At 64.1% G+C, this 56,243-nt stretch carries 50 protein-coding genes and 4 pseudogenes (2 of these 54 running past the window's edge); 24 read left to right on the forward strand and 30 right to left on the reverse strand.

What is annotated here, in order from left to right:
- Positions 1–454: the 3' portion of a superoxide dismutase family protein gene (gene sodC / locus EWM63_RS27305; protein WP_130189336.1), read on the forward strand. It extends 89 nt beyond the left edge of the window; the window shows 454 of its 543 coding nt (coding positions 90–543); the start codon falls outside the window, past its left edge; its stop codon occupies positions 452–454.
- Positions 455–755: 301 nt separating this feature from the next.
- Positions 756–1,700, forward strand: coding sequence for a LysR substrate-binding domain-containing protein (locus EWM63_RS27310; protein WP_130189337.1), 945 nt, complete (start codon positions 756–758; stop codon positions 1,698–1,700).
- Here EWM63_RS27310 and EWM63_RS27315 read toward each other — a convergent pair.
- A complete protein-coding gene (locus EWM63_RS27315; protein WP_130189338.1) occupies positions 1,697–1,891 on the reverse strand; it encodes a hypothetical protein in 195 nt (64 codons plus the stop codon). The genes EWM63_RS27310 and EWM63_RS27315 overlap by 4 nt on opposite strands.
- A gap of 137 nt (positions 1,892–2,028) precedes the next feature.
- Between EWM63_RS27315 and EWM63_RS27320 the strand changes: the two genes are divergently transcribed.
- Positions 2,029–3,096: a threonine ammonia-lyase gene (locus EWM63_RS27320; RefSeq protein ID WP_130189339.1), complete on the forward strand. Its 1,068-nt coding sequence runs from the start codon at positions 2,029–2,031 to the stop codon at positions 3,094–3,096.
- Positions 3,097–3,187: 91 nt separating this feature from the next.
- On the opposite strand, the gene EWM63_RS27325 is transcribed toward EWM63_RS27320, so the two are convergent.
- The 6 genes from EWM63_RS27325 to EWM63_RS27350 all read right to left on the reverse strand — a co-directional run bounded on the left by EWM63_RS27325 (position 3,188) and on the right by EWM63_RS27350 (position 7,757).
- Positions 3,188–3,973, reverse strand: coding sequence for a peptidylprolyl isomerase (locus EWM63_RS27325; RefSeq protein WP_130189340.1), 786 nt, complete (start codon positions 3,971–3,973; stop codon positions 3,188–3,190).
- Between the two features lie 91 nt (positions 3,974–4,064).
- A complete protein-coding gene (locus EWM63_RS27330) occupies positions 4,065–4,847 on the reverse strand; it encodes a peptidylprolyl isomerase (protein WP_130189341.1) in 783 nt (260 codons plus the stop codon).
- 91 nt (positions 4,848–4,938) lie between these two features.
- On the reverse strand, positions 4,939–5,211 hold the full coding sequence (locus EWM63_RS27335; protein WP_130189342.1) for a BolA family protein: 273 nt from the start codon (positions 5,209–5,211) through the stop codon (positions 4,939–4,941).
- Complete coding sequence (locus tag EWM63_RS27340) at positions 5,208–5,837, reverse strand: septation protein A (protein WP_130190647.1); 630 nt, start codon at positions 5,835–5,837, stop codon at positions 5,208–5,210. The genes EWM63_RS27335 and EWM63_RS27340 overlap by 4 nt, the downstream gene beginning before the upstream one ends.
- A gap of 8 nt (positions 5,838–5,845) precedes the next feature.
- Positions 5,846–6,253: a peptide-methionine (R)-S-oxide reductase MsrB gene (gene msrB / locus EWM63_RS27345; RefSeq protein ID WP_130189343.1), complete on the reverse strand. Its 408-nt coding sequence runs from the start codon at positions 6,251–6,253 to the stop codon at positions 5,846–5,848.
- A 22-nt stretch (positions 6,254–6,275) separates the two neighbouring features.
- A complete protein-coding gene (locus EWM63_RS27350) occupies positions 6,276–7,757 on the reverse strand; it encodes a protein adenylyltransferase SelO (protein ID WP_207221374.1) in 1,482 nt (493 codons plus the stop codon).
- A gap of 124 nt (positions 7,758–7,881) precedes the next feature.
- Here EWM63_RS27350 and EWM63_RS27355 point away from each other — a divergent pair, with 124 nt between their 5' ends.
- The gene (locus tag EWM63_RS27355) at positions 7,882–9,966 is read left to right on the forward strand and encodes a 3-hydroxyacyl-CoA dehydrogenase NAD-binding domain-containing protein (protein ID WP_130189345.1); all 2,085 of its coding nucleotides are present in this window, start codon (positions 7,882–7,884) and stop codon (positions 9,964–9,966) included.
- A 51-nt stretch (positions 9,967–10,017) separates the two neighbouring features.
- Here EWM63_RS27355 and EWM63_RS27360 read toward each other — a convergent pair whose 3' ends face one another.
- Both EWM63_RS27360 and nadB read right to left on the reverse strand, forming a co-directional pair.
- Positions 10,018–10,554 (reverse strand): GNAT family N-acetyltransferase, encoded by a 537-nt coding sequence (locus tag EWM63_RS27360; protein WP_130189346.1) that lies wholly within the window; start codon positions 10,552–10,554, stop codon positions 10,018–10,020.
- Complete coding sequence (gene nadB, locus EWM63_RS27365; RefSeq protein WP_130189347.1) at positions 10,551–12,164, reverse strand: L-aspartate oxidase; 1,614 nt, start codon at positions 12,162–12,164, stop codon at positions 10,551–10,553. Before nadB ends, EWM63_RS27360 begins: the two co-directional genes overlap by 4 nt.
- A 178-nt stretch (positions 12,165–12,342) precedes the next feature.
- On the opposite strand from nadB, the gene EWM63_RS27370 reads away from it, so the two are divergent.
- Positions 12,343–13,101, forward strand: a complete 759-nt coding sequence (locus EWM63_RS27370) for a nucleoside-diphosphate sugar epimerase/dehydratase (protein WP_130189348.1) — start codon at positions 12,343–12,345, stop codon at positions 13,099–13,101.
- Here the strand turns inward: EWM63_RS27370 and prsT are convergent.
- The 7 genes from prsT to EWM63_RS32610 form a co-directional block, all read right to left on the reverse strand.
- Positions 13,098–14,855 (reverse strand): XrtA/PEP-CTERM system TPR-repeat protein PrsT, encoded by a 1,758-nt coding sequence (prsT, locus tag EWM63_RS27375; protein ID WP_165390956.1) that lies wholly within the window; start codon positions 14,853–14,855, stop codon positions 13,098–13,100. The two genes, EWM63_RS27370 and prsT, sit on opposite strands and share 4 nt — an antisense overlap.
- 93 nt (positions 14,856–14,948) lie before the next feature.
- Positions 14,949–15,581, reverse strand: a complete 633-nt coding sequence (locus tag EWM63_RS27380; RefSeq protein ID WP_130189350.1) for a LuxR C-terminal-related transcriptional regulator — start codon at positions 15,579–15,581, stop codon at positions 14,949–14,951.
- Between the two features lie 232 nt (positions 15,582–15,813).
- Positions 15,814–16,302: an SEL1-like repeat protein gene (locus EWM63_RS32145; protein WP_207221167.1), complete on the reverse strand. Its 489-nt coding sequence runs from the start codon at positions 16,300–16,302 to the stop codon at positions 15,814–15,816.
- A 422-nt stretch (positions 16,303–16,724) separates the two neighbouring features.
- A complete protein-coding gene (locus EWM63_RS27390) occupies positions 16,725–17,126 on the reverse strand; it encodes an Hpt domain-containing protein (RefSeq protein ID WP_130189351.1) in 402 nt (133 codons plus the stop codon).
- Between the two features lie 9 nt (positions 17,127–17,135).
- On the reverse strand, positions 17,136–18,404 hold the full coding sequence (locus EWM63_RS27395; protein ID WP_130189352.1) for an alpha/beta hydrolase: 1,269 nt from the start codon (positions 18,402–18,404) through the stop codon (positions 17,136–17,138).
- Between the two features lie 60 nt (positions 18,405–18,464).
- Positions 18,465–20,651 (reverse strand): TonB-dependent receptor, encoded by a 2,187-nt coding sequence (locus tag EWM63_RS27400; RefSeq protein ID WP_130189353.1) that lies wholly within the window; start codon positions 20,649–20,651, stop codon positions 18,465–18,467.
- Between the two features lie 29 nt (positions 20,652–20,680).
- Positions 20,681–20,872, reverse strand: a complete 192-nt coding sequence (locus EWM63_RS32610; RefSeq protein WP_229488007.1) for a hypothetical protein — start codon at positions 20,870–20,872, stop codon at positions 20,681–20,683.
- Here EWM63_RS32610 and EWM63_RS27405 point away from each other — a divergent pair.
- Positions 20,816–21,916, forward strand: coding sequence for a PepSY-associated TM helix domain-containing protein (locus EWM63_RS27405; RefSeq protein WP_229487531.1), 1,101 nt, complete (start codon positions 20,816–20,818; stop codon positions 21,914–21,916). The genes EWM63_RS32610 and EWM63_RS27405 overlap by 57 nt on opposite strands.
- Positions 21,913–22,089 (forward strand): hypothetical protein, encoded by a 177-nt coding sequence (locus EWM63_RS31915; RefSeq protein ID WP_165390957.1) that lies wholly within the window; start codon positions 21,913–21,915, stop codon positions 22,087–22,089. The genes EWM63_RS27405 and EWM63_RS31915 overlap by 4 nt, the downstream gene beginning before the upstream one ends.
- Positions 22,090–22,156: 67 nt before the next feature.
- On the opposite strand, the gene EWM63_RS27410 is transcribed toward EWM63_RS31915, so the two are convergent.
- The 5 genes and pseudogenes from EWM63_RS27410 to EWM63_RS27430 all read right to left on the reverse strand — a co-directional run bounded on the left by EWM63_RS27410 (position 22,157) and on the right by EWM63_RS27430 (position 26,763).
- The gene (locus EWM63_RS27410) at positions 22,157–22,660 is read right to left on the reverse strand and encodes a hypothetical protein (RefSeq protein WP_130189355.1); all 504 of its coding nucleotides are present in this window, start codon (positions 22,658–22,660) and stop codon (positions 22,157–22,159) included.
- Positions 22,661–22,725: 65 nt separating this feature from the next.
- On the reverse strand, positions 22,726–23,568 hold the full coding sequence (locus EWM63_RS27415; protein ID WP_130189356.1) for a proteasome-type protease: 843 nt from the start codon (positions 23,566–23,568) through the stop codon (positions 22,726–22,728).
- A 48-nt stretch (positions 23,569–23,616) separates the two neighbouring features.
- Positions 23,617–24,420 (reverse strand): transglutaminase family protein, encoded by an 804-nt coding sequence (locus EWM63_RS27420; RefSeq protein WP_130189357.1) that lies wholly within the window; start codon positions 24,418–24,420, stop codon positions 23,617–23,619.
- Positions 24,421–24,429: 9 nt separating this feature from the next.
- Positions 24,430–25,364, reverse strand: a pseudogene (locus EWM63_RS27425) (alpha-E domain-containing protein).
- A gap of 10 nt (positions 25,365–25,374) precedes the next feature.
- Positions 25,375–26,763: pseudogene (locus EWM63_RS27430) on the reverse strand (circularly permuted type 2 ATP-grasp protein).
- Positions 26,764–26,964: 201 nt separating this feature from the next.
- Between EWM63_RS27430 and EWM63_RS27435 the strand changes: the two are divergent.
- Together EWM63_RS27435 and EWM63_RS27440 are read left to right on the forward strand one after the other, a co-directional pair.
- Positions 26,965–27,480, forward strand: coding sequence for a chemotaxis protein CheD (locus EWM63_RS27435; RefSeq protein WP_130189358.1), 516 nt, complete (start codon positions 26,965–26,967; stop codon positions 27,478–27,480).
- 83 nt (positions 27,481–27,563) lie between these two features.
- The gene (locus EWM63_RS27440; protein WP_130189359.1) at positions 27,564–28,289 is read left to right on the forward strand and encodes an SDR family NAD(P)-dependent oxidoreductase; all 726 of its coding nucleotides are present in this window, start codon (positions 27,564–27,566) and stop codon (positions 28,287–28,289) included.
- Here the strand turns inward: EWM63_RS27440 and EWM63_RS27445 are convergent.
- Positions 28,286–29,335, reverse strand: a complete 1,050-nt coding sequence (locus tag EWM63_RS27445; RefSeq protein WP_165390958.1) for a pentapeptide repeat-containing protein — start codon at positions 29,333–29,335, stop codon at positions 28,286–28,288. The genes EWM63_RS27440 and EWM63_RS27445 overlap by 4 nt on opposite strands.
- Positions 29,336–29,478: 143 nt before the next feature.
- The gene (locus tag EWM63_RS27450; RefSeq protein WP_229487532.1) at positions 29,479–31,512 is read right to left on the reverse strand and encodes a TonB-dependent receptor; all 2,034 of its coding nucleotides are present in this window, start codon (positions 31,510–31,512) and stop codon (positions 29,479–29,481) included.
- 325 nt (positions 31,513–31,837) lie between these two features.
- On the opposite strand from EWM63_RS27450, the gene EWM63_RS27455 reads away from it, so the two are divergent.
- The 6 genes and pseudogenes from EWM63_RS27455 (at position 31,838) to EWM63_RS27480 (ending at position 38,514) form a co-directional block, all read left to right on the forward strand.
- Positions 31,838–32,173, forward strand: coding sequence for a DNA-binding protein (locus tag EWM63_RS27455; RefSeq protein WP_130189362.1), 336 nt, complete (start codon positions 31,838–31,840; stop codon positions 32,171–32,173).
- On the forward strand, positions 32,125–32,868 hold the full coding sequence (locus tag EWM63_RS27460) for a coiled-coil domain-containing protein (RefSeq protein WP_130189363.1): 744 nt from the start codon (positions 32,125–32,127) through the stop codon (positions 32,866–32,868). Before EWM63_RS27455 ends, EWM63_RS27460 begins: the two co-directional genes overlap by 49 nt.
- 454 nt (positions 32,869–33,322) lie before the next feature.
- Complete coding sequence (locus tag EWM63_RS27465) at positions 33,323–35,968, forward strand: TonB-dependent receptor (RefSeq protein WP_229487533.1); 2,646 nt, start codon at positions 33,323–33,325, stop codon at positions 35,966–35,968.
- A gap of 240 nt (positions 35,969–36,208) precedes the next feature.
- Positions 36,209–36,514 (forward strand): iron uptake protein, encoded by a 306-nt coding sequence (locus EWM63_RS27470; RefSeq protein WP_130189364.1) that lies wholly within the window; start codon positions 36,209–36,211, stop codon positions 36,512–36,514.
- An 11-nt stretch (positions 36,515–36,525) separates the two neighbouring features.
- Positions 36,526–38,204 (forward strand): annotated as a pseudogene (locus EWM63_RS27475) (PepSY-associated TM helix domain-containing protein).
- Complete coding sequence (locus EWM63_RS27480; RefSeq protein WP_130189365.1) at positions 38,197–38,514, forward strand: DUF3325 family protein; 318 nt, start codon at positions 38,197–38,199, stop codon at positions 38,512–38,514. Before EWM63_RS27475 ends, EWM63_RS27480 begins: the two are co-directional and overlap by 8 nt.
- 3 nt (positions 38,515–38,517) lie before the next feature.
- Here the strand turns inward: EWM63_RS27480 and EWM63_RS27485 are convergent, their stop codons facing one another.
- On the reverse strand, positions 38,518–39,309 hold the full coding sequence (locus EWM63_RS27485) for an MHFG family PEP-CTERM protein (RefSeq protein ID WP_130189366.1): 792 nt from the start codon (positions 39,307–39,309) through the stop codon (positions 38,518–38,520).
- Positions 39,310–39,434: 125 nt separating this feature from the next.
- Positions 39,435–40,547, reverse strand: coding sequence for a LacI family DNA-binding transcriptional regulator (locus tag EWM63_RS27490; RefSeq protein WP_130189367.1), 1,113 nt, complete (start codon positions 40,545–40,547; stop codon positions 39,435–39,437).
- Between the two features lie 419 nt (positions 40,548–40,966).
- Between EWM63_RS27490 and EWM63_RS27495 the strand changes: the two genes are divergently transcribed.
- The 3 genes from EWM63_RS27495 (at position 40,967) to EWM63_RS27505 (ending at position 44,399) form a co-directional block, all read left to right on the forward strand.
- Positions 40,967–42,217, forward strand: a complete 1,251-nt coding sequence (locus EWM63_RS27495) for an Hsp70 family protein (protein WP_130189368.1) — start codon at positions 40,967–40,969, stop codon at positions 42,215–42,217.
- 9 nt (positions 42,218–42,226) lie between these two features.
- Positions 42,227–42,853, forward strand: a complete 627-nt coding sequence (locus EWM63_RS27500) for a 3'-5' exonuclease (RefSeq protein WP_130189369.1) — start codon at positions 42,227–42,229, stop codon at positions 42,851–42,853.
- 178 nt (positions 42,854–43,031) lie between these two features.
- Complete coding sequence (locus EWM63_RS27505) at positions 43,032–44,399, forward strand: SEL1-like repeat protein (protein WP_130189370.1); 1,368 nt, start codon at positions 43,032–43,034, stop codon at positions 44,397–44,399.
- On the opposite strand, the gene EWM63_RS27510 is transcribed toward EWM63_RS27505, so the two are convergent.
- Positions 44,352–44,654, reverse strand: a complete 303-nt coding sequence (locus tag EWM63_RS27510) for a hypothetical protein (RefSeq protein ID WP_130189371.1) — start codon at positions 44,652–44,654, stop codon at positions 44,352–44,354. The genes EWM63_RS27505 and EWM63_RS27510 overlap by 48 nt on opposite strands.
- Here EWM63_RS27510 and EWM63_RS27515 point away from each other — a divergent pair.
- Complete coding sequence (locus tag EWM63_RS27515) at positions 44,653–46,851, forward strand: prolyl oligopeptidase family serine peptidase (protein ID WP_207221168.1); 2,199 nt, start codon at positions 44,653–44,655, stop codon at positions 46,849–46,851. The genes EWM63_RS27510 and EWM63_RS27515 overlap by 2 nt on opposite strands.
- A gap of 180 nt (positions 46,852–47,031) precedes the next feature.
- Positions 47,032–48,732, forward strand: a complete 1,701-nt coding sequence (locus EWM63_RS27520) for a DUF4214 domain-containing protein (RefSeq protein ID WP_130189372.1) — start codon at positions 47,032–47,034, stop codon at positions 48,730–48,732.
- On the opposite strand, the pseudogene EWM63_RS27525 reads toward EWM63_RS27520, so the two are convergent.
- Positions 48,733–49,164 (reverse strand): annotated as a pseudogene (locus tag EWM63_RS27525) (GGDEF domain-containing protein); the annotation flags it as partial. It abuts the gene before it with no gap.
- A gap of 901 nt (positions 49,165–50,065) precedes the next feature.
- On the opposite strand from EWM63_RS27525, the gene EWM63_RS27530 reads away from it, so the two are divergent.
- Entirely contained in the window at positions 50,066–51,601 is a 1,536-nt protein-coding gene (locus tag EWM63_RS27530) for a recombinase family protein (protein WP_130189373.1), read from the forward strand.
- Positions 51,602–51,762: 161 nt separating this feature from the next.
- Here EWM63_RS27530 and EWM63_RS27535 read toward each other — a convergent pair whose 3' ends face one another.
- Positions 51,763–51,963 (reverse strand): helix-turn-helix transcriptional regulator, encoded by a 201-nt coding sequence (locus EWM63_RS27535; protein WP_130189374.1) that lies wholly within the window; start codon positions 51,961–51,963, stop codon positions 51,763–51,765.
- A gap of 345 nt (positions 51,964–52,308) precedes the next feature.
- The gene (locus EWM63_RS27540; protein WP_130189375.1) at positions 52,309–53,007 is read right to left on the reverse strand and encodes a hypothetical protein; all 699 of its coding nucleotides are present in this window, start codon (positions 53,005–53,007) and stop codon (positions 52,309–52,311) included.
- Between the two features lie 365 nt (positions 53,008–53,372).
- Here EWM63_RS27540 and EWM63_RS27545 point away from each other — a divergent pair, with 365 nt between their 5' ends.
- The 3 genes from EWM63_RS27545 (at position 53,373) to EWM63_RS27555 (ending at position 56,130) form a co-directional block, all read left to right on the forward strand.
- Positions 53,373–53,885 (forward strand): hypothetical protein, encoded by a 513-nt coding sequence (locus tag EWM63_RS27545; RefSeq protein WP_130189376.1) that lies wholly within the window; start codon positions 53,373–53,375, stop codon positions 53,883–53,885.
- Positions 53,886–53,900: 15 nt separating this feature from the next.
- The gene (locus EWM63_RS27550) at positions 53,901–54,914 is read left to right on the forward strand and encodes a DUF7146 domain-containing protein (RefSeq protein WP_130189377.1); all 1,014 of its coding nucleotides are present in this window, start codon (positions 53,901–53,903) and stop codon (positions 54,912–54,914) included.
- 148 nt (positions 54,915–55,062) lie between these two features.
- Complete coding sequence (locus tag EWM63_RS27555; protein WP_130189378.1) at positions 55,063–56,130, forward strand: DUF932 domain-containing protein; 1,068 nt, start codon at positions 55,063–55,065, stop codon at positions 56,128–56,130.
- 84 nt (positions 56,131–56,214) lie between these two features.
- Here EWM63_RS27555 and EWM63_RS27560 read toward each other — a convergent pair whose 3' ends face one another.
- Positions 56,215–56,243: the end of a S24 family peptidase gene (locus EWM63_RS27560; RefSeq protein WP_130189379.1), read on the reverse strand. It continues 496 nt past the right edge of the window; only the last 29 of its 525 coding nucleotides appear in the window; its start codon lies off the right edge, out of view; it ends in the stop codon at positions 56,215–56,217.

A 56,243-nucleotide genomic window follows, 5' to 3' on the forward strand; every position in this document is an offset into this window, starting at 1 on the left:
CGCCGTCGACGCGTCCGGTACCGGCAAGGCGCTCGGCAGCGTGACGATTGCGGAAACCGCCGGCGGCCTGACGTTCACGCCATCGCTGGCCGGCCTGCCGCCGGGCCCGCGCGGTTTCCACGTGCATGCCAAGGGCGACTGCTCGCCGGCCGAGACGGATGGCAAGAAAGTGCCGGCGGGCGCTGCGGGCGGCCACCTGGACCCGCACGACACGAAATCGCATCATGGCCCGGGCAAGACCGAGAAGGAAGGCCATGCCGGCGACCTGCCACGCCTCGAAGTGGCGGCCGATGGATCGGCGAAAACGCCCGTCCAGGCACCGCAGCTGAAGAAGCTGGCCGACGTGAAGGGCCGCGCGCTGATGATCCATGCCGGCGGCGACAACTATGCCGACCAGCCGGCACCACTGGGCGGTGGCGGGGCGCGTATCGCCTGCGGCGTGATCGGCGGCTGAGCCGCGCGTCATCGTTGAAAAAGCCGGGCCATGCCCGGCTTTTTCATTGCACGTTCGCCTGTCATGCAAATCAGCGCAGACGGCACGCGAGTTCCGCGAATATCCGCAGCAACGCCCTGGACCAGGCACCATGAAGCCGGAACCTTGAAGGCCGCGCACCGCACGTTGGTGCGGCGTGTGGCGGGCAGATCGGTTGGTCCATATTCCCCCCTCTTGTCGTCGGTATCGGTGAGGTATATTGTCGGCCTGCCGTCCGGCATGGACAAACGAGTAATTCTGTGGGGAAGGCCAAGGAATCCTTATGCAGCAGGGCATAGCGAACAAGACACTGCGCAGCTTGTCGGGGCTGATCGACTTCGACTGTGCGGCGCGGTGGGGCAGCTTCACGCTGGCGGCGCATGAACTGCACAAGACGCCGGCGGCGATCAGCCTGCAGGTCAAGCAGCTGGAAGAGGCGATCGGCTTCGCCTTGTTCGTGCGCCATCCCCGTCATATCGCGCTCACGCCGAAAGGCCAGGAACTGGCGGTGACGGTGGCCAAGATGCTGCGGGAACTGCGCGCGAAAGTCGATGCGCTGCGAGGGGGGAGCGAGGAAAACGTGGTGCGCATCTCCACCACGCACACGTTTGCCATCAAGTTCCTTGCGCCACGCCTGGGCCGCTTCACCCAGCTGCACCCCGAGCTCGACATACGACTCGATTCGACGGAGCGGCTGGTCGACGTGGAGCATGAGGACATGGACCTGGCGATCCGGCACGGCCTGGTCGATGGGCACCCCGGGGCGCTCTATTACGACCGGCTGGTGCCCGTGTACAGCCCGGGCCTGCTGGCTGCGGGCACAGCCGAGCTGACGCTTGCCGACCTGGGCCGCTTTCCGCTGCTGTACGACGAAACCACCGACTACTGGATCGCGCTGCTGCGCACGCACGGCGTGACGGCAGGGCGCCTTGATTTCTCGCGCGGGTTCACGAACCTGGCCGTGGCGGCGCAGGCCGCGATCGTTGGCCATGGCATCGCGCTGGTACCTTATTCGCTCGTCTGCGACGATATCGATCGCGGCATCCTGCGGCTGATGCGCGGGGCCAGCGTGGCTTATCCGCACGGCTATTACTGGGTGCTTGCGCCCACCAAGGCGGCGCTGCCGAAAGTGGTGCGTTTCAGGAGCTGGGTCGAAGGGGAGGTGGCGCACATGGAACAGACGCTGCTGGCCCTCATGGGCACTGGCGCCGACCAGGCATTGCCCTAGCGCTGCCGCAGACTGGCTCCATGCTGGCTTGCCTCTTCCGCGGCACCCAAAAAAAAGGCCTTGCCAACGTGCTTGATTGCCGGCATGATTGTTGGAATGACATCACCACCGTCCACCGCCGGGCTGCACAACACGCGCAGCCACATGAGCCGCAGCAGCGCCAGCGCTGCGGTGAGGGCACGCGCGTGCATGGTGTTCCCGCGTTTTTCCTTCCTCTCCATTATTCGAATTAGCACGGGTCGCTGAGCTGCGGCGCTGCCGGTGCTCGGCGCCCCGCAATCCCGCGCGACCCAGGTCGCATTCGCTGATCGATCCATGGAGATAACCGATGCATCCGCTTTCACCCCTGTCACCCCAGCCAACCCTGTCGTTCCCCACCTTGCCGCACATCCGCGCCACCGCCGACCGACTCGCCGGCAAAGTCCTGCACACGCCCGTGTGGCGCTGGCAGACGGGCGTCATCGAAGAAGCGTTCGCCGGCGCCGGCGAAGTCTGGCTCAAGCTGGAGCTGTTCCAGAAGACCGGCACATTCAAATTGCGCGGTGCGCTGAACTGCATCGAAGCGCTGACGGCGGCCGAGCGCACGCGCGGCGTCGTGGCCGTGAGTGCCGGCAACCATGCCGTGGCCGTAGCCTACACGGCCCGCCTGGCGGGATGCAGCGCCACGGTGGTGATGCCGCGCCATGCAAGCCCCGCCCGTATGACGGCCTGCCGCGAACTGGGCGCAAACGTCGTGCTGATGCCTGACGTGCACCAGGCATTCGCGCGGGGCGAGGCTATCGCGCGTTACGAAGGGCGCAGCATGCTGCATCCCTACGAGGGCCCGCTCACGGCGCTGGGCACGGCGACCATCGGGCTGGAACTCATGGCACAGGTACCGGGGCTCGATGCCGTAGTGGTGCCGATCGGCGGCGGCGGCCTGTGCGCCGGTATCGCCGCGGCCGTGAAGCAGATCGATCCCGCCTGTGCCGTGTATGGCGTGGAGCCGTTCGGTGCGGACGCGATGTTCCGCAGTTTCCAGTCGGGGAACACGGAGCGCCTGGACCGTGTCGATACCGTTGCCGACAGCCTCGGCGCGCCGCAGACTTTGCCTTACAGCCTGGCCGTGTGCCGGCGCTTCGTCGACGAGGTCGTGCGGGTCACGGACGATGAAATCTGTGTGGCGATGCTCGACCTGTTCCGGGATGCCAAGCTGGTTGCCGAACCTGCCGCGGCCGTGGCGACGGCGGCGCTGCTGGGGCCGCTGCGCGAACGGTTGGCTGGCAAGCGGGTGGCGCTGGTGGTGTGCGGCTCGAACATCGATGCGGAAGGTTTTGCCCGGCTGCTGGGGCGTGGCGCCGGTGTGCGCGAGCGCGAGCAGGCTGCGCGCGGCGCAGCGCTGGTCGCGTCGGCCTGAGCGTACAAGTCGGAACGTACTAGCGCTTCATGCGCGCCGCACGTAAAAAAAGCGCTCTGTACAGAGCGCTTTTTCGATGGAGCCGGCGGGCTTACTGAACCTTGGCTTTCTTGACCAGTTCGTCGCGGTAGGCGGCGATCTTGCGCTGCGTGATGCCCTGTTCGATCTGGGGCTTCACTTCTTCCAGCGCCGGGAACTTCGCGGCACGCGAACCTTCCAGCTTGATCACGTGGTAGCCATACTGCGACTGCACGGGCTTCTCGGTGATCTGGCCATCCTTCAGCGCCACCATGGCGTCGGAGAACGGCTTGACGAAGTTGGCCGGGCTTGCCCAGTCCAGGTCGCCGCCGTTGGCCGCGGAACCGGTATCCTTCGACTGCTTGGCCAGGTCTTCGAACTTGGCGCCGCCTTTCAGCTTGGCGATGATGTCGGTGGCTTCCTTTTCGGTCGCGACCAGGATGTGGCGGGCATGGTATTCCTTGTCGCCATTGGCGGCCTTCGCCTTGTCGTACTCGGCCTTGATCTCGGCATCCTTGACCGGGTTCTTCTTCACGTAGTCGGCCAGCATGGCATTGATGACGATGCTCTGGCGCGTGTTCTCCAGGGCCTGCTTGACATCAGGCTTGTTGCTGTAGCCTTGCTTGTCCGCTTCCTGGACCATCACTTCGCGGGCGATCAGGTCTTTCTTGATCGCATCGCGCAGCTGCGGGCTGTCCGGCTGCTTGTTCTGCGCGGTGACCTGCTTGACCACGGCGTCCAGGCGGGAGGCCGGGATCGCCTTGCCATTCACGGTGGCCACGTTCTGGGCGAACGCGGGTGCGGCGGCGATGCCAATGGCGATCATTGCGGTCAACAGGCGGGCTGGCTTCAAAATCATGTCACGTCCTATAAAAAAACTGGAGTTTGCCCCCGCAATGGAGGGCCGTTTCAACCGGGTGCCGGCACTGCTTAAAGGCGCCGGGTGCAATTTACTGGATCTTGGCCTTCTTGACCAGCTCTTCCTGGTAAGCCTGCAGCTTGCGCTGGGTGAGCGCTTCTTCGATCTGCGGCTTGACTTCGTCGAGCGACGGCAGCTTGGCCTGGCGAACGTCGTCCACCTTGATCACGTGGAAGCCATTCGGCGTTTGCACCGGCTTGTCCGTGACCTGGCCTTTTTGCAGGCCGACGAAGGCTTTCGAGAACACTTCCGGGAACGCGGACGGCGTTGCCCAGTCCAGGTCGCCGCCATTATTGGCGCTGCCCGTATCCTTCGACTGTTTCGCCAGGTCTTCGAACTTGGCGCCACCCTTCAGCTTGGCGATGATGTCATTGGCGGCAGCCTCGGTCTCCACGAGGATATGGCGCACGTGGTATTCCTTGTCACCGGTTTCCTTGACGAAGCGGTCGTACTCGGCCTTGACGTCGGCTTCCTTGACCGGATTCTTCTTGACGTAGTCGCCCACCATTGCCTGCACGACGAGAGCCTGCCGGGCATTTTCCATCTGCTGCTTCACGTCGGCGCTTTTCGCGTAACCCTGCTTTTCAGCTTCCTGCATCAGCACTTCGCGGCTGATCAGGTCTTTCTTGATCAGATCGCGCAGCTCGGGCGAATCCTTTTGCTGGCCCTGGGCCACCACCTGCTTGACGATCGCATCGGCGCGCGCGGTGGGAATGCCCTTGCCGTTGACCACGGCGATGTTCTGAGCGATTGCGGGAGCCGAGGCAACGGCGATCGATGCAACCAGAATGCGGAACGCTGGCTTGAAAGTCATTATTATTTCCTACGGGGAAAAGTTCTTGTCAATCGCGGGAGGAGAAGGGACTTAACGCAAAATGCTATTCATTCCTACCAAACCGCACATTTCAAATTTCCGACGGTGCCACTGCAGTAATGGCCAATGCATGAATCTCTTTATGCATCATATCGTGCACGGCATCATACACCAGCCGATGACGCGTGACGAGGTTCAGGCCGGCGAATTTTGCTGAGGTGATCCTTAAGCGATAATGGCCTCCGCCGGAAGCCGCGCCGGCATGGCCGGCGTGCAGGGCGGATTCATCTTCGAGGTCAATCTCGGCGGGGCCGAGATTGGCCAGCAGTCGCTCGCGGATCTTATCGAGGCGCGGATCGTTCATGCTTCATCCTTGATGTGTTTGGACAGGTAAAAGCCTTGGGCGACGAAGAAGACCAGCATCAGACCGGTGACACCGAATGCCTTGAAGCTGACCCATGCGCCCGTATCGGCCTTGAACAGCACGAATGCCACGAACAGGTTCAACAGGCCGAGCACGATCCAGAACATGATCCAGGCGGCATTCAGGCGCTGCCATACTTCCTCGGGCAGCGTGATCTGTTTTTCCATCGCCATGCGGATCAGGTTCTTGGCGAAGAAACGGGATGCCACGATCATCGCGATCGCAAAGCTCCAGTAAATGATGGTGGGTTTCCACTTGATGAAATCGTCGTCGTGGAAATAAATCGTCAGGCCCCCAAAGAACAGGAACACCACCATCGATACCCACAGCGCGCCATCGACCTTGCGGCCGCGCAGCAGCAAGTAGCCGATCTGCAGCGCGGTGGCGATGATGCCGGTAATGGTGGCAAGGATGATCGGTGCCTGCGAAGCGGTGATCGCACCGCCGGAGATAATGCCGGACAGGTTATCGTTGATCAACGCCTGCGCCATCTCCTCGTTGCCGCCGGCCCATTTATAACTGCCGAAGAAAACCAGCAACGGAAAGATGTCGAATAAAAATTTCATCATGGTGATTAGGCTTCCGGAGTAAAACGGAGCGCCGCGGAATTGATGCAGTAACGCAGGCCAGTCGGCGGCGGGCCGTCCGGAAATACGTGACCAAGGTGCGCATCGCAGACGGCGCAAATGATTTCGGTGCGCAGCATACCATGGGAACGGTCGACTTTCTCGATCACATTCTCCGGATCCAGGGCTTCGAAATAACTGGGCCAACCGCAACCGGATTCAAATTTCGCATCCGACCGGAACAGCGGTGTATTGCAGCACACGCAGGTATATACGCCGGCTTCATGGTGGTCCCAGTATTTACCGGTAAATGCGCGCTCGGTGGCGGCGTGCCGGGTGACCTGATACTGCATCGAATCGAGTTGTGCGCGCCATTCGGCGTCCGATTTCACTACCTTCTTGGTTTGATCGCTCATGATTTCACGGGGTGACTATATTTCAGGATGAACAGCTGACTTCGAGTCCTGCCGCCCAGTCGGGTGGCAAGGCGGCATAGTTTTCATTCTCGGGCTGCTCGTCGAATGGGCGGTCCAGCACGGCCAGCAGGCGTTCGATTTCGGAGAAATCCTTGTGTTGCGCCTTGTCGATCGCCACCTTGGCCAGATAATTGCGCAGCACGTATTTTGGATTGACGGCATTCATCGCCACCTGGCGTGCCGCGTCGGCACTGTTTTCGGCGCGCAGTCGTTCGCGGTACCTGCCTGCCCAGGCATCGAACGCGGGACGGTCGATGAACAGGTCGCGCAGCGGCTCGTCACCGGCCGGCGACGCGGCTTGCAGGCCTCCCAGCCGGCGGAAGAACAGCGTGAAGTCGGCATGGTTCGCTTGCAGCATGCTGAACATGTCGTCGAGCAGCGCACGGTCGGCTTCGCGCTTCTCGTTCAGGCCGAGCTTGGCGTGCAACAGGTCGTCGACCGCTGCGCCGAACACGCCCTGGTAGACGTCGAGTGCCGCCTGGGTCCGTTCGACCGAACCGATCAGCGGCACCAGCGCCTGCGCCAGCGCGTAGCAGTTCCAGTGGCCGATCTGCGGCTGCATCGCATACGAATAGCGGCCACCCTGGTCGGTGTGGTTGCAGATGTGCTGCGCATCGAATGCTTCCATGAAACCGAACGGGCCATAGTCGAGTGTCTGGCCGAGGATCGACATGTTATCGGTATTCATCACGCCGTGCATGAAGCCGACCGCCTGCCACTGCGCGATCAGCCGCGCCGTGCGGCGCGTGACTTCCTCGAGCAAGGCGGCATAGGGATTCTCGTCCTCGCGCAGTTCGGGATAGAAGCGGTCGATCACATAGTCGGCAAGGATGCGCAGCCGGGCTTCGTCGTTGCGGTAGAACCAGTGCTCGAAGGAGCCGAAGCGCACGAAGGTGGGCGCCATGCGCACGACCACGGCGGCCGTTTCGATGGTTTCGCGAACGATGCCCTGGTCGGAGCCGACGATGGACAGGGCGCGCGTGGTAGGAATGCCCAGCGCATGCATCGCCTCGGAACACAGCAATTCGCGGATCGACGAGCGCAGTACCGCGCGCCCGTCGCCCATGCGCGAATAGGGCGTCAGGCCCGCGCCTTTCAGCTGCAATTCGATCGGGCCGTTGGCGGTCGGCACGTCGCCGAGCAGGATCGCGCGGCCGTCGCCGAGCTGGCCGGCCCACACGCCGAACTGGTGGCCGGAATACACAGCGGACAATGGCTTCGCACGCTCGGGGACGCGGTTGCCGACCAGCACGTCGAGCGCATCGGCATCGATGGCCGCGGGATCGATGCCGATCAGCCGCGCGGCGTTGGCGCTGATGGCGACCGGGTACGGCGCCGGCAGCGGGGTCGGCATCAGCCTCGTATAGAACTCGGGCGGCAGCGTGGCGAACGAGTTATCCAGGGGTAGGGTTAGGGCAGCGATGGCAGTTCCTGTCTGGGTAATTGAAGACCAGGTCGGATTTTACCCCAGCGCGGGAAATACCAGCGGACGCGGCATCGGCAAATAGCACGGTCGGACGATAGCGGGTATAGTGCCCGGACCCATCCCGCAGAAGAGGAACCGAGACATGAGTGTGGAATATGCCCTGCACGGCGCCGTGGCCGTCATCACGTTCAACAACCCGCCCGTCAATGGCCTCGGCCTTGCGACGCGTTCCGCCGCCGTCGACGGCATCCGCCGCGCCCAGCAGGACCCGCAGGTGAAGGCCATTGTCCTGACCGGCGCCGGCAAGGTGTTCTCGGGCGGCGCGGACATTCGCGAATTCAATTCGCCGAAGGCGTTGACGGAACCAACGCTGCACACGCTGATCCGCACCGCCGAGGAATCGGTCAAGCCGGTGGTGGCGGCGATCCATGGCGTGTGCATGGGCGGTGGGCTGGAACTGGCGCTGGGGTGCCACTACCGCGTGGCGTTGCCCGGTGCCCAGGTGGCGCTGCCGGAAGTAAAGCTCGGCCTGTTGCCGGGCGCCGGCGGCACGCAGCGACTGCCCCGCGCGCTCGGGCTGGAGCCGGCGCTGGACATGATCGTGTCGGGCAATCCGGTGCTGTCGGAAAAGCTGCCGGCGCTGTTCGACGAGGTGTTCGCCGCCGGCACGGACCTGGTGGCGGCCGCGGTGGCGTTTGCGGAAAGCATCGGGGATGCGCGGCCGCTGCCGAAGGTGCGCGACCGGCAGGCCGGCCACGCCGATGCCGGGGCATTCCTGCAGGCGGCGCGGACGCAGGTCGCGGCGGCGGCCGGGCCATTCCCCGCACCACTCGAGTGCGTGGAGACGGTGGCGGCGGCGGTCACCATGCCGTTCGAACAGGGCCTGGCGTTCGAACGTGAACGGTTCATGCACCTGATCCGGACACCTGAATCGCGGGCGCTGCGGCATGCCTTCTTTGCCGAGCGCGAGGCGGCGAAAGTGCCGGGCATCTCGGCCGACACACCGCGCCGTCCCGTCGAGCGCGCCGCGGTGGTCGGCGCCGGCACGATGGGCGGGGGGATCGCGATGGCCTTCGCCAAGGCGGGTATCCCGGTCACGCTGGTCGAGTCTTCGACCGAGGCCCTCGACAAGGGTATGACGGCGATCCGCGCCCATTACGAAGGCGCCGCCGCAAAGGGCAAGCTGGCGCCGGCGTTGGTGGCGCAGCGCATGGCGCTCGTCGCGGGCACGGTGAACTTCGCGGACATTGCCGCGGCGGACATCGTCGTCGAGGCGGTCTTCGAGGACATGGACGTGAAGGAGGCCGTGTTCCGGCAACTCGACGATGTGATGAAACCGGGTGCGATCCTGGCGACCAACACGTCGACGCTGGACGTGGACCGCCTCGCCGCTGCCACGGGGCGGCCGCAGGACGTGATCGGCACGCATTTCTTCAGCCCCGCGCACGTGATGAAGCTGCTGGAAATCGTGCGCGGGCACGCGACCGGCAGCGACGTGCTGGCCACCGTGCTGGCCCTCGCGAAAAGATTGAAGAAGACCGGCGTGGTCTCCGGCGTCTGCGATGGCTTCATCGGCAACCGCATGATCGAGCAATACGTGCGACAGGCCGGTTTCCTGCTCGACGAAGGGTGCACCCCGGCCCAGGTGGATGGCGCGCTGGAACGGTTCGGCTTTGCGATGGGGCCATTCCGGATGAGCGACCTGGCCGGCAACGACATCGGCTGGGCGATCCGCAAGCGCCGCGCCGCCGAACGCCCCGACTTCGCGTATTCGAAGACGGCCGACCTGCTGTGCGAGATCGGCCGGTTCGGCCAGAAGAGCGGCGCGGGCTGGTATGACTACCGGCCGGGAGACCGTACGCCGCAGCCGAGCGCCGAAGTGGAGGAACTCATCACGACGCATTCGCGGGAACTCGGCATCGAGCGGCGCCAGATCGGTGATGCCGAGATCGTCGAGCGACTCGTGTATGCGCTGGTCAACGAAGGCGCGCGGATTCTTGAAGAAGGAATCGCGCTGCGTGCTTCCGACATCGACATGGTGTACCTGACCGGTTACGGCTTCCCGCTGTTCCGCGGGGGGCCCATGTTCCATGCGGACACGGTGGGCCTGCCGGCCGTGCTGGCCGCGATCGAACGCTTCGCCGCAGGCAGGCATGGCGATGCCTGGCAGCCTGCGCCCTTGCTGGCGCGCCTTGCTGCCGAGGGCAAGGGATTCAATCAGCGCTGATGATCAGCGCCCATGCGGAGCCGTCGGCGCCTGGCGCTCACCTTCGGGTGATCACGCCAGCCGCTTGTGCATTCGCGCAAGCGGCACACTCACGCCGCCGGGAAGCGAAAGCGCGAATTCCTCAACCGTGACATAGCCGGCGGACCGATACAGCGGAACGCCGGGCAGGGTGGCTGCCATTTCAAGCGCACGAAAGCCTGCCTGCGCCGCTTCGGCTTCGCAGTGCCGGAGCAGCCTGGTGCCCAGGCCCTGGCGCGGCATCGATGGTTCGACGAAGAATGCGCGAATGCGACCGGCCTGCGTGGCCGGATCTAGCAGCGGGTCGGCGGCGGCTTTTGCGCGGTCGGCACCGAACAGCGTGGCGCGCCTGCTCCAACCCCCGCAGGCCACCGGCTTGCCATCGTGCTCGATGAGGAAGTAGGTGCCATCCCTGATCAACTGGGTATCGACCCCGAAGATGTGGTGCGTGACCGCCTGCGCCTGTTCTTCCGTGTAGAACCCTGCACTGAGTGCGATACCGGAGCGGGCGATCAGCGCTTCGAGCGCAGGAACGTCATCCTGCGTGGCGCGGCGCAGGATGTCGGTCATCGGCGATTCGGCGTGAGGATCGTCGGCAGGGCCTTCGGCAGCGTTTCCGGATAATCCCGCGAGAAATGCAGGCCGCGGCTCTCGCGCCGCTGCAGCGCGCTATTGACGATCAGCGCGGCCACGTCAACGAGATTGCGCAGTTCCAGCAGGTCGGCCGTGATGCGGAAGTTGCGGTAATACTCGTCGATTTCCTCCTTCAGCAACGCGATGCGGTGCTGGGCGCGCTCCAGGCGCTTGGTGGTGCGCACGATGCCCACGTAGTTCCACATGGAGCGGCGCAGCTCGTCCCAGTTGTGGGCGATGACCACTTCCTCGTCGGCGTCCGTGACGCGGCTTTCGTCCCAGTCGGGCAGGTAGGGCGTGCCATTCTTTTCCTTCGACAGGATGTCCTGCGCACAGGCGCGGCCGATGACGACGCATTCGAGCAGCGAGTTGCTGGCGAGCCGGTTGGCGCCGTGCAGGCCCGTGTACCCGGTTTCGCCGACGGCATACAGGCCGGGCAGGTCGGTGCGGCCCATCATGTCGGTGACGACGCCGCCGCACGTGTAGTGGGCGGCCGGCACGACGGGAATCGGCTGCTTCGTGATGTCGATGCCCAGTTCCAGGCAGCGCGCGTAAATGGTGGGGAAGTGCTCGATCAGGAACTCGGCTGGCTTGTGGGTCATGTCGAGGTGCACATAATCCAGGCCCCGCTTCTTGATCTCGAAGTCGATCGCGCGCGCCACCACGTCGCGCGGCGCCAGCTCGGCGCGGGGATCGTGTGCCAGCATGAAGCGCTGGCCCGCTGCCGCTGCCGCTTCCGGCGGCAGCTTCAACAGGCCGCCTTCGCCGCGCATCGCTTCCGTGATCAGGAACGATTTCGCATACGGGTGATACAGGCAGGTCGGGTGGAACTGGATGAATTCCATGTTGGCGACGCGGCAGCCGGCACGCCATGCCATCGCGATGCCGTCACCGCTGGCCGTGTCGGGGTTGGTGGTGTACAGGTAGACCTTGCCCGCACCGCCGGTGCACATCACCGTGTGTTCCGCCGCGACTGTGTGCACCTCGCCGCTGCGCACATCCTGCACATACAGGCCGTGGCACTTGGGTTGCGCATTGCCGTGCGAAGGGCGGGGCCCGAGCTTGTCGGACGTGATCAGGTCGATCGCGCAGTGGTGCTCGAACAGGCTGATGTTCGGGTGGGCGCGCACCTTCTCTTCCAGCGTGACCTGCACCGCGTGGCCGGTAGCGTCCGCCGCGTGGATGATGCGGCGCTGGCTGTGGCCACCTTCACGCGTCAGGTGGAATCCCAGTTCCGCCGACGTGTCGCGCGTAAAAGGCACGCCCTGGGCGATGAGCCATTCAATCGCTTCCCGGCCATGCTCGACGATGTAGCGCGTGGCACCTTCGTCGCACAGGCCGGCACCGGCAACCAGTGTGTCGTCGATATGCTCCGCGTGGCTGTCGCCGGAATCCAGGACCGCGGCAATCCCGCCCTGGGCCCAGTTGCTGGCCCCGTCCAGCAGCTCGCGCTTGGAAACGATGGCAACCCGGCGCGTTTCGGCCAGGTGCAGGGCGACCGACAGGCCGGCCAGCCCGCTGCCGACGATGGCTACGTCAAATTTCATGGTGAGGAAGGTATTTTTCAAGAAAGAACAAGACTATAGACCATTTGCAAACACGCGTCATGCCTCGGCCCGTTTTGCGCGTTCTCAACGACTGATGGGCAGGGGTCCGGCATCATGGCTGAGCCATCCGCAGCGTGATGGCGGTTGCGCCCACCGGACGGGCGAGGGAGCCCCCACTGTGATCCGGATCTTCAACCATTACGTCTCGCGAACCGGTTTTATCCTGCTGCTGTTTGAAATGCTGATCCTGCATGCCGCCGCCAGTGCGACGGCGCTGCTCTGGAGCAGCGCGCCGCGCGGCAGCGCCGATACCTACCTGACCGGGACGCTGTTCGCGCTCGTCAATGTGTTCGCCATGAGTGCACTCGGGCTCTACCAGCAGCAATTGCGCGAAGACCTGCGCGGTGCATTGGCCCGCGTTCCTCCTGCCTTCCTGGTGGGCTTCGTGCTGGTGTCCGCCCTGATGGAAGTCATGCCTGCGATCGACCTGGGGCGTGCCACGAGCCTTGCCTTCCTGTTCGGTGGTGCCTGCGTGATGATGACGCGGGTGCTGCTGTTCACCTCGGCGCAATCCGATATCCTGGTGGAGCGACTGATCCTTATCGGCGCTGGCGCTCTGGCCCGCGAGTGTCTCGAGCTGGCCGCCACGCGCGATGGGCCGCGGCGTTTCGAGGTCGTCGGCTGCGTGCCGATGCCGGATGAAGAGCGTTGCGTGCCGGTCGCCAAGGTGCTGAAACCCGGCGAATCCCTGCTCACGCTGGCCCGTCGCCATGGCGCGAACGAGCTGGTCATTTCCGTCAGCGACCGGCGCAACGGTGCCTATCCGGTGCGCGAACTGCTCGACTGCGCACTCGGCGGCGTGCGCGTGACGGACGCGGCGGCGTTCTTCGAGCGCGAGGCCAGCCAGATCCGGGTCGACTCGCTGCAGCCGAGTTAGAAGTCCGCGAGTAGCTGGGCCGACTCCTTGTCGTTCGGATTTTCCCTGGTGGCCTGTTCCAGCCAGCGCGTGGCGTCGGCCGGCTTGCCCACCCTTGCCTGCAGCCTGGCGAGGGCGGTCATCAATGCCACGCTTTTCCTGTCAAGCGCGAGTGCCGCCTCGTAGCGCTTGCGGGCATCGTCCGGCTTTTTCTCCACAATGTCGAGATTGGCCAGGTTGTCCAGGGCGGGCAGGTACATCGGATCCAGCGCGAGCGCCTTGGCAAAGCCGGCACGTGCGCCGTCGAGATCGCCACTGCCCAGCAGCACGCCGGCGCGCAGATTCTGCAGCCTCGCACTGTCGCCTTGATTGAGCAGCGCGTCGACCACGCTCAAGGCCTTGTCAAACTGTTTGTCACGCAGGTGGCTCAGTACCAGCAGGGTGCTGGCCCGTTCCGGGCCGCTGCCCCCTTCAGCCGCGCGTTCCAGTTCAGTGATCGCTTTTGCACCGTGACCCATCTGCAGCAGGCTGAGGCCATGGCCAAGGCGCAGCTCGGCGCGCTCGGGCTTGAGTTCGCTCGCCTTTTCAAAGTAGTTGGCCGACTGTGCAAAATTATGGGCCTGCATCTCTGCTTCACCCGCCAGCGCCAGCAGGTCGGCATCGTTCGGTGCCCCCTTGAGTGCGGTGCGCATCATCTTGAGCGCCTCATCCCGTTTACCACCACGCAGCGCGACAGTTGCCAGCAACTTTGTCGTATAAGCATGGTTGGGATTTTCTTGCAAGAACTGATTCAAATATTGCTCGGCCCGGGTATCCGAGCCTGTGACCACCGATACGGCGCCAGCCAGCAGCACGCTGGGCATGTGCTCGGGTGCTGCGCGCAGCACCTGCTGCACCTGCTCCAGGGCGGACTTGTAGCGCTTTTCGCGAAAATCAAGCAAGGCCTGGGAGTAGGAGATCATCAGGTTCTTCGGCTGCGCCTTGCGGGCCAGCTTGATTTGCTGGCGCGCGTCGTCAAGGCGATCTTCCTGGATTGCCAGGTTGGCGAGATCAAGGTGGGCCTGCACATTGTTCGGCTTGACTTCGAGAATGCGCTCATAAGTCTTGCGCGCGGCTGCGATGTCATCGTCGGCACGCTGCAGGTCGCCTTTCAGGCGCAGCGATTCGACGCTGTTCGGATCCTGTGCGATCGCCAGTTCCACCAGCTGCTGTGCCTGATCGGGCTTTTCGCCGATGAGCGCCAGCTTCGCCAGGCCGAGCGTGGCATCGGCGAAGTTCGGTTTCACATGCAGGGCGCGCTCGAAGAGTGAACGGGCTTCGTCAAGCCGGTTCAGGGCAAGCAGCGCCTGGGCCCGCAAGGTCAACGATTCTGCATTCCCTTGGTCTTCCGGAAACTCGTCCAGCACGCGCTGGAACTGGCCCTGCGACAGCAGCGACTTGCCAAGCGCAGGCTGCACGGCGTCGGCTCGCGCGCCAAGGTCGCGGGCCCGTCGCAATTCCTTTTCAGCGGAGGCCATGTCGCCGGTATCGAGGTATATCTGGCCCAGCATCAACCGCGCCGGCACGTGCTCCGGTTGTTGCTGCACGACGTTCTTGAGCTGGATGATGGCCGCCTTCGCATCCCCCTGGTCACGGAAACGGCGCGCATCGGCCATCAGCTCGTCCGCTGGCAGCGGGCGGCTGCAGGCCCCGAGTGCCAGCAGCAGGGGCAGGGCAGTGATCGCCCTGCGGATAGGTGTCGTGGATGAGAGGGCGTGGAACAAACAATTCGGCATGACGGTCTCCATTGCAGGCTGAAATGCCAGCGTAGGAAATTGCCGGGCAGGCTCGTTGATCGCCCTCAACGAAGCCTGCCATCATGAACATGGTTATTGCATTGAGGCACCGGTACGAGGTGGGCGTCCGGGCAGGGTCAGCGCAATGCGGCTTCCGCTACCGATCAGACCACGCTGCGCGGCGACCACCACGGCGTGGGTGCGCGCAGTTGCGTCGAGCTTGCTCATCAATCCTTTGACGTGCGTCTTGACGGTGCCCACGCCGATGCCCAGTTCGCGCGCGATCGATTTGTTGCAGCAGCCCCGGGCAAGCAATTGCAGCACGTCGGTTTCCCGGCCCGTCAGCGATTCTCGGCTCAAGCTGTCCGCCACGCAGCGTGTTACCGCTTCCGCCATGTAGCGCATCCCCTGGCTCAATTGCCGCACTGCGCGCAACAGTTCGTCCGCCGAACAACACTGCAGCAGGTAGCCATGCACACCGCTGTCCATTGCCGTGCGTACCTGCCATTCCTTGTCGAGTTGCGTCATGATCAGCACGCGCGGCGCGGCACTGAAACGGTCCGGTGACAATTGCCTGGCCAGCGTGATACCGCTATCGTAATCGGCAATGATAACGCGGGCGTGTGCCTGGCCCTGCGGCTGGCGGTCCTGCCGCGTCAGGTGAAACTCGTTGCGCTCGTTGAGCAAGGCATGGATGCCGGCCGCCATGACGGCATCGGCGTGCATGATATGGACGGAAGGCTGGTTGACTTGCATTGTATTCTCCTGTTCCGCAACAGCGAACGGCTGTTGCTTCTCATGCATTCATGATGGAACTGCAATGCGGAGAAGGCAAGTTAAGTGATGTTAAAGGCGTTAAACACAACGGCCATTCGGCCTTGTTGCGCTTACTGTAATGCATCCGGGTGCTGCCGCCCTCTGCCATTGGCGGGATATGCCGCCAATGGCAGAGGGCGGGTCATTTCAACCCGGCGCCAGCAAGCCAGCGTGCCGCTTCGTCGCTGCCGTTCCGCGCCAGCGATGCCAGGCGTAACGTTGCCTTCGGATGCCTGTGCTCGGCCGCCTGCACATACAGCGGCCACGCCTTTTCCGGCTCGTGGCCGGTGCCGTCAGCGGCGCGGTGGTACATTTCGGCGAGCTGGAACGCCGATTCCGCGTCGCCAGCGCGTGCCGCCTCTTCGAACAGCCGCATTGCTTCGCCACGCTGCGGGGTCTTGTTCTGGTACAGCATGCCGAGTTCGCGCTTGGCCACTACCGAGCCTTGCTCGGCCCATTCACGCAGGCGTCGTTCAGCAGCCGCCCCGCCGTGGGCACCGAGGCGCTGCGCGACGGCCTCGATCTCGGAGGCTGGAGGAACCGTTCCTTCCTTGGCCTGGCACGCGATCAACGCGCCGACCATGACGAGGACCGATGCGATCAGCGCTCCCGACTTGTTGAATAATTCCATATTTTTTTTCTTGCCTTATCCAAGTCCGCACTGCGCATTGGCCGCCGCGCAGAAGGTCGTAATTTGCGTGCCGCAGTTGCAATGGCGCCAATGATACTGCCGAACTGTCGAGCAAGGGCGCACGGACGCCGCGAAGCATCTCCACGACGGGCCGGCCTCCCGATAATCAAGGCTGGATCGATGTCGATCTTAGCATGTTGTCTTTACGGAAAAGCACGCGCAGAGTCCGCAGGCGGGGTAACAATTGTAACGAGACGTTAGTACAGTCCAGCCCGCTGGCGAACTGGTCCCCGTCCGTGTCGCCAGACACGTTGCCAAGCGTCGCTACCGGTGATCCCATCAGTGTCGGTACAAAGGGCGCGATGCGACGCTGTCGCTTGGACCGGCGTGCTCTGCACGGCCATTGCAAGGCTGCAGGCAACTCAGCTGCGCTGGGTCGCCCGACCGGCGTGCTGGTCGAGCCAGGCGCCGGCATGTTCCATGACGAGCCGCAGCTCCGTCTCGGCCGCGGTAAACAGCAGTGGTATCTCCACGACGCGGCCCTCGGCCAGCGCCAGTTCCAGCGCCAGGCACGCGCCGATGAAGCGGCTGGCACCCAGTTCGCTGATGTCGCTGCGCAGATTGTGCAGGATACGCCGTGCTTCCATGAAGCGCGCCTGCTGCACGGCGTCGCCCGCCAGGTTCAACGGTTCGATGCCGTTGCCGATGCACTCGCGTACGCGGCGCACCACTTTCGCTTCGGCATGCGCATTGCCGCCCATCCGCTCGACCAGGTCGTCGACGGAAAAAACCGCATCGTCGAAGGCTGTTGCATGGACCGTCATGGCACTCTCCTAGGGATTGATTGACCAATGGTGGCCAATGGGCGACTCGACTGCCTGCAAGCCCGAACGCCCGGCTGCGGGCTGCCCGGCAATCAGTTGCCGGATATCGGCCAATATGGAATGGCCCGGTGCCGTTTGCGGCGCGCCAGTGAAACTGGTATCGGCGGCGCTGGCATCGATCGTTTGCACGCCGGCGACGGGCAGCAGCACTGCGCCACTATCACCCGCGCGTGGAACATCACGTGTTTGATGGGCAGCGCGTAGCGCTTCGTCTCCGGACGCCGCGTACAGCGTCACAACCGTACCTGCCGCCACCAGCGCGGGTGCGATATCGCGCTGGAATGCGCCGGCGTCGATATCCGGCGCGGCCAGGATAATGTGGCGCAGCCGGGGGGCCAGGTCGGGACGGGCTGCGAGCGCGGCGATGGTCGCTCCCGCCAGCGCACGCGCGCCCATGCCGTGCGCCAGCAGCAGCACCTCTGTCGGCGCGGCCTGTTCGATGAACTCGATGAGAAAAGCTGCCAGCCGAGGCTCCGACCAACCGACATTGGTTTCATCGACCATGTAGCCGGACAGCCGACCCTGCGACGGCCAGCTGTAGAACATCGGCACGCCGGCAAAGCGCAGTCCATGGGCGATCTGCGCCGTACGCCGCGCCGCATCCTCGAAGCTGGTGCGGTAGCCGGGCACGAACAGCAATGCGCTGCCGGCGGCCTTGCCGATGCTGTCGGCCAGCATGGGGAAATACTGGTCGCGCGGGACGACATCGGATCGTAGCAGCATCGCATGCCCGTCCGGATCGGCGCGGGCCTGCAGGCGCAGCAAGGTCGGCAACGCGGGCCCATCCTCCTGGCCGCCCCTCGGAACGCTGACCTCGCAACTGCCATAGCTGAGTTCCCCTCGGCCCGCGCCGAACTGGCGTGCCGGATGCCGGTCACCGGTCACCTGCCGGTCGGTGGCGAAAAACACTTGCAGCACGGCGTGATTCGCAGCGTCTGCCGGGCCCGGCATGGCACGCAGTGCACGGCGCCGGTCAACCTCCTCGACCAGGTTGCGCGCGGCAGCGCGCAGATAGCGGTCGCCCGCCAGGCCGGCGGCAGCCAGCGCGTCGGATACTGCGAACTGGCGCGACAGCGAACCGGGATCCTGCTCGAGATCGGCGACGGCTTCATCCACGCGGGGCGACTTGCCCATCAGGCGCGACTTCAGCATCTCGTACGCGGCGCCGGTACCCCCATCGGCGATCGCGGCGGTCAATGCGGTGGTAAGGACGTCCATGCGGTCTGGCTCCGGGCTACGGTAGGACGTATCTCACCACAGCCCGCATTGCAAGTCCAGTCAGAAGTCAAGCGTGCCGGACACCGTCAGCGTGCGCGGCGTACCCAGTACCAGGTAGCCCGAATTGGAGGCTCCGCCAGCCGATGCCCAGTAGTTCCGATCGAAGACATTGTCGACGCGCGCCCGCAGCGTCACCGTCCGCTCGCCGATACGCGTGGCATACCGCAGTCCGATATCGGCCCGGGTCCATGACGGCACGCGCTGCAGGTTGGCGGCATCGAGGAGTTGGCGCGACGTGTAGGCCACGCGGCCGTCCACCGCCAGGCCCGCCACACCCCGCACGGCCCAGTCCGCGTTCAGGTTCAGCTGCGTGCGAGGCACGCCGATCGGCTCGTTGCCGTCAGCCAGCCCACCGGTCGTGCGGCGCTGTGCCGCATCGAGCAGGGTCAGGCCACCGAGCACGCGCAGGCCGCGCAGCGGCTGGCCGAAAACCGACAATTCGAGGCCGCGGTTACGCTGCTCGCCGCTCGGGCCGTAGATGCCTTCCACCACCGCTGCCAGCGGCTGGCCGGTCGTGAACAGTGCGGCACTGAAGCCGACACGGCCGGTATCGACCTTGACGCCGATTTCCTTCTGCCGCGACACCGTCGGTGCGAACGTTTCGCCCACATTGGTCACGCCGGCGCCACTCGCGGTCAGACCCTTCTGCAAGCCTTCGACATAGTTTGCATACAACGAAACGTGCTTGACCGGCTTGAACACGACCGCGGCCACGGGCGTGTTGCGGCTCATGTCATACGCGGCGTTCTGCGCACCGGTGTTGTAGTCGTAGCTGTAGTCCTTGATGCGCTGGTGGCGCAGCCCGACCGTGAACAACACCCGGTCGTCCGCCAGCGCCAGCGTGTCCGCCACCGCGTAGCTCGACAGGATCGTCTTGCTGGTCGTCAGCGGAGCGTCCAGCCTGCCGCCAACGAAATACGTTGCCGCAGGTGCCGGCAACGCCACCGGTGCATACAGGTCCGTGCGCAGCACGCCTGCGCCGAAGTCGCTCATCGCGTAAGCGTTGCGTGAATCGCTGTGGAAGCCCGTTGCCGTTGCGCTGATGCTGTGGCCAATGCTGCCCGTGCGCAGTGCCGTGCGGATACCGAGTTCGCCAGTGCGTACCGTATCCTCGCGTTCGTTATCGAACCGGTAGACGGTCGCGCCGCCGCTGGCGGTGGTCACCGTGGGGGCCCCCAGCACATTCGATTCATTGCCCGAACGGGCGCCCAAGGCTGCCCAGGCCACGGTGCCGGGCGCCAGGTCGAGTTCACCGCGCAGCGTGCCGAACGTGTCGCGTTCGTTGGAGTGCGTCCACGGCTGCGCAAAGTTGTGATCGCCGCCTGGTGCGGCAGGGACCGGCAGGCCGGCGCCGACGCGCACGCTCGGCCGCGCGGCCGCCAGGCGATGGTCCTGGTACCCCGCGTCGGCGGACAAGCGGTAGCGTCCACCATTCCAGTCGACGCCCACGCTGGCCAGCGAGAGCTCGCGGCCTTCGCCTTCGATCGCCGTGTCACCGTCGCGGCGTACCGCGTTGACGCGGATGCCTGCGCGGTTGTCCGGTCCGAACCGGCGGCCGATATCGGCGGCGGCATAGCGCTGGCCGCCTGTTTCGATGCCCACCGTCAGCGCCGTGACCGGTGCGTTGCCGGCACGTTTCGGCAGCAGGTTGATCGAGCCGCCAATACCGCCGCCGCCAGGTGCGGCGCCGTTCAGGAACGCGTTCGCGCCGCGAAACACCTCGACCCGCTCGAGCAGTTCGGTGGCCACGTACTGGCGCGGCAAAATCCCATACAGGCCGTTGTAAGCGAGGTCGTCCGAATTCGCGGCGAAGCCGCGGATCATGTACATCTCCTGGTAATTGCCGAAACCGCGCGTCACCCGCACGCCAGGGTCGTTCTGCAGTACGTCGGCCACGCTGCGCGATTGCTGATCCTGCAGGAGCTGCTGCGTGTAACTGGTGGCATTGAACGGCGCATCCATCATGTCCACGTTGCCGAGCAGGCCGAGGCGTCCACCGCGTGCCACCTGGCCGCCGGCATAGGCTTTCGACAAGCCGGAGGCGGACGCATCCGCCGAAGCGCTGATGACGACCGTCTGCAGCGCTGGGGTGTCGGCTGGCATGCTGTCCTGGGCAAGAGTGGTGCCGGCCGCCAGCAGGGCGGCCGCGCAGGCGAGGGGAGTCAATGGGTGTGCTGGCATGAACATGGATTGCAATCGAAAGAGAAATCCCGATTTTATGGTAAATGAGAACGGTTTGCATTATCATTCCAGTCTTCTTTTGCCGTATTGTTCGTATTCCCATGACACCTGTCGCCATTCGCCGCTGGGCCTGGATCCATAAGTGGAGCAGCCTTGTCTGCACCGTCTTCATGCTGCTCCTTTGCATAACCGGGCTGCCGCTGATCTACCACCATGAAATCGGTCATCTGCTCGGTACCGAGGTGGAGGCGAAGCCCATGCCCGCGGGCACCCCGAAAGCCAGCATGGATGCCATCGTGGCCGCCGGCATGGCTGCCTACCCGGGCAAGAAGATGATGTACGCGTTCCAGGAAGCGGATGAGCCGAATCTGTGGCACCTGACGCTGGGCGACCATGGCACGGATGAAAATTACAAGGCCACCGCGGTCGACGCGCGCACCGCCGAGGTGCTGCCCACGCCACAATTCGAGGGCAGCTTCATGTCGGTGATGTTCCACCTGCACGTGGACCTGTATGCCGGCCTGTGGGGCAAACTGTTCCTCGGCCTGATGGGGCTGTTGCTGCTGGTGGCGATCGTGTCCGGCGTGGTGCTGTATGCCCCATTCATGCGCAAGCTGGAGTTCGGCACGGTGCGGCGGGCCCGCACCAACCGCACCAAGTGGCTCGACCTGCACAACCTGCTCGGCATCGTCACGCTGACGTGGCTGTTCGTCGTTGGCGGCACCGGCATGATCAACACGTGGGCCGACCTGATGCTCAAGTACTGGCAGTCGACCGAGATGGCGGAGATGGTCGCGCCGTACAGGAATGCGCCACCGATCGCCCAATTCGGTTCAGTGGAAGCATCCGTCAAACGTGCCCAGGCGCTGGAACCGGGCATGAAGGTGGGCTTCATCGCGTTCCCGGGCACGCCGTATACGAGCGAACACCACTATGGCGTGTTCATGCACGGCGATGCGCCGCTGACGTCCCGCCTGTACAAGCCGGTGCTGGTCGATGCCCAAACCACGGAAGTGACCGACAGCCGGGACTTGCCATGGTACCTGACCGCGCTGCTCGTCTCGCAACCCCTGCACTTCGGCGACTACGGCGGGCCGGTGCTGCAGTTCCTGTGGGCCGTGCTTGATGTGCTGACGATCTTCGTGCTCGGCAGCGGGCTGTACCTGTGGCTGAAGCGGGGCGTTCCGGTGCCGGTGCGCGCCACGGACGAACAGCAAGCCGCGGCCGACGTGGCTGGTGTTCCTGCGCTGGCCCGAGGAGACACGCGATGAGTCCCGCATTCCTGCGTTTGTGGGGCGTGCCGATCCTGCTTGGCATCCTGACCACGGTCGGCCTGGTTGCCGCCCTGCTGGGAGATGGCATGTGGGACGCCGTCTCGGCCGTCGCACTGGGCTTGCCTGTGTTGCTGGGGATCTGGCACAGCCTGCGCAAGCAGGGGCGGTGAGCAGGAGCACTGAGCAGTAGCATTCCGCACGCGCCGGCTGCGCGCGCTGGCGCCGGCAGTTCTGGCCTCAACGTTCGGTCACCGGCGGCAATTCGCCGATGATCCTGCCGTATTCCGCCGTGGCATCGGCAAGCGGCGTTCCCTGGAACGCCACCTGCAATTCCAGCGCCTCCAGTCGCGCTGCGCCCGCCTGGCAGCGCGCCAGCCGGCTCGCCACATCCCCCTGCCGATGCCAGTTCGTGGCCACCGCCGCCAGCAGCGAGCAGATACTGGCCACACCGCACAGTATCCGCCAGCTCGGCGTATCCGGCCCGGCCGATCCCAATGCCCGAGTCAGATCCGGTCCGCCCACGGCCGGGCCAGCCGTCAGCACCGCTGCCACGGCGCTGGCGATCACACTCAGCAGTGTCAGCGAACTGTCACGGCGCCGCAGGTTTTCCGCGAGCCGTGCCACGGCGAGCCGCCTGGCACGCACGATCGTCATGAAGGCCACGCGCTCGTCGGGCACCGGGTCCGCCGGCGACTGCCCATGGGCGCCTGATTCGCTGTTCCCGGATTCCTGTTGCCGCATATGCCTCCCGCCGGCGGGGCCGCCGATTACTTCAGCATAGTCCGAAGCGTGCGCAAGTCCAGTGCCTACTGCCGGGGCATGTCGGGTTGCTGCGCCAGCGATTGTGGCGCGGGGGGCGTCAGCGCGGGCGTCACGGCTTCAGGCAGGGGCATCCGCACCGGTTGGTCGGCGGCGGCGGGCACGGCCTGCCATTGGGGCGCCTCGATCCCTTCGAAGACCTGGCGCAGTTGTTCGCCCCAGGTGCCGCGCAGCATCTGGAAATAGGGATTGCGTTCATCGATGGTCACGAAGCGCGTCACGGCCAGGCTGTCGTTCTCGTACACGAGCAGGTCCAGCGGCAGGCCAACCGAAATATTCGAGCGCAGCGTGGAGTCCATCGAGATCAGTGCGCACTTGACCGCATCGTCCAGCGACAGGGCGGGCTTCACGACGCGGTCGATGATCGGCTTGCCATATTTGGCTTCGCCGATCTGGAAGTACGGGTTTTCATCCTGGGCCTCGATGAAATTGCCGGCCGAGTACACCTGGAACAGGCGGCACGTCTCGCCACGGATCTGGCCGCCGAAAATCAGCGCAACGTTGAACTCGATATTGAACTGCGCCAGCGCCTGCGCCTCGCGCAGGTGGACCGCGCGCACCGCCTCGCCCACGATACGGGTGGCCTCATACATGTTCGGTGCGCTCCAGATCGTGAAGCCATTGCTGCCCACGTGGTCATGCAGCAGCTGCAGCACAGATTGGGAAATCGACAGATTTCCGGCCGTCATGAGCACCATCGTGCGATCGCCGGGGTTCTCGAACACGTTCATCTTGCGGAAGGTGCCGATCTGGTCGACGCCGGCGTTCGTGCGCGTGTCGGAAAGAAAAACGATGCCGGCGTCCAGGCGCATGGCGACACAGTAAGTCATGGAAACACCCTGCGGGAAGAACGTTGTCGTGAAAAGGCGGCGTTGCCCTTACTGCTGGATGATGCGGACTTCGACATCGAGCGCCTCCTTGCCGCCGCCGTGGCGCACGCCACGCACCGGCGCAGCGGCTTCGTAGTCGCGGCCGACGGCAATGCGGCAATAGGCATCCGTCATCAATCGGGCATGGGTCACGTCGATGCTGAGCCAGCCTTCGTAGCCGGGGTCGCTGACCCACGCATCCACCCACGCATGGCTGGCGGCATGGCCTGTGTCTTCCGGATCGATGTAGCCCGACACATAGCGCGCCGGGATGCCTTGCGCATGGCAGCAAGCCAGAAAAATATGCGCATGGTCCTGGCATACGCCGCGACCCAGTGTCAGCGCGTCGCTGGCCGCCGTCGTTACTTCGGTCGCACCGCTTTGATACTGCACTGCACCAAAGATGTGCTCGGCCAGCTTCATCAACTCGCGCGTGCCGGCGCGGCTGCCGGGCAGGCACGCAGCAGCCAGCGCCGTAATGTCTGGCGTCGCGGCCGTCAGCCGCGTCGGCACCGTGTAGATGAGCGGCGACAGGGAATCGTTGGCGGCAATACGGCCCTGCCACGGCACGCTGGTTTCAACGACACCCTCGGCCACGATCGAGAGCGCGCCGTGGCCCTGGTCGAGCGTCAGCATGTGCGACAGGTTGCCATAAGCGTCCGTATAGGCGTTCAGATGGCCGGGGGCCAGCAATTTCCAGTGAAGCGCGCGCTGCTGCGACTCGATTCGCGGCGTCAGGTGCAGTTGCTGGATCGAATATGCCAGCGGTTCGGTGTAGGTGTAGCGGGTTTCATGGCGGATCGACAGTTGCATGGAATCTCCTCAGGCAGCCAGGGGGACGAGGAAATCGCGGCTGACGCGGTTCCCCAGTTCATAGATGCGGCGCAGGAACCCGGTCAGGTAATCATGCAGGCCATGCTGCAGAATGTCCTCGATGCGGGCGAAGCGCAGCTCCGCGTGCAATTGGCCCGCCAGCCGCTCCGTCTCGCCCGACGTGGCGTTGCGCACCTCGCCGAGATTGCTGACGAGCGCTTCCATGCAGGCCAGCAGCGAGCGGGGCATGTCCGCACGCAGCATCAGCATTTCGGCCACCCGTTCCGGGTGATCACGTCACGGTACATCTTGCGGTAGATCTCGAAGCCGGACACGGAACGCAGGAGCGCTGCCCAGTAGTAGAAATCGCGCCGCCCGCTGTCGTCGCCGCCTCCGTGGTACTTGACGTCCAGGATGCGCGCCGTATTGTCGGCGCGTTCCAGGAACGTACCGAGGCGAATGAAGTGCACCGCCTCGTCCTGCAGCATGGTGCCGATCGTGACGCCGCGCGCCAGGTGCGAACGGTATTTCACCCACTCGAAGAACTGACCGGGATCACGCTCATGCAGCCGGTCGCGCAGCTTGAACTGCAGGTCCAGCCAGGTCTGGTTCTGCACTTCCCATACCTCGGTCGTGAGGGTGCCGCGCACGGCCCGGGCGTTTTCGCGAGCGCCATTCAGGCAGGCGGCGATCGACGACGGGTTCGCGGGGTCGCGGACCATGAAGTCGATGACGTCGCCCGGCGCCAGGCCGGCATGGCGGCTGTCATAGGCCTGCTGCAATTCCGAAATACCGAGCATGGCGCGCCACGCCTGCTGCGCATCCGCTTCCGACTGCGGCAACAACGCAGTCTGTACGTTCACGTCCAGCATGCGCGCGGTATTTTCGGCGCGCTCGGTATAGCGGGCCATCCAGTACAAATGGTCGGCAGTGCGACTCAGCATCTTGTTCTCCTCATTTTTCCAGCACCCAGGTATCCTTCGTGCCGCCGCCCTGCGACGAGTTGACGACGAGCGAGCCTTCCTTCAAAGCCACGCGCGTGAGCCCGCCGGGTACGATCGAGGTGGTCTTTCCCGAGAGGACGAACGGACGCAGGTCGATGTGCCGCGGCGCCACGCCGGAAGCGACGAACGTCGGGCAGTTCGACAGGGCCAGTGTCGGCTGGGCGATGTAGCCATCCGGTCGGGCCAGCAGGCGCGCGCGGAAATCCTCGATCTACGCCTTGGTCGATGCCGGGCCCACCAGCATGCCGTAGCCGCCGGCGCCGTGAACCTCCTTCACCACCAGGTCCGGCAAGTTCGCCAACGTGTACGCGAGGTCTTCCTTCTTCCTGCACTGGTAGGTGGGCACGTTGTTCAGCACGGGCTGTTCGGACAGGTAGAAACGGATCATCTCCGGCACATAGGGGTAGATCGATTTGTCGTCCGCCACGCCGGTTCCGATCGCGTTGGCCAGCGTCACGCGTCCGGCGCGGTAGACCGACAGCAAGCCCGGCACGCCCAGCGACGAATCGGCGCGGAATGCCAGCGGATCAAGGAAATCGTCGTCCAGGCGGCGATAGATCACGTCGACACGGCGCGGGCCACGCGTCGTGCGCATGTACACCGCGTTGTCGCTGACAAACAGATCCTTGCCCTCGACCAGCTCGATACCCATCTGCTGTGCCAGGAACGCGTGCTCGAAGTAGGCCGAGTTGTACATGCCCGGTGTCATCACGACAACCGTCGGATCCACGACGCCCAGCGGGGCCACCGAGCGGAGATTGTCGAGCAGCAGGTCCGGATAGTGGTCGACGGGCGCGACCCGATGCCGGGCGAACAGTTCGGGATACAGCCGCATCATCATCTTGCGGTCTTCCAGCATGTACGAGACACCTGACGGCACGCGCAGGTTATCCTCGAGGACATAGAACTCGCCCTCACCGGCGCGGACGATATCGACCCCGGCGATGTGCGCATAAATATCCGAAGCAACGCTGATCCCCTGCATTTCTGGACGGTATTGCGCATTGCGGTAGATCTGGTCCGCCGGGATCACGCCGGCACGGATGATGTGCTGGTCGTGGTAGATATCGTGGATGAACATATTGAGCGCCTGCACGCGCTGGATGAGGCCACGTTGCAGGTGCGCCCACTCGGCGGCGGGGATGATGCGCGGGATCGCATCGAACGGAATGAGCCGTTCGGTACCCGCGTCGTCGCCATACACGGCAAAGGTGATGCCGACACGGCGGAAGGTCAGGTCCGCCTCGATACGCTTGCGTTCAAGTGATTCAGCTGTCTGCCTGGCCAGCCAGCTGTCGAATTCCCGATAGTGGGGCCGAACGCCGTCTGGTGCGAACATTTCGTTATAAAACTGCACAATGATTTCCTCCCGCGAATATAGGAGTTTATGCAATAGGCATGCCAAGTTCGTGCACGATTGAAATGTCACGCATGCGTTGGAAAAAACTTTACAGATGGGTTTCCCCAGTGCATCATTACGTGTCGACCCAATCAATGTCCGGCATGCGTAGTTCAATGACAACCTTCCGATTGGGATTCCATGGCAATCACCCTCCCGCGTCCGGCGATGTCCGCCAATGCAATGCAACCACAGCAGACCGATGTCCGGCACGTGTGGGCAGGTGCGTTCGCGGTCGGCACGGGTGACATGGTGCTGACGGCGCTGCTCGGGTCCTGTGTCGGCATCGGCATCATCTGGCGTCGCAAGAAGCGTTGTGCGCTGGCCCACTGCCTGCTGGCGGAGGCGCCCGCGGGCGATAGCGGTCTCGACATTCGCTATGTCAGCAACGCCGTACCCGCGCTGTTGCGCGGCCTGGGTGCGCGGCCGGAAGACTATGCCGAGCTCGAGGTCGTCGCTGCGGGCGGCGCGAGCTTGTTCGACCATACCCAGTCGCCGCTTCGTGTTGGCGAACGGAACATCCTTGCCTTCGACCGGGCCGTGGCAACGTTCGGTCTGCGGGTCGTCCACCAGTTCCTCGGCGGCACGCAGGGCTCGCGGATCACCTTGCACTGCGCAACGCTGACGTTCGACACGAGGCGGCTGAACGGGGGCTGAACGGGGGGGACGCGCCTCCCGCCATCGTCGACGCGGTGCGGGCGGCGTGGCTACAATGGCAGCTTTCCAGGCGGAGAGCTCACATGAAAGCGATCGTTACCGGCCACAGCCGCGGATTGGGCGAGGGCATCGTCCGTGCCCTGCTGGACCAGGGGGTGGAAGTACTCGGCATCGCGCGCCATGGCAACCCGGCGTTGCACGGCCTGCGTGGCATGCATGAAGTGGCGCTGGACCTGGCCGATGCGGCTGCATTGTCGGCCTGGCTTGCAGGGGGCGAACTGGCGGCATTCCTGGCCGGCGCAAACAGCGCGCTGCTCGTGAATAACGCCGGCGTCGTCCAGCCGGTTGGCGCGCCCGGCGGGCTTGGCGCATCGCGCCTGGCACTGGCCGTTGCGGTCAATGTGACGGCCGCCCTGCTGCTGACCGATGCGTTCGTGGCAGCGACCGCCCACTGCGGCGACCGCCGCGTGGCCCACGTGTCGAGCGGTGCGGGCAGGGCGCCCTATGCCGGCTGGAGCACGTACTGCGCCACGAAGGCCGCGCTGGACATGCATGCGCGCGCCATCGCGCACGACGGCGTGGCCAACCTGGCGATTGCCAGCATCGCTCCCGGGGTCATCGATACCGCGATGCAGGGAGAAATCCGCGCAACGCGGGAAGAAGACTTTCCGGCACGCGAGCGTTTCCTCGCATTGAAGCGCGATGGCGGCCTGGCAGATCCTGGCGCGGCGGGGGCGCGACTGGCAGCCTATGTACTTGGCGCGCGCTTTGGCAGCGTGCCGCTGGTGGACCTGCGCGACGCGGACTAGCGGCCCGCCGCACAGGGCACGCCGGTGGCCAGCCGGGACACCAGCGACAGGTCACCGGTGGCAATGCCGGGCCATGCAAAGCGGGCGCCTTCGGTGGCTGCGCCGGCAAAGTCGCCGCGGCGGCATATGCTGCGGGCAAAATCGGCGCCGCTGGCACGTGCCTGCTGCAGGCGGGCGCCAATCAGGCTGCAGAACGGGAAGTGTGCGCCATCAAGGGAGGTGCCGCTCAGGTCCGCGGAGCCGAAATCGGTGCGCACGAAACGGCCGCCCGACAAGTCGGCACCGGCCAGCCGGGCGCCATGGAAATTGCTGTCGACGGCGCGCACGCCACGCAAGACTGCCCCATGCCAGTCGGTGCCGGCCGCCGCCTGCAGGGCTTCGAGTTCCGCATACTGCCACGTGCTTCCCCCAAGATCCGCGCCGTTGAGGGCACATGCGCGAAGGCGGGTCTGGCGAAAATCCGCGCGGGGCAAATGCGCGCGCAGCGCGAGCACCTTGTCCCACCGGGCGCCACGCCAGCGGCTTGACTCGGCGCGGGCGTCGAGCAGCACCATCGCTGTTGCGCGGCTGCGATCGAGCACGGCATGAGAGAGCGTGATGCCCACGGCCACGAATTCATCGAGGCACGCATCGGAGAGATCCGCGCCGGGCCAGCCGGCATCGTTGGCGCGAACACCGCGCAGCGACGCACCGCACAGCCGCGCATGTTCCGCGCGGCTGGCGTCGAGGCAGGCGCCGTCGAACTGGGCACCCGAACAATCTGCGCCGTCGAGCAGCGCGCCAGTCAGCAGCGCGTGGCGCAGCAACGTGCCGCGCAGGCTTGCGCCGCGCATGTCGGCCCGTTCCAATAACGCGCCGGACAAGTCCACGCCATCGAGAACGATGCCGCGCAGGTCGGCGCCGGACAGGTCGCAGCCTGCCATGGGCGCGCCGGAACGTATCCATTCCAGCAGGTGGGGAGTGGCAGGAGCGCGCCCCGCCGGCGGCGGATTGCAGGGGGCAGGGCGGCGCAGCCTGCCCCACAACGCTGACGGAAAGAATTTCATGACCGGCCTCCATCGTCGGGCATGTCTGCCCATCGGGCCGATTATGGACCTGTCATGCCGTTTCCTTGCGCCTTCCGCTCAGCCAGTTGCAATCATTTTGATAAAACGCAAACGAATTTAGGGAACCTGACAGTTCGTCTAGTTCAGAAGTTGCGTGTATAACTCGCCGAGTACGTGCGGCCGCGGCCGGCGAAATAGGTCAACGGGTCCTTCAGGAACACCGATTGCGAATAGTAGCCGACGTACTGGCGATCTGTGAGGTTGTCGATGCCGACGCCAAACCTTCCCAGGCTGGTATCCCACGTCATGGCCAGGTCGGCCAATGTGTAGCCGCGGAAATGTTCTTCCAGGTTGATGGTGCCGGCCGTGCGGCCGACATTGATGTCGCGGTCCGCCAGATGGGTCGCCTGGAGGCGCAACTGTGTGCGCGGCAGCGGCCGCCAACCGGCGCCCAGCACCAGCTTGTCCGGCCCCTGGGCCCGTGCGCCGAGGGCGAGGTCCATCGGCGCGCCGGCCGTTGCTGCCGTCTTCCCGATCGTCCTGGCATAGGTGCCGAACAGGGACAACGTGCTGGCCGGGCGTACCTCGGCCGATACTTCCCAGCCACGCACGGTGGTCGGCACGCGATCGAGCACGCCGAAGCCTTCCGCATTGATCCGCATGACGGTGCCGAGCTTCGAGCGCGAGTCGTAGAACGAGGCGCCTGCACTGCCGCGCGCGCCACGCCAGTTGATGCCGATTTCCTGGTTGCGGGTGATCACCGGTTGCAGTTCGAACAGCGTGTCCACCGACTGGCCCGGGCGGTTCACGCCGCGCAAGACCACCCCCACATCCGGCAACCCGAATCCCTCGGACGATGACAGGAATGCCGTCCATGCCGGCGCAAAGCGCCATACGGCGCCAATATTCTTCACCGCCTTGTCGAAGGAGCGCTTGCCGCCACGTACCTGGACGCCCCCATAGGACCAGAGGGTGGTATAGGCGTCGACTTGCAGGCTTGCCGATTCCCGGCGCACGCCGGCGCGGACCGTGACAGGGCCCACGTCATATTCGAGTTGCAGGAACGGCGCGGTGGACGTGAAGTCGAGCGTGGGCACCCACGTGCGGTTCGTCAGCGCCATGCGCTGGCCGCTGCGGTCGCGCAAGTGGTCGATGCCCAGTGTCCATTCCAGTCCGGGCAACAGCAGGTCCGGGTGCACCCAGGTGATCTTGGCGCCATGTTTGTCGGCATTGATCTCGGACTGGTCGAACAGCATGCCGGGCGGGGCCAGGCGTGCATCCTGGAATGTGATCGTGTTGCTGGCGCCATACAGCGCCATGAAATCCTGGCTGAACAGTTGCGCGGTCAATACGCCGTCGAGCAGGGACGCATGGCGGTAGTCAAGCGACGAGGTGTGTACCGCGTTACGCGCCGGGTTGCCGGGAGGTCGGCCAGGAATGGACGAGGTCGGGGTGCCGCGCGCAAAATCAGCCGGCACGGCACGGTAGTCGAGTTCTCCACGGAAATTAAAGCGGTTGACGGTCAACTGCAGGCGCTGGTCACCGAAATTGCGGCCGATCTTGATGAACACATCGTGGCCACCGGCATCGAGCGTGTCGCCCTGCAGCGCGTCGATGCCGACCAGCCTGCCGGTGCCGTCGTAAGCCATGCCGCGCCGCTGCACGCTGGCATAAGCCAGCATGTCGAACGCCCCCGACTTGTGGGATACCGACAGGCCCGTTTTCCAGTCCAGGTTATCGTGCCGGAAACCGGTGGCCGCCCGGGCGTGCAACGCAACGCCCGTTCCTTCCTGCCGCGGCGTCTTCGTGATGTAGTTGATGATGCCACCCGTGGCGCCCATGCCTTGGATCGCCGATGCGCCATTGATCACCTCGATTCGCTCGATGATCGCCGTGTCCGCGAAATAGCCCTCGCGCATGCCGGCGCGGAGGGGATTCGATTGCGGGATGCCGTCGAGCAGAATCAGTGGCGTGCGTCCGCGCAGCGACTCGCCGGACGATGAAATCTTTTGCCGGCTCGGTGAGTAGCCGGGCACATAGGTGGCCAGCGCGGCGGAGGGGTCATCGGCCAGCAAGTACTGCATTTCCAGTTCGCGCTGCGACACCACCGTCACCGCGCCCGGAATCTTGTCGACCGCCTTGGCATTGCGTGTTGCGGTCACCACTACTTCGGCCATCGGGACTTGCTGCGCGTGCGCTGGGGCGTGGCTGAACGCCAGGCACGCCAACGCCACGGCGTGCTGTAGGGAAGGCGGTCGAACCATGCGTGGCTCCTGTAAATTTACGTAAAGAAAGCCTTCGATCATAACCGTTCTGAAAAGCAACGGCAAATACCCCGGCGATCCTGACAATGTACCAAATGATCACTTCCGATGTACTAGATGATATAGGTTGTGCGCACTGTACAGATAGCGCTGATGTGGATAGTCGGCACTACTGGTATGGGAAGTACGAAACGCTACATAAAACGTTGTATTATTTACCTAACGACGAGGAGTAGCCATGGAACTTGTACACACCGCTGAAACACAATTGCTCAACGATGTAGAGACGTTGCGCGCGCGCTATCCGAACACCCAGGATCTGTACCGCGAAGTCTGCACGGTGATGTTCTTCCGCTATGGCCTGACGCCGACGGCAAACCGCCTTTACCAGCTGGTGCGCAAGGGCAGCATGTCGGCACCCGCCGAGGCATTGGCGAAATTCTGGAGCCAGCTTCGCGAACGAAGCCGCGTAACGATCGAGGGGCCGGACTTGCCGGACGCATTACGCTCGGCGGCGGGGAGCTGGTGTCCACGTTGTGGAAACAGGCGCAGGATGCGGCGGCGGCCTCGCTGACGGCATTCCGGGAAGAAGCCGAGGCGCAGGTCGCTTCGGCAAGACTGTCCGAGGCCGCCGCCCTGGCGCGTGCCGACGGACTCGTTGCCGCTGTGGACGCCGAGCGCGTGGCCCTTGCCGCAGCACGCGAGGAAGTGGCCGCACTACGCCACCAGATAGGCACGCATGAGGCATTGCAAGGCGCATTGCGCCAGCGCGTCGATGACGCGCGCAAGGAATTGAATGAACAGCATGCGTGGTTCAAGACGGTCGAACGTGACCACGCCGCCGAGCTCGATAAGTTGCGCACGCAGCTGCAAGCGGCACGCGACGTCCACGACGGCGCGCGGCGCCAGGCTGCGCAGGAACTCGAGCGTGAACGTGCGGCGACCGTCAGGCTGCAGAAAGCCCTCGACGCCGAACGCGATGCCGCGCTGGTTGCTGCCGAACGGCACCGCGTCGAGCTGCGTGAGACGTCACTGCACGTCGCCGGACTGCATCAGCGCATCGGCGCCCTGGAGGGCGCTGTCGCCGCTGCGGCAAGCGCACGCGACAGCGCACAAGACGAACTCGCGGCAGGGCGCCGTGAACTGGTCGCCGCGCAGGCGCACGCTGCTGCTGCAGAGGGCCGCGCCCTGGCGCTGGAGACAGCACTGCGGCACGCCGCGGGGCGCACCGAAGGCGGCAGGACGCGCAACCGCAAGCCTGCGGACTGACCTACACAGCAGTGTCTGTCCAGTCTCCCTGTCCATCGACCATGCGGAACGAAATGCTGCGCGACTCTGCGTTTCTTGCTGGTCATTGTTGCGGATTTGGTACAGCGTACGCTACTGCAGGGAATGCATGCGGGTGCCGCATGCTGTTGCTAATCGATCAATTCCTGATCGCCGGGCGAGCCGTACGCGCAGATGGTGGCGCAAGTTATTCCTTTTAAATCAATATGAAGTCATGTTGTGCTCATCGCCTGGCTCAGGCTATCAAAGCGGATGGCAATAAGTATTACTGGAATGCACCATTTGCAAGATTCCGAGTCATATCTATTTCGACATCGGAAACCGTAAAAAAATCATTGGATCGATCTCGCAGCGCTTACTACTATTGGCCCGCATTCTTGAGTTGACAGTGGTAACACGCGTCTTTCACAAAAACTATAACGTCAGGAGATCATCGATGACATTGACTTCGCTCGGTCACACTCCCCCATCGCATCACATGAAAATGAAGCTGTCGGTCGCCATCCTGGCGGGCGCCGGTATCCTCAGCAGTGCATCCGTCTGGGCGCAAGATGCCCAGGCCGTTGCGGAAGCGCAGGCGACCACGGAGCCAGTCGCGGTTGTGGTAACCGGTGTGCGCCGCGCCGCGCAGAGCGCGCAAACGATCAAGAAGAACGCCGACGAAGTGGTCGATTCGATCGTGGCGGAAGAAGCTGGCAAGTTCCCCGACAAGAACGTGGCGGAGATCCTTGGCCGCGTGACCGGCGTGCAAATCCGCCGCGCGGGCGGCGAAGCCAGCGATGTGATCATTCGCGGCCTGCCGGGCCTGACGACGCTGCTGAACGGCCGCGAAGTCTACACGTCGACGAACCGCAACTTGCACCTCGCGGACATCCCGACCACGATGCTCCAGCGCGTCGACGTCTACAAGACGCAGGGCGCGGAAATGGTCGAAGGCGGCACCGCTGGCGTGATCGACGTGCGCACGGCCCGCCCGTTCGACTTCAAGGGCTTTTCGGCGAGCCTGGTTGGCCGCGCGGAAAACCGCGACAAGGCAGACACCACGGATCCGCAGGTATCGGGCATGATCTCGAACCGCTGGAAGAACGACCTGGGTGAATTCGGCGCGCTGTTCGGCGTGTCGTATCAGAAGGGCCACTATTTCGATGAAGTGACCTGGAACTCGCCGCCGGACAATGCCGTCACCAACAACACCAGCAAGCCGAACCCCGCCGTGACCGGTCCGGTCGACCTGGGGCATTCGAGCACGACCGGCGTGCGCGAGCGTTACTCTGCCAACTGGGCATTCCAGTTCAAGCCGTCGCGCGATGTGGAGCTATATGCGGAAGGCTGGTCGACCCGCATCGATCACGACCGCGAAAGCCAGTTCTTCCTCGGCAACCTGGGCTGGGGATCGACCACCCAGTACACGCTGTTCCCGGGCACGAACCAGGTCGATACCGTCACGTCGTCCGGCAATCCCTTTGCGTTGAGCTCGAACCAGACGCCGCGCGACGATTCGGAAACGCACCAGGGTGCGATCGGCGCCAAGTGGACCATCACGCCGGACCTGCGCGTGTCCACCGAGTTCGTACGTACGACTGCCCGCTGGAAGCAGGACATGCCGATCATGGAGATGCTCGCGCATCCGACCACGATCGTCGGCCAGACCTATGTCAATGGCGGCGCGCGCTTCGACTACCCCGGCTACAACATGCTGGACCCGAACAATTACACGCTGCATAACTTCATCGACAACTGGCAAGCCTCGGGCGGCCAGTCGAAGGACTGGCGCGCGGACGCGACCTATAACAATGGCGAAGAGAACTTCTTCCGCGAGTTCAGTGCCGGCGTGCGTATCGCCAAGCGCAGCGCCCGCTACCAGCACGAAAGCCTGAATTTCCTGCCGGCCATCCCGGGCCTGCCCGCCGTCAGTTCGCTGCCGGGCCTGACCTGCCCGTCGCAGCCGTTCTCCAACGACTACGGTATGAACCAGTGGCTGACCGTCTGCGGCGACTACCAGCACCGCAACATCGATGCCGTGCGCAAGCTGTACGGTCGTGACGGCCGCACGGCGCCGGATCCGTACTCGCTGTACACCAACAACGAGGACACCAGTGCGCTGTACGGCAAGACCCGCTTCGGCTTCAACGCCGGCCCGGTACCTGTCGAAGGCACGGTGGGCGTGCGTGTCGTCAAGACCAAGCTGGACGTCAATGGATTCACCAATGTCAATGACCAGCCCGTAGCAATCAACAAGAAGTCGTCGGATACCGATGTGCTGCCGAACTTGACGGTCAAGGCCAACCTGACCGACACCCTGATCGGCCGCTTCAACGCCGGCAAGACGATCCAGCGGCCCGCCTTCGGTGACTTCAACCCCGGTATCTCGCTGGGCGCCACGGCTGACGGTTCTGGCATCTACGGCGGCAGCGGTGGCAATCCGGATTTGAAGCCAGTCGTTGGCAAGAACGCCGACGTGGCCTTGGAATGGTACTTCGCGCCGACCGGCAGCCTGACCGCCACCGTGTTCAAGCACAAGTTCGAGAACTACATCATCCGCACGCTGGAGCTGCAGACCTATAACGGCAAGCAGTATCGGATGGAGCACCCGCACAACGTCAACGAAGGCCAGCTGAAAGGTATCGAAATCGGCTATCGCCAGTTCTATGACTTCCTGCCGGGCTGGCTGGGCGGGTTTGGCATGGAAGCGAACTACACGTACATGAAGGGTCACTTCGAGGATAACGGCAAGAGGGCGCCGTTCCAGGGCATGTCGAAGAACGCGTTCAATATCGTCGGCCTGTACGAGCGCGGATCGTGGTCCGGCCGCCTGGCCTACAACTACCGCGGCCGGTTCGTCGATACGTTCAACTACCGCGCGATCCCCGCGCCGATCGGTCCGATCGACCTGATCGTCGATCCGATCGAAACGGTGGATGCATCGATCTCGTACAAGATCAACGAGAACATGGGCATCACGCTGGACGTGGAAAACCTGACCGATCGCACTTACAACGACTATCACGGCATCGCGAGCAACCCGCGCGACGTCCGTCGCTACGATCGCGTCATCGGCCTGACGATGCGCTGGAAGCTGTAATCCGCAGCAGGAATGCCGCCCGGCAGGGCGGTACATGAAGCGCGTCGCGCGGCTCCGGCCAGCGACGCGCTTTTTTATGGGCAGGCGCCTGGCCCACCTGCCTATGTCCGTAAATTACCTGATATTGCAGTTGGCCCCACCCGGAACGGCTGATAGAATGCGAATCGTTCTCATTTCTATCGCGACGTTCGCCTGCCGCCGAACGGGAAGCGACAGCCCGCCAACATACCGGACTTCGTCATGGCCGCATCCACCGCATCGACTTCATTCCGCTTCCACATCGTCTCACGCACGGCAGCAGCCGTGCTTGGCGGCTATGCCTTCACCTGGGGCGTGGTTGCCTTCGGCACCGCGCTGCTGTTTGCGGCCGGCATGGCGTTCCACGATGCCGAGCACCTTGCCTATATCGTCGGCTTCCTGGTGTACCTTGTCGCGTTCCTGGTGTCGTTCGCGGCACGCAGCCTGCCGCGCGTCTGGCTCGTGCTGGCCGGTGGCGGCGCATCGCTGGCCGTTGCCGCATCGCTGCTGCAGCAACAACTGGTCTAGGAGGCACCGTCATGTTCCCGAATTTTCGCCTGGCGATGGCCTGGCTGCATACGTGGTTCGGCCTGTTCCTCGGCTTCGTGCTGATGGTGGTGTTCTTCTTCGGCGCGCTGTCCGTGTTCGATCGGGAGATCGACCGTTGGGCCATTCCTTCCACGCGGTTCGAACCGCAGCCAATGCCGTCGTTCGACAAACTGATGCGTCCGGTATTCGAAGACATGCAACCGCTGGACGATGCCCGTGCCGCCATGAGCAGCCAGGTCAACGGGCGGCTCCCCGAACGCTTCGAGGCCGTGAACCGGATGGGGGCCTACACCACCCACCGGGATCCCGTGCTCGGCCTGTTCGTCGGCTATGAAGTACCGAACGCAAAAGAAAAGGACGCCACGATCTTTGCCTTGCGCACGGTCGATCCGCGCAGCGGCACGGCGCTGCCGGACGACCGGCTGAAGATCGGCAGCGGCTTCTTCTATCCATTGCACTACAGTCTCACGGTCGAGTGGAAGAGCCTGGGATACTGGATCGTTGGCTTCGCCGCTTTGATGATGCTCGTGGCGCTCGTCACGGGCGTCGTCATGCACCGCAAGCTGTTCCGGGAACTGTTCACGTTCCGGCCGAACAAGAGCACACAGCGCAGCATGCTGGACCTGCACAACCTGACCGGCGTGGTAGCGCTGCCGTTCCACTTCTTCTTTGCCTTCACGGGCCTGGTGATCTTCGCCGGCATCTACTTTCCCGTCACGCACACCCAGCTCGCCCCGCTGCATGACAAGCATGAACGGATCGAGGCGCAGGAAACGGGGTTGCCGCATGAACGGGCCGGCATCGCGGCGCCACTGGCGTCGGTGGACGCCATGGTCGCCGAAGCGCAGCGTCGCTGGGCGGCGAAGGGCAGGGCGGGCGACGTCGGTTTCCTGGGCGTGCAGTTTCCGGGCGATGCCAATGGCTATGTGTCGGTCTACCGGGCCGGTACGGACCGTATCGCGCTGACGGGCGAAGGCATCCATTTCAAGGCATCCACCGGCGAGCTGCTGCGGGAAGATCCGCCACCCACGCTGGTAGGCCGGATCAATGAATTCCTCACGGGCCTGCACCTGCAGCATTTCAGGCATTGGTTGCTGCGCTGGCTCTACGTGCTTGGCGGGCTTGCCGGCTGTGCCTGCATTGCCACCGGCTTCCTGTTTTTTGTCGAGAAACGCAAGCGCCAGCATGCCAAGGCAGGCAGTGCCGGCGCGCGCATCGTCGATGCCCTGGCAGTCACCACGGTGACCGGCATGGTGATCGCGGCGCTCGGCATGCTGGTGGCCAACCGCCTGTTGCCGGACACGATGCCGGCCGGCTGGCCGTGGCGCGGCGACATGGAAAAATACTGCTTCTGGGTACCTGGGCGGTGGCAATGGTGCATGCGGCGTGGCGCACCGCACCGGTTGCCGCCGGGCACATGGCGCCGGCGTGGCGCGAACAATGCCTGGCCATCGCCGCCCTGGGCGTGCTGGCGCCCGCGCTGAACTGGTTCACCACCGGGGATCACCTGCTGCGTACCCTGGGCAACGGCTATTGGCCGGTGGCTGGCGCCGACCTGTTCATGCTGGCCGGGGCCGGCATTGCCATGCTGGCCGCGCACCGGCTGCAACGCCGTGCCGCGGTCGCCGCGCCGGCGAGGGCCTCCGCCATGGGAGCTGGCCATGCGTGACGGGCTGATGTTGCTGGCCGCACTCGTTGCCTGCCTGATCGGGATGGGATGGCTTGCCTTGTCGCTGGAAGCGCACTGGCAGCAGGTGCGGGGCACCGCGTCGCGGTCCGCGGTCCTCGTTCGCAGCCTGCGCTGCCTTGGCGCGGCGGCCCTCGCTTGCGCGCTTGCCTTGTGCCTGCGCGTGGATGCGGCGTCGATCGCGGTGCTGGTGTGGCTGATGGGGTTGGCCGCCGCCGCGCTGGCGGTGGCGCTGACCCTGTCCTGGCGCGCCCGCGCACTGGGCGTGCTGGTGTTCTGGGCCGGCCGCTAGCCGTCACCCATCCCCGCATCCATCCCCGCATCCATCCCGTTTCGCGCGCTGGCGGCGCCAGGCGCGGGCCGCCACCAGGCCGATGCCACCGAGCAGCATCGCCCACGTCGAAGGCTCGGGGACCGGCGCCATCGGCAATGGCGGCGATAGCGGTCCTGTCGTCTCCCGCCCGGGGCCCGGGTAGTCCAGCCGCGGCGCGGGCGGCAGTGAAGCACCGGGTCCGGCCCACGGCGGCATGGACTCGCCGTCACCCGGGGCTGCCGCGAATACCGGCACGGGTGTCGGCGCCATCGGCGGAAACTCGACCGCCGGTCCCGGTAATCCGCCCGACCCGCCCGACGCGCCTGGCCCACCCGATCCGCCCGTCGACCCCGGCGAGCTGGAACCGGATGTCTCGATCCGGCGCACACGGCTGACATTGCCGCAAACGTCCGGCACCAGCACGCATTCTTCCCCGACGCAGTAGATCGCGCCTGGTTCGCGGTGTGCCGCGCGCCATTTTGTCCGCGTGACCGTGCGGCAGATCCGGCCGGCACCGAAATGCATATCCGCGATTCGGCTTTCATATTGGTAACCGCCCGAAATGGCCGTGCGGCTGATCGCTACCCTGTCATCCGGAATGCCGGCGGCAATGCGGCGTGCCAGCGCGGCGCGATCCGCGGCATCGATGTCCCGGTAATGCGCGAGCGCTGCGGCTGGCGTGCCCCGGTAGCGGTCGACACCAGGCCGGTCCCAGGAACACACAGGCTGAATGAGAAGGGTGGCGGCAGTGGCCGCGGCAAGCACGAGGGCCATGGAGGACTCCAGCAAACGATTACCTGGAATGACTCTATACCCTTTTTGTTTCAGGGAACGTGCTTTTCTTAACGTAATTAATGTGAAATGACGTCAGCCCATCGGTAACGATTACACGGTGCCGGTCATGCGGCAAGCCACGTATCCCGGATGGGCGCCAGGCGCGCGGTCGACCCTTCGACGAGTTGTGGGGCGAACACGCGCTTTTCAGGCAGGTGGCTTCCTTGCGACTCGATCATCGATGTCAGCAGGTCGGCCGCTGCCAGGGCCATGTTGTGCATGGGCTGGCGCAGTGTCGTGACATCGCAACTCAGCCAACTGGCCGGTTCGACCGCATCGAACGCGACGACCGACATCGCGCGCGGCACGTCGATGCGCAATGCATGGCGGGCCGTGTCCAGGCAGCCGAGCGCCATCACGTCATTCCCGCACAAGACGGCGTCCGGCACCCTGCCCAGGGTGCCGATGATCTCGCGCAGGCCGGACCCGCCGCTGGCGTAGTCGAACTGGCCCGGCACGACGACCGGGGCCGGCAAGCCCAATTCTTGCAACCGGTCGCACGCGCCGGCGCGGCGTTCCGAGGCAAGCGCCGAGCCTTCGGGACCGGCCACGATGCCGAACTGGCGATGACCGGCGCCGGCCAGGCGCGTGGCCAGCAGGCGGCCCGTTTCATACTGGTCGCACAGCACGCTGCTGACGGTGCGGTCCCGCACGTTACGGTTGAACACGACTAGCGGCAGGCGCCGGCGCTCGAATTCCTGCACCTGTTCGTTGCTCAGCGGAGCAGCGATGATTGCGCCATCGACCTGGTACTCCCAGATGTCGCCGAGAACCTGCTCAACGTCGGCCTCGTGCTGCACCGTAAACAGCAGCACGCGCTTGCCGCGCCGCGCGAGCTGCCGCGACAGCTCGGCCAATGCTTCCGGGTGGTACAGGCTGGACACGTGGCAAAGCACCACCGCCACCATGTTCGAGCGCCGCGTGATCAGGCTGCGCGCCGCCGCGTTGGGAATATAGTCGAGCCCGGTGGCAGCTGCCATCACGCGCGCATGCATCGATGGCGACACGCTTGCGCCAGGCTTGAAACAACGCGACACGGCCGATTGCGACACGCCCGCCACGAGCGCCACGTCGTAGGAGGTAACGCGCCGGTTTTCGCGCACCAGTGCAGCCTTGCAATGCGCCAGCCTGGCGGCAGCGACGCCTTCATCTGTGGGTGGGGTCCTTGTTTTTCTCATCGTCTCGCCTATGCCCTTGGCGGCACCGTATCGGTTAAGGATAATGCATAAAGTTACCTTATGGTAATAAAGATCTCAAGAATTATCTCGCCGTCGCGCGCGTTACCCTGCAATGGCAATGGTCACGGCAATGACCGCCAGCAATACCCCGGTCGCACCCGCACGCCGCCGCCAGCCGCTTCGGATGCGAGCCATCGTGCGGCTGCGCCCCCTGGACACGCCCCGGATGGTTGAAGGTCCCGCTGTCCGCGTGTCGTCGCCCACCTTGTACCCCACCCGTCGCGAACCTCTGCTGTAGCCTGCCATGTCGGTCTCCCGTAATGTCGAATTTCCTAGCGTAACTATCTCGGCGGTGCGGGATTTGATGCAGCTCAATCCAACTCTCTGGTAAAATTTCGCCCCTTTCAGATGAGGTAGCGATGGCAACAGCGTGCGGTGTCGACTTCGGCACGTCCAATTCCACGGTCGGGTGGGTCGAACCGGGCCGGCCGGTGATGTTGCCGCTCGAAGACGGCAAGGTCACTTTGCCGTCGGTCGTGTTTTTCAACGCCGACGATGACGCGGTGACGTTCGGGCGCGCGGCGCTGGCGGATTACCTGGCCGGCTATGAAGGCCGCCTGATGCGCTCGCTGAAGAGCCTGCTGGGTACGCCGCTGATGGACGGGCAGACCGAAGTGGCTGGTCGTGCATTGTCGTTCCGCGCATTGCTGGGCCAGTTCATTGGCGAACTCAAGCGCCGGGGCGAAAGCGCGGCGGGCCGCCGCTTCGACGCCGTCGTGCTGGGCCGGCCCGTGCATTTCGTCGATGACGATGCGGTTGCCGACCGTCTGGCCGAAGACACGCTGGCCGACATCGCCAGGGGCGCCGGCTTCCGCGACCTGGCGTTCCAGTTCGAACCCATTGCCGCCGCGTTCGACTACGAATCGCAGATTGACCGCGAAGAACTGGTGCTGATTGCCGACATCGGCGGCGGCACGTCCGATTTCTCGCTGGTGCGGCTGGGCCCGTCCCGGGCCGGCAAGGTCGACCGGCGCGACGACATCCTGGCCAACGCCGGCGTGCATATCGGCGGGACCGATTTCGACAAATACCTCAGCCTTGCCGCCGTGATGCCGCAACTGGGGCATGGCAGCGAGCTGAAGAACGGCAGTGCCGTGCCGTCCAGCTATTACTTCAACCTGGCGACATGGCACACGATTAACCAGGCCTATACGAAGAAGATGGCGTCCCAGCTGGGCGAACTGGTACGGGATGCGCGCGAGCCGCAAAAATTGCAGCGGCTGCAGAACCTGATCGAGGACCGCGCAGGCCACTGGCTCGCCATGCGCGTCGAGGAAACCAAGATCGCGCTGTCGGGTCAACCATCGGTCCGGCTCGACCTGGACCGCCTGTCGCCGCCGCTGCTGCTGGACGTCGAGCGGCAGTGTTTCGTCGCCGCGATCGACGCGCTGGTCGGCACGGTCGGCGCCACGGTCGACCGGCTGCTGACCGATGCCGGCGTGCGGCCGGAGCAAGTCGACACTGTCTTCTTTACCGGCGGTTCTTCCGGCGTCGCGGCACTGCGCGAGCGGATCGCCGCGGCCGTCCCGACCGCGCGCCAGGTGGAAGGCGACCTGTTCGGCAGCATTGGCGCCGGCCTCGCGCTGGACGCCGTCCGCAAATTTGGCTAAGGAACCACCATGTTGACCAAACCGATCGTGATGCTGGACTTCGAGACCACCGGTCTGTCACCCGACATGGGCGACCGCATCACCGAAGTGGCCGCGCTGCGCATTGCCGATGGGGTCATTGTCGAGCGCTATGTTTCCCTGGTCAATTGCGGTGCCCGCATTCCCGCATTCATCACGAGCCTCACCGGCATCACGCAACAGATGGTGGACACGGCGCCGCCGGCGCACGAAGTGGTGCCGCGCCTGCTCGAATTTATCGGTGCCGACGCCTTGGCGGCCCACAACGCCAGCTTCGACGAAAAATTCCTGCGCGCGGAAAGTATGCGCCTCGGCATGGCGCCCATGCATGGCGGCACCGTGTGCTCGCTGAAACTGTCGCGGCGCGTGTATCCACAGCTGTACAGCTACAAGCTGGGCAATCTTGGCAACCAGCTCGGTATACCGTTCCGCGGCACCGCCCACCGGGCCGAGGCCGATGCCGAAGTCGCTGCGGAAGTGCTGTTGCACATCGGGCGCCACCTCGCGTCAAACTATGGCATCGCCGCCGTCGAGCCGGCGCTGCTGATGTCGGTCAACAGGCTGGCCGCGGCAAAGGTTCCCGACTTCCTGCGCAAGCAATCCGCAGCAGCAGCCTGAGCGGATTGCGGTTCCCCGCTACCGCGCCCCGCGACGCGGCGTATCCTGCCGCGTCAACCTTTACCCCACATCGTCGACCACGATAAACCGGGCGGCCAATTGAGACCGCGCAAAAGGCGTGCGCCATCGTTTATTAAGCTTTATGCAACATACCGACGTGCTGGAATGGGGAGCTGGCATGAACAACCGTTACTCGAACAAGGATGTCAACGTGTACGCGTGGTTTCGCGAAGCCTCCGAAAAAGGCGACGCGTATGCGCAATTCAATCTGGCGCTGATGTACAAGCGGGGAAGGGGCGTGAATCGCAATGACGACGCGGCGTTCATCTGGATGCGGCTGTCGGCTTTGCAGGGCATCGCCTTCGCGCAGAATCACCTGGGGGCGATGTACTACAACGGCACCGGCACGAAGCCGGACGATACCGAGGCCATCTTCTGGTTCCGCATGGCTGCGCGGCAGGGTGACGCGTCGGCGCAGCAGAATCTCGGGCTGATGTACCGGAAGGGGCGTGGCGTGCCCCGCAGCGATGCCACGGCGCTCACGTGGTTCTGCCGGGCCGCGGAACAGGGCGTCGCCAGCGCCCAGGCGCTGCTCGGCGAAGCCTATGCGCAAGGGCTTGGCACGAAGCGCAATTTCCAGCTCGCGCTGGCCTGGTTCCGCAAGGCCGCGCTGCAAGGCGACGCCACCGCGCAACTGAATCTTGGCCTGATGTACCGGCGCGGCCATGGGGTGCTGCAAAGCGACACCCAGGCAGTCGCCTGGTATCGCCAGGCCGCCGCGCAAGGCATGGCCGCCGCGCAGCGGCACCTCGGCGTCGCCTATGCGGAAGGCCGGGGCGTGGCGGTCGACCTGGAGCGCGCCTGTTCCTGGCTGCGCCGCGCCGCCGAACAGGGCGACACGGATGCCCAGTTCAACCTGGGCGTGATGCTGTCGAACGGCTACGGCACCCGCAAGGATGACGTGCTCGCATTCGACTGGTACCGCCGCGCCGCCACGGCCGGCCACATGCTGGCGCAATACAACCTGGGCGGCATGTACGCGCAGGGCCGCGGCGTGGCGCGCGATCCGGCCGAGGCGCTGGTCTGGTACCGCCGGGCTGCCGACCAGGGGGCCGCCAATGCGCAGTTCAATGTCGGCGTCATCTATGCGAACGGCCGCGGCGTACCCAAGGACGATGCCCGTGCCGTTGCCTGGTACCGTAATGCGGCCGAGCAGGGCGATGCCAGCGCGCAGAACAACCTCGGGGTCATGTATGCCAACGGGCACGGTGTGCCGCGCAACGATGCCGAAGCGGTGCGCTGGTACCGCAAGGCGGCCGAACAGGGGCATCCGCTGGCCCAGTACAACCTGGGCGGCATGTATGCGGGCGGGCGTGGCGTCGAACGCGATCCGGTGCTGTCGTACATGTGGATTTCGCTGGCCGCCGAAGCCGGCGATGAAACGGCCTGCAATAACCGCAAGCTGATCGAGCGCAAGCTGACGCGCGAAGAGATCGGTTCAGCCGAACTGATGACGCGCCGCTGGCGCGACGCCCACCGCGCCTGAGCGGGCGGCGCCGGTCGCCCCTGGCGCGGCGATGTCGGCGCCTGGCTGGCGCCGGCACGAGAAGGGCACTGCCGATGGCTTGCCAGCCTTGATCGGCCCGTTGGTGAACGCCATAAACAAATTATGACTGCGTGGCGGATCGACCGAATAAACTGCGCCGTTGCAGCCTGTGGAACCTTTCTTATTTTCCATGGTTGGCGATATCATCGAACGTCCGCCGCGACTGGCGGATTTCCACATTTCAAGGATATCCATGCACCTGCAACGCGCTACCCTCGCTGCCATCGTTTCCGCACTGCTGGCCGGTACCACCGGCCAGGTACTGGCCCAGACCTGCCCACCCCGCATCGACCAGCAACAGGCGCTGACCTACCCCGTCACGAAGAAGGTCGACCAGCGCGACAACTACCATGGCACCTCGATTGCCGATCCTTATCGCTGGCTGGAAGATGCCAACAGCGCTGAAACGAAAGCCTGGGTCGACGAACAGAACCGCCTCACGCAAGGCTTCCTCGGCCAGATTCCCGAGCGCGCGGCGATCCGCCAGCGCCTGACCCAGCTGTGGAACTTCGAGCGCTACTCGGTGCCTTTCAAGGAGGGCGGGCGCTATTTCTACAGCCGCAACGACGGCCTTCAGAACCAGGCCGTGCTGTACACCCTTAAAACGCTGGACGAGGCGCCGCGCGTGCTGCTCGATCCCAACAAGCTCGCCGCGGACGGCACGGTGGCCTTGTCCGGCATTGCCGTCAGCCCGCAAGGCAAGTACCTGGCCTACAGCACGGCGGCGTCGGGCTCCGACTGGAACGAGATCCGCGTGCGCGATATCGACACGGGCAAGGACACGGTGGACCACATCAAGTGGGTGAAGTTCTCCAACACGGCTTGGGCGCACGACGGTTCCGGCTTCTACTACAGCCGCTACGATGAACCGGCCGAGGGCGCGAAACTGGCCGGCGTGAACTATTTCCAGAAACTCTATTTCCACAAGCTGGGCACTCCGCAAGAGCGCGACGTTCTCGTCTACGAGCGCACCGACCAGAAGGAGTGGGGCTTCCAGGCCGAAGTCACGGACGATGGCCGCTACCTCGTCATCAACGCCACCCAGGGCACCGATCCAAAGAACCGCGTGTTCATCAAGGACCTGAAGCAGAAGGGCGGCAAGGTGACCGGCCTGCTCGAAGCGTTCGACGCGTCCTACTCGTTCATCGACAACGACGGCGCGCTGTTCTATTTCGTCACGGACAAGGATGCGCCGAAGTCGCGCATTGCGGCCATCGACGTGCGTACGGGGCAGTGGACGGACATCGTCCCGGAAGGCAAGCAAACGCTGAAGGGCGCCAACATCGTCAACGGCCAGCTGGTGGCGGAATACCTCGCCGACGCCTACAGCGCCGTCAAGGTATTCGACCTGCAGGGCAAGCCGCTGCACGACGTGGCGCTGCCGGGCATCGGTTCGGCCGGCGGCTTTGCCGGCAAGCGGGAGGATACGGAAACCTTCTATGCGTACACGAGCTTCACCACGCCGTCGACGATCTACCGCTACGACCTGAAGTCGGGCAAGAGCATCGTGTACCGCCAGCCCAAGGTGGACTTCGATCCCGATGCGTATGAAACGCGCCAGGAATTCTTCACCAGCAAGGATGGCACGCGCGTGCCAATGTTCATCGTGGCGAAGAAGGGCCTCAAGCGCGACGGTAGCAACCCCACCTACCTGTATGGTTATGGCGGCTTCAATGTCCCGTTGACGCCGGCGTTCTCGGTGGCGAACCTGGCGTGGGTCGAGATGGGGGGCGTCTACGTGATGGCCAACCTGCGCGGCGGCGGCGAATACGGCGAGCAATGGCACCAGGCCGGCACGAAGCTGCGCAAACAGAACGTGTTCGACGATTTCATCGGCGCCGCCGAGTGGCTCGTTGCCAACAAGATCACGTCGCCGGCAAAGCTGGCCATCGGTGGCGGCAGCAATGGCGGCCTGCTGGTCGGCGCAGCAATGACGCAGCGGCCCGACCTGTTCGGTGCGGCGCTGCCGGCCGTGGGGGTGATGGACATGCTGCGCTTCCACAAGTTCACGATCGGCTGGGCGTGGACGTCCGATTACGGCTCGTCCGACAACCCGGAAGAGTTCAAGGCCCTGGTCAAGTACTCGCCGCTGCATAACCTGAAGGCGGGAACGTGCTACCCGGCCACGATGGTCACCACGGCCGATCACGATGACCGCGTTGTCCCGGCGCACAGCTTCAAGTTCGCCGCCGCGGCGCAGGCCGCCCAGGGCGGTCCCGCACCCATGCTCATTCGCATCGAAACCAAGGCGGGCCATGGTGCCGGCAAGCCGACATCGAAGCAGATCGAGGAAGTGGCCGACCGCTGGGGCTTCCTGTCACGCACCCTCGGCATGAAGGCGGCGCCTGCCACGGCAGCCACCGCAGCGGCTGCGCAAGGCACGACCCGGTAATCTTTTTCCCGTGCAGGCAAGAGGGCGCTTCGGCGCCCTCTTGCATTTTCACCGATTGTACGCATTGCCAATTGGCAACTATGGCGCTGGGATGCTACCATCGCGGGCGGTGCCGTACCGCCGCTGCCGTGTGTGGGCCGTGCTACCATCCGACCCACCGTTCTCCATCGCGGACCCGCCATGAGCCTTGCCACCGGCAACAACGCCATCGATGCCCTTGTCTACGGCAGCTGGAACAGTACAGCGCAAACTCCTGTCACGCTGACCTATGGCTTTCTGACGCGTGCGCCAGCGGGCGCCAGCGCCGACGACCGCAACGGCTTCCAGCCGATGTCGACGGCGCAGCAGGCCGCCGTGCGCGAGGCCATGGGGATATGGGCGTCGGTTGCCGACATCACCTTCGTCGAAGTGGCTGCCGATTCGGGCAACCTCCGTTTCGGCACGAATGAACAGGATGGCAGCAGTGGCTACGCCTACCTGCCGAAAGCGGGCGTGAGCATGCTGAGCATGTATCTGGATCACACCTCCGCCTACAACAGCATCTTCACGCCGGGCACCTACGGCCCATGGGTGGTGCTGCACGAAATCGGCCACTTGCTGGGTCTCAAGCATCCGGGCGACTACGACTCCGCCGGCAATGGGGTCGCGGGGCCGTTCCTGCCGCGCGCAACCGACAACAACGACTACACGCAGATGTCGTACAACGACCCGAGCAGCTATGCCATCAACCGCAGCTACGCGACCACGGCCATGCTGTACGACATCCAGGCCATCCAGTACTTGTACGGCGCGAACATGCGCCACCGTGCCGGCGACGACAGCTACGTGGCCAGCAACGCCACGGCGCCACTGTGCATCTGGGATGCGGGCGGCACCGATACGGTGGATTTCGCCGCCTGTACCGGTCCCTCCGTCATCAACCTCAATGCCGGTGCGTTCAGCGAAACGGCACGCGGCTTGAACAATGTCTCGATCGCCTACAACGTCACGATCGAGAACGCGATCGGCGGCGCGGGCGGTACGACGTTTTACGCAAACAGCGCCGGCAACCACCTGGCGGGTGGCATCGGCGTCGACACGTTCCACCAGGGCGCCGGCAGCGACACGATCGCCGGCGGAGCAGGGCAGGACACGGTCGTCTTCGCGAACGACTATGCGGCCTACCGCGTCTTGCGCGAGGGCGATACGCTGACCGTCACCGGCGAAGGCGCGGATATCCTGTCCGGCATCGAGTATCTGCGCTTCGCCGACCGCACGCTGGGCATCGATGCGTTCGGTGCCGGCGTCACCGATGGCAACGACATCATCATCGCACCGTCGGGCAGCGCCCGCATCGATGGCGGGGGCGGACGCGACATGGTGATTTTTGCCGGCGCGCGTGCCGGATACCAGGTACAGGCCGATGGCGACGGCTACACGGTTACCGGCACGGCTTCGGGAACCGTCGACGTTGTCGTCGACGTGGAGCGCGTGCAGTTTGCCGATGCTTCGGTGGCGCTGGATGTCGATGGCGCGCCGGGCCAGCTGTACCGCCTGTATGAAGCGGCGTTTGGCCGCGCCCCCGACCAGGCTGGGCTGGGATTTTGGCTGGCGGGCGCCGACAACGGCCTGGCGCTCGGCAATGTGGCCCAGGCATTTGCACAGAGCCCCGAATTCGGCGCGCTGTATGGCACGCTCGACAATGCCGGCTTCCTGACGCGACTGTATATAAACGTGCTCGACCGTGAATATGACGCGGCCGGGTATGCCTATTGGCTCGAGGTACTGGACCGTGGTGCGGCACGCGGCGACGTGCTCACCGGGTTCTCGGAATCGGCCGAGTTCCGGGCAACGCTGGTCGGTGCGATAAGCGACGGCATCGACTACCTTCCCTACGCCTGATCACGCCATATCCGCGGCCTCGCGCGTCAGGCTGATGCGGTTGCGCCCCATGTGCTTGGCGCGGTACAGCGCCGCATCGGCCGTCGCCAGCAGCTGCGACGGGTCGAATTCCGGCCCGGGCAATGCGGTTGCGGCCCCGATGCTGACGGTCACGAACTGCTTGGCCGCGCCCAGGTTCGGCAAGTGCAGCGCCTCGACGCGGCATCGGATCCGCTCGGCGACGATGGCCGCGCCTTTCAGCGACTGGTTCGGCAGGATGACGGCGAATTCCTCGCCGCCATAGCGCGCCACCAGGTCGTTCGCCCGCATTTCCTTCGCCACTGCGCCGGAGATTCGCTGCAGGCATGCATCGCCCCCAACGTGGCCGTACGCGTCGTTGTACTGCTTGAAATTGTCCACATCCACCATCAGCAGCGACAACGTCTGCTGATAAATTTCGTTAAGCCTCTGAATCTGCTAGGGAAATCCAAGTTTGCCTGTGCGATTCCCGGAGCGTCCCACAAACGTGCCCCAACCTCCAATCTGTTAGGGATACGTCCGGTGGCTTCTACTCGTCGGGATGCTCGTCACCGATCAAATTACTTGCATCGTCCCTTTCGTTTGACGACCGAAAAAATGTGAAGGTCTCGCGGCGAGCCATGCGTAGTCAACGATGAAAAGAGGACTGTCTGACACGAGCATACCTTAATGGCTCCATCAACGACGCCGCAGCGGAAATCGTCGACACCATTATCGCTATTGTCGGCCATCCTTTTGACGTATCCTGACATCAAACAGTGCTGGTCGAGGCGAGTGATCCAGTCTATCTGAGACGCGCCACCAGAACAGGATCATAACGCGCGCTTACGTAGGGTGAAGGCGCCGCGTTTAACAATCACTTGCGCTCAGGTGCGGCCAGGTTGTGCTGAGCGTTCTCGACCAAGCGGCAGTCTCAGCGCGGTCTGCGCGGAACCGGGCATGCACCTCGCCAGCTTGGGGGCGCTGAGCGTCGTCGGCGACGGCAACGCCGCGCTTGCTCTGTCATGTGCATCGGCCGGTCCGCATCGGTGGCAGCGGCCAAAATGGTGGGCCTTCGACATCCCTACCGCACTAGGACGGTGGAGACCGAGTCGGCGGCTGGGGCGCATCCTTGGGCCGGACGCGATCGGCGGATCTGATGTCCGCTAAGACATCGCTCGCAACACAACAGTGGTACGAAAATCCGTGTGCACTCGCGCCCCTTGCATTGACGAGCACGATGCTCGCCCGGCGCAAATGACAGCAACTTCGCCTGTCCAGGCCGCGTGCTGATTGAGCAGGCATCGTAGTCCAACTGTTCCATAGGGAGTAGACGATGAACTCATCTGTCAACGGTTCGTCCGCCGATGCCATGCCGGTTGCGGCCTATGCGCGCATGTCGACCGAAACCCAAGACCATTCCATCCAGCATCAACTCGACGCGATCAATCAGTACACGCAGGCGCGCGCCATGACGGTAATGCGTACGTTTGTGGACGAAGGCCGTACTGGCCTGACATTGCAACAGCGCCCTGGCCTGCAGGCGTTGCTCACGGCGGCGACCGCGCAGCCATGCCTGTTTCGTGCGATCGTGGTTTACGACATCAGTCGCTGGGGGCGCTTCCAGGATGTCGACGAAAGTGCGTTTTACGAGTACCTGTGTCGGCGTGCCGGTGTCACGGTCTTGTATTGCGCGGAGCCCTTTAGCGATGACGGCTCGCCGATGCAGGCCCTGGTTAAGAGCGTGAAACGCATCATGGCCGCCGAATACAGCCGGGAACTATCTGCCAAGGTGTGGCAGGCGCAATGCCGCTTTTCGCGTATGGGATTTAAGCAGGGCGGTCTGCCGGGTTTCGGCTTGTGCCGCGTGCCGGTAACGGCCAACGGCACGCACCGCTCGTCGCTGCGGGACGGCGAACGCAAGCCGGCGGTGACCGACCGGGTCGCGTTGGCGCCGACCACTGAGGCCGATATACGCTTGGTACGTCGAATCTATGCGATGTACTTGAAGCAGAGCATGGGCGACAGTGCGATCGCCGCGCGCCTTCGCGCCGAAGGCCGCGTCAATCATCTGGGCAAGCCGTGGGACGCGGCGACCGTGCGGCGTATCCTTACCAGCGAAAAGTACTGTGGTGAACTCGTGTTCAACCGCACGACGCGCAGGCTGCGCACACCGGTCGCCGCTAACCCAGCCAGTGCGTGGGTGCGTTGCGACAGCGCGCTCATGCCCATGGTCAGCCGTGCCACCTTCGATGCGGCGATGTCGGCACGCGCGCAGCGTTCGTCGGGTCCGGACCGGGAGTCCATCCTCAATGGAATGCGCGCCATCGTTCGGCAGTATGGAACGATCAATGTACGGTTGTGCCGCGCCGCCGGTTTGCCAGGGAAGACCACTGTGCAGGCTATGTTCGGCGGCTACATCCAGGCATATGCAGCCGCGGGGCTGCCTGACCAGCGCACGCAGTCTGGTTGCCTGGGCGTACGCTCTGCGCGCGCACTCATTTTGGCCTTACGCGACCAGGCACATGCCTGCGCAGAGCGCGCCGGTGCTGCGGTGTCGTGTTGCCGTGCCTGGAACGTACTGATACTCAATGATCGCTTGCGCGTTAGGCTGTCGGTGGCATCGTGCCGATGCTATCCCGATACGCAGCTTCGCTGGCGCATACCGGCGCAGGAAGGCGAACCTGCTGATTTCGTCCTGTGCGGCATGCTCGATGGGGCGAACCAGCGTCTCGGTCGCTACGTCTTGCTGCCGCTTGCGCAGTGTGCCCGCGGCAGTCTCTTTCTTGCGGAGAAGGCCATGGCCCATTGGCCCGTCCAGCATTTCACGTCTTTGAACGCGGTCTTTGGCCTAGCACCCGATAACTCATAAGGTAACCGTTGAGTTACATGTCCCTGCCGCTGTACCGGCGCCTGGGCGAAAACAGTGAGGGGCCTGTCTTGCAGTGACGCTCCGCGCTTGCACGCCGATCGCCATGTCGGATGCATGTGCTTTCCTCAGGTCCTTCCTAAACCAGTGACTGGAGCGTTCGATCAGCCAGCGCCACGGCTGATATCAATACAACGCTGTTGCCATTGTGCGATTTCCGCTGCGTCCCAAACAACAGATCGGGGGCCGATTGGAATCGGCGCCGGCAATACACCCGACTTCACTTTGCGCCATATTGTGGCGCGAGACCATCCGGTGGCCTCGATCACTGCGGGCAAGCGCAGGAATTTCCGGGTCTCGAGCATGATGCACTCCTTCGAAATAGATCCAATGGCGGGGCCTGTGCCGCACTCGGATCGAGTTGATAGGGATTGTGCCGACTGAGGTGTTCAGTCCATGGCGGAGAGGAGGCGAGACACAACGCTGCATGACGCGTGTTTCCGCCACCCGGATATGAAAATAAGAGCTGCAGGATGAGTCCGAGGCTGGTCGCGAATGCGAGGATGCTCGGCTGGAAATCTGCAATATGCTTCAGTAATTCAAGGCTCGCCAACTACTTCAGGGCCAGCTGCTGCCAGATCAATGTAGTTGACATCTCAAGGCGTGTCAAATGCTTGTGGATCATTTTGCATCGACAGAAAACCTGTAGCTTAGTGATGCTCGGCGGCTGCGTCTACCAGGTCGGTCACAGGGTCATTGCTGTTTTCATCCGATGCAGCGAGAGGACTCGGTGCAGTAATGGGCGTTGGCGTATTCGCCTTCCGCTCCAGGGAGGCCCGGACGATGCGAATAGCCTTCGTCGCGCCACGCACAGCATTTTTGTTCCGCGATTTTTCGATGAGCAGTTGGCTTGGTGTGATCACTTCGTCGATGCACAACGTTTCCAGCATTGGCATGAGTTGGTCAACCTTCTCGATCAGTTCCAGGAGCCGGCGGTCCAGCATTGAGAAGACCTTTGCGTCGAAGGCCAGCGGTTCCACGTCATAGGTCGCAAGCTGGCTGATGCCATTCGCTGTGCACTTTGCCTCCGCATCCACCAGGGCCTTATTCAGGCGCTTGAGCCGGCTATCGAGCATGGTCCGCAATTCCTGCTCAATGCGCTCCACCTCACTGTCGGCGACCTTCATTCGCGCGAACACAGTGATGTAGTGGAAGTTGATCTGGCTGATCTCGAAGCAGCGCAGGTATAGGCGCTTGCCCTCGGGGCTGTAGAGCGTTACGCCAATCTTCCTGCTGGCCGATTCGATGCGGTCCGTCTTCGCGGCAGCCTGGCGCGCCAGCAGCTTGAGGTTGGTGGCACCATGGTTGGCACCGACGAGTACCGGGGTGTCGGTATGCGCGTTCATCATATTCCCTCGGGAGAGTGCGGTCCCGCCGGAGCATAGCGCGCGGCGCCCATCATCCCAAATCGAAATGCCACAGAAATAGGGGCCATTTCCGCGTTGGCGCCGCTTGTCACTGCAGCGCGCGCGTTCTGGCATGAATGCGCTACGCCGCATTTGACTTCGGACGGTTCGCCGCCTACAGTGCATTCGAACGGCGCCATCTGCGTGCCGAATGATTTTTTCCGATGGTAGCTGGCAGCCCATCGAACACGGTTCCGCCGTGGCAGCACAGCCAGCATGTCAATGAAGGGTAACCAACCCCTGTCACTCCCCATGGGACAACGTCCCATGCGGGCGATTGTCCCGTTTATTTTTTTACGGAGGCAATCATGGAAGATTCCCTGAGCGAAGATGCCGATTCATCCCGGTGCGCAAGCACATCATGGGACCTGTTGGACGATGGACCTGTCGAGGAATTTAGCGAAGAGGACGTGATTGGTTTGCACTGGTGGCTGTTACGCAAGGTGCGCCTGCTGGAGATTCCGAGTACGCCATTGGCCGAGAAGTTCGAGCTGGTGCGCTGGGTGTTCACCGACCCCGTGCGCGATCGGCAGCCTTTCTCGTTCGTCAATTGCATGCGCGTGGCGGCGTGCAGTCCTCTTTCGCGGCTGCCCTTTATCGGCGCCTGCGATCCGGAGGAGGTACGCCGCTGGATTGCCGCGCATCTGCGGCGCTGGTTCGAGGCATCCCTCGCTTGCTATCCCGTATGGGTGCGGCAAGCAGTGATGTCCAACCCGGAATGGGTCGCCGATCGCCTGGCGGCCAATCCGCAGTGGATTAACGAACAGATTCGCCTGCACGAGGAACGTGGTGACCTGTTTTCCAAGCCGGAAGCCGCTTGACGAACAGGAGGCGCCATGACACCCGAACAGGAAGAATTCGAACGGCGGTTCCAGGCCGCGCGCGCCAGTGCCTTCGGGCGCTGGACGCCGTTGCTGCGGACGCTTGGCGTGGACGAGAAAGTGCTGAACCGGCGCAACCAGCCATGCCCGCTCGCGGGTTGTGGCGGTACCGACCGGTTCCAATACACCGACAAGTTTGGCGACGGCAATTACGTGTGCCGCGCCTGTGGCGCCGGCGGCGGTTTCAAGCTGCTGATGGGCTACTTCGGTTGGAACGCCGGGACGGCATTGCACCGCATCGAGCAGAGTCTTGGGCTGCTGCCGGCGCCATTGCAAACGCCCGGGCCGGTCAAGGATGCCAGAAGGCTACTGCATCGCATCCTGTCCGACTCACGCCCGATCACGGCAGGTGACGAGGTTGACCGCTATTTGCGGTTTCGTGGCGTGGGCATGGACGGTTATCCGGACACGCTGCGCATGCATCCGGCCCTTGGCTACTACGAGCTCGATCCATCCAGCGGCAAGCCGAAGCTCGTACGTCATTACCCGGCAATGGTGGCAGTCGTGCAGGACCAGGGTGGGCAAGTGGTTTCACTGCTGCGCACCTACCTGCAGGACGGTCGCAAGGCGTTGGGGGCGGAGTCCAAGAAGCTGTTGTGCGGTGGCGTGAATGGCGCTGCCATCCGATTGGGCGAGCCGGCTGGCGAGCTGTCCGTTTGCGAGGGCGTCGAGACCGGCCTGGCGATCCAGAAGCGCACGGGACATCCCGTGTGGGTGGGCATTTGCGCGAGCAATCTGGAACGCATCTGGATTCCGGACCAGGTCACGCGGCTGCGCATCTACGGTGACAACGATGCCGACGCCATGTTCGACGGCCAGGCCGCTGCATATGGCTTGGCAAGGCGCTACATGAAGTGCTGTCGCCATGGGGAAGGCCGTCAGGCCGAAGTGTTTATCCCCCGTCGTGCCGGTGCCGATTGGGCGAACGTGTCCGAGCGTCACGCCACGCACGAAGAGCTGGCCGCGTAGTTATGTTGTGGAAGTAGTGGTAGGGGCCGCAAGGCCATTGGTTCGGCGCACAGGCGCCGGTGCGGCAGCGATGCCGTGTTGTTCAACCCTGCGGGGACCGTCCCCGGCAGGGATGGTCCGTCCGCGTTTTGATGACTGGAGAAATATCATGAAAGCAGGATGCACCTTGATGGACCTGGCAGCTGAACTGGAACGCCAGGCTGCGGCCAAGCGTGATCTGATCGTGCCGGCCAAAAAAATGCACGCCTCCACCTTACCCTCTGGGCAGTTTCGCCTGGTGATCGACGAGGCCGGTGGCGAAGTGCGTTATCCGTTGGACGATTTCGTGTGTGGCCAGCTGGCCAAGAAGCTCGACATTCCCTTGTCGTACTTCAAGCGCATGCGCGAGTACCACCCCGAACTGCTGGACCAGAACGTCAATGGCTGGCTCAAGGTGAATGTACCGGACAGCTATCTGGTGCGCACGCTGGACGGTTATGCCCGCGCATTCCTGTCCACGCGCTATCGCCGGCTCGACAACTTTGATCTGGCAAAAAGCATTGTGCCGGTGTTGCAGGAACTGCCTGGTGCGCGTTTCGAGTCGGTCGAACTAACCGCCAAGAAGCTGTACATCAAGGTGGTCAGTTCGAAGATCCAATGCGAGGTGAAGCCGGGCGATGTGGTGCAGGCCGGCGTCATCGTCAGCAATTCGGAGATCGGTTGCGGTACGCTGCGGGTCGAACCGCTGCTGTTCCGCTTGGTGTGCAGCAATGGTCTGATTGTCCAGGACCGCAGCATGCGCAAGAACCATGCGGGCCGTAACTTGGTCGCGGATGACGACGAAGTGCTGGTCTACCAGGACGATACGCTGGAGGCTGATGACAAGGCCATCTTCCTCAAAGTACGGGACCTGGTGAAGACGGCTGTGTCGGAGGCGACCTTCGACCTGCTGTCGGAGAAGTTCCGCAGGACGATCGGCATCAAGATGGTCGGTAATCCGGTAAAAGCGGTCGAGGTGCTGGCCAACCGGTATGCGCTGAACGAGGCCGAAAGCGCCGGCGTACTGCGGCACCTGTTCGAAGAGCATGAATTGACCGGGTACGGCCTGGTCAATGCCGTCACCGGCTATTCGCAGGAAGTGGCGTGCTATGACCGCGCCACTGAATTCGAAGAGCTGGGCGGCAAATTGCTGGAGCTGTCCAGCGGCGAATGGAAGCAGATCGCCGAGGCGGTTTGACAGCGGAGGGAAGTCCCTGGAGCCAACGGCGCGCGAGCGCCGTGCGGCGCCAGGGACAACCCAATCGGCGTCGAAGAATGTGCTTCAGAAGTCGCAGACGTTGATGGCCAGGG

Origin of the sequence: Pseudoduganella lutea, from assembly GCF_004209755.1 — a bacterium.
Taxonomy (GTDB): Bacteria; Pseudomonadota; Gammaproteobacteria; order Burkholderiales; family Burkholderiaceae_D; genus Rugamonas; species Rugamonas lutea.

Bases quoted from the DNA above. Each gene is read 5' to 3' on its own strand.
- EWM63_RS27310 (WP_130189337.1), top strand. From the start codon at position 756: ATGCAGCAGGGCATAGCGAACAAGACACTGCGCAGCTTGTCGGGGCTG.
- EWM63_RS27315 (WP_130189338.1), bottom strand. From the start codon at position 1,891: ATGCACGCGCGTGCCCTCACCGCAGCGCTGGCGCTGCTGCGGCTCATG.
- EWM63_RS27320 (WP_130189339.1), top strand. From the start codon at position 2,029: ATGCATCCGCTTTCACCCCTGTCACCCCAGCCAACCCTGTCGTTCCCC.
- EWM63_RS27325 (WP_130189340.1), bottom strand. From the start codon at position 3,973: ATGATTTTGAAGCCAGCCCGCCTGTTGACCGCAATGATCGCCATTGGC.
- EWM63_RS27330 (WP_130189341.1), bottom strand. From the start codon at position 4,847: ATGACTTTCAAGCCAGCGTTCCGCATTCTGGTTGCATCGATCGCCGTT.
- EWM63_RS27335 (WP_130189342.1), bottom strand. From the start codon at position 5,211: ATGAACGATCCGCGCCTCGATAAGATCCGCGAGCGACTGCTGGCCAAT.
- EWM63_RS27340 (WP_130190647.1), bottom strand. From the start codon at position 5,837: ATGAAATTTTTATTCGACATCTTTCCGTTGCTGGTTTTCTTCGGCAGT.
- msrB (WP_130189343.1), bottom strand. From the start codon at position 6,253: ATGAGCGATCAAACCAAGAAGGTAGTGAAATCGGACGCCGAATGGCGC.
- EWM63_RS27355 (WP_130189345.1), top strand. From the start codon at position 7,882: ATGAGTGTGGAATATGCCCTGCACGGCGCCGTGGCCGTCATCACGTTC.
- EWM63_RS27360 (WP_130189346.1), bottom strand. From the start codon at position 10,554: ATGACCGACATCCTGCGCCGCGCCACGCAGGATGACGTTCCTGCGCTC.
- nadB (WP_130189347.1), bottom strand. From the start codon at position 12,164: ATGAAATTTGACGTAGCCATCGTCGGCAGCGGGCTGGCCGGCCTGTCG.
- prsT (WP_165390956.1), bottom strand. From the start codon at position 14,855: ATGCCGAATTGTTTGTTCCACGCCCTCTCATCCACGACACCTATCCGC.
- EWM63_RS27380 (WP_130189350.1), bottom strand. From the start codon at position 15,581: ATGCACGCCGATGCCGTCATGGCGGCCGGCATCCATGCCTTGCTCAAC.
- EWM63_RS32145 (WP_207221167.1), bottom strand. From the start codon at position 16,302: ATGGAATTATTCAACAAGTCGGGAGCGCTGATCGCATCGGTCCTCGTC.
- EWM63_RS27390 (WP_130189351.1), bottom strand. From the start codon at position 17,126: ATGACGGTCCATGCAACAGCCTTCGACGATGCGGTTTTTTCCGTCGAC.
- EWM63_RS27395 (WP_130189352.1), bottom strand. From the start codon at position 18,404: ATGGACGTCCTTACCACCGCATTGACCGCCGCGATCGCCGATGGGGGT.
- EWM63_RS27400 (WP_130189353.1), bottom strand. From the start codon at position 20,651: ATGTTCATGCCAGCACACCCATTGACTCCCCTCGCCTGCGCGGCCGCC.
- EWM63_RS27405 (WP_229487531.1), top strand. From the start codon at position 20,816: ATGCTGCTCCTTTGCATAACCGGGCTGCCGCTGATCTACCACCATGAA.
- EWM63_RS32610 (WP_229488007.1), bottom strand. From the start codon at position 20,872: ATGACCGATTTCATGGTGGTAGATCAGCGGCAGCCCGGTTATGCAAAG.
- EWM63_RS31915 (WP_165390957.1), top strand. From the start codon at position 21,913: ATGAGTCCCGCATTCCTGCGTTTGTGGGGCGTGCCGATCCTGCTTGGC.
- EWM63_RS27410 (WP_130189355.1), bottom strand. From the start codon at position 22,660: ATGCGGCAACAGGAATCCGGGAACAGCGAATCAGGCGCCCATGGGCAG.
- EWM63_RS27415 (WP_130189356.1), bottom strand. From the start codon at position 23,568: ATGACTTACTGTGTCGCCATGCGCCTGGACGCCGGCATCGTTTTTCTT.
- EWM63_RS27420 (WP_130189357.1), bottom strand. From the start codon at position 24,420: ATGCAACTGTCGATCCGCCATGAAACCCGCTACACCTACACCGAACCG.
- EWM63_RS27435 (WP_130189358.1), top strand. From the start codon at position 26,965: ATGGCAATCACCCTCCCGCGTCCGGCGATGTCCGCCAATGCAATGCAA.
- EWM63_RS27440 (WP_130189359.1), top strand. From the start codon at position 27,564: ATGAAAGCGATCGTTACCGGCCACAGCCGCGGATTGGGCGAGGGCATC.
- EWM63_RS27445 (WP_165390958.1), bottom strand. From the start codon at position 29,335: ATGAAATTCTTTCCGTCAGCGTTGTGGGGCAGGCTGCGCCGCCCTGCC.
- EWM63_RS27450 (WP_229487532.1), bottom strand. From the start codon at position 31,512: ATGGCCGAAGTAGTGGTGACCGCAACACGCAATGCCAAGGCGGTCGAC.
- EWM63_RS27455 (WP_130189362.1), top strand. From the start codon at position 31,838: ATGGAACTTGTACACACCGCTGAAACACAATTGCTCAACGATGTAGAG.
- EWM63_RS27465 (WP_229487533.1), top strand. From the start codon at position 33,323: ATGACATTGACTTCGCTCGGTCACACTCCCCCATCGCATCACATGAAA.
- EWM63_RS27470 (WP_130189364.1), top strand. From the start codon at position 36,209: ATGGCCGCATCCACCGCATCGACTTCATTCCGCTTCCACATCGTCTCA.
- EWM63_RS27480 (WP_130189365.1), top strand. From the start codon at position 38,197: ATGCGTGACGGGCTGATGTTGCTGGCCGCACTCGTTGCCTGCCTGATC.
- EWM63_RS27485 (WP_130189366.1), bottom strand. From the start codon at position 39,309: ATGGCCCTCGTGCTTGCCGCGGCCACTGCCGCCACCCTTCTCATTCAG.
- EWM63_RS27490 (WP_130189367.1), bottom strand. From the start codon at position 40,547: ATGAGAAAAACAAGGACCCCACCCACAGATGAAGGCGTCGCTGCCGCC.
- EWM63_RS27495 (WP_130189368.1), top strand. From the start codon at position 40,967: ATGGCAACAGCGTGCGGTGTCGACTTCGGCACGTCCAATTCCACGGTC.
- EWM63_RS27500 (WP_130189369.1), top strand. From the start codon at position 42,227: ATGTTGACCAAACCGATCGTGATGCTGGACTTCGAGACCACCGGTCTG.
- EWM63_RS27505 (WP_130189370.1), top strand. From the start codon at position 43,032: ATGAACAACCGTTACTCGAACAAGGATGTCAACGTGTACGCGTGGTTT.
- EWM63_RS27515 (WP_207221168.1), top strand. From the start codon at position 44,653: ATGCACCTGCAACGCGCTACCCTCGCTGCCATCGTTTCCGCACTGCTG.
- EWM63_RS27510 (WP_130189371.1), bottom strand. From the start codon at position 44,654: ATGGATATCCTTGAAATGTGGAAATCCGCCAGTCGCGGCGGACGTTCG.
- EWM63_RS27520 (WP_130189372.1), top strand. From the start codon at position 47,032: ATGAGCCTTGCCACCGGCAACAACGCCATCGATGCCCTTGTCTACGGC.
- EWM63_RS27530 (WP_130189373.1), top strand. From the start codon at position 50,066: ATGAACTCATCTGTCAACGGTTCGTCCGCCGATGCCATGCCGGTTGCG.
- EWM63_RS27535 (WP_130189374.1), bottom strand. From the start codon at position 51,963: ATGCTCGAGACCCGGAAATTCCTGCGCTTGCCCGCAGTGATCGAGGCC.
- EWM63_RS27540 (WP_130189375.1), bottom strand. From the start codon at position 53,007: ATGATGAACGCGCATACCGACACCCCGGTACTCGTCGGTGCCAACCAT.
- EWM63_RS27545 (WP_130189376.1), top strand. From the start codon at position 53,373: ATGGAAGATTCCCTGAGCGAAGATGCCGATTCATCCCGGTGCGCAAGC.
- EWM63_RS27550 (WP_130189377.1), top strand. From the start codon at position 53,901: ATGACACCCGAACAGGAAGAATTCGAACGGCGGTTCCAGGCCGCGCGC.
- EWM63_RS27555 (WP_130189378.1), top strand. From the start codon at position 55,063: ATGAAAGCAGGATGCACCTTGATGGACCTGGCAGCTGAACTGGAACGC.